General features: G+C 67.4%; 53 protein-coding genes and 1 other RNA gene (1 of these 54 only partly in view). 15 read left to right on the top strand and 39 right to left on the bottom strand.

Features of this window, described 5'->3' with window-relative positions:
• The 3 genes from dnaK to hrcA form a co-directional block, all read right to left on the bottom strand.
• Positions 1–989: the 5' portion of a molecular chaperone DnaK gene (dnaK, locus tag P6166_RS14645; protein ID WP_277765184.1), read on the bottom strand. It extends 937 nt beyond the left edge of the window; the window shows 989 of its 1,926 coding nt (coding positions 1–989); its start codon is at positions 987–989; its stop codon lies off the left edge, out of view.
• A gap of 155 nt (positions 990–1,144) precedes the next feature.
• Entirely contained in the window at positions 1,145–1,663 is a 519-nt protein-coding gene (gene grpE, locus P6166_RS14640; RefSeq protein WP_277765183.1) for a nucleotide exchange factor GrpE, read from the bottom strand.
• 115 nt (positions 1,664–1,778) lie between these two features.
• On the bottom strand, positions 1,779–2,828 hold the full coding sequence (hrcA, locus tag P6166_RS14635) for a heat-inducible transcriptional repressor HrcA (protein WP_277765182.1): 1,050 nt from the start codon (positions 2,826–2,828) through the stop codon (positions 1,779–1,781).
• A 123-nt stretch (positions 2,829–2,951) separates the two neighbouring features.
• Between hrcA and recN the strand changes: the two genes are divergently transcribed.
• Positions 2,952–4,619 (top strand): DNA repair protein RecN, encoded by a 1,668-nt coding sequence (gene recN / locus P6166_RS14630; protein ID WP_277765181.1) that lies wholly within the window; start codon positions 2,952–2,954, stop codon positions 4,617–4,619.
• Between the two features lie 94 nt (positions 4,620–4,713).
• Here recN and fur read toward each other — a convergent pair whose 3' ends face one another.
• Positions 4,714–5,124, bottom strand: coding sequence for a ferric iron uptake transcriptional regulator (gene fur, locus P6166_RS14625; protein WP_277765180.1), 411 nt, complete (start codon positions 5,122–5,124; stop codon positions 4,714–4,716).
• Between the two features lie 104 nt (positions 5,125–5,228).
• Between fur and bamE the strand changes: the two genes are divergently transcribed.
• Positions 5,229–5,624, top strand: coding sequence for an outer membrane protein assembly factor BamE (gene bamE / locus P6166_RS14620; RefSeq protein WP_277765179.1), 396 nt, complete (start codon positions 5,229–5,231; stop codon positions 5,622–5,624).
• On the opposite strand, the gene P6166_RS14615 is transcribed toward bamE, so the two are convergent.
• Together P6166_RS14615 and P6166_RS14610 are read right to left on the bottom strand one after the other, a co-directional pair.
• The gene (locus P6166_RS14615; RefSeq protein WP_277765178.1) at positions 5,621–5,893 is read right to left on the bottom strand and encodes an RnfH family protein; all 273 of its coding nucleotides are present in this window, start codon (positions 5,891–5,893) and stop codon (positions 5,621–5,623) included. The genes bamE and P6166_RS14615 overlap by 4 nt on opposite strands.
• Before the next feature lie 5 nt (positions 5,894–5,898).
• Complete coding sequence (locus tag P6166_RS14610; protein WP_277765177.1) at positions 5,899–6,327, bottom strand: type II toxin-antitoxin system RatA family toxin; 429 nt, start codon at positions 6,325–6,327, stop codon at positions 5,899–5,901.
• A 60-nt stretch (positions 6,328–6,387) separates the two neighbouring features.
• Here P6166_RS14610 and smpB point away from each other — a divergent pair, with 60 nt between their 5' ends.
• Positions 6,388–6,891: an SsrA-binding protein SmpB gene (gene smpB / locus P6166_RS14605; RefSeq protein ID WP_130318263.1), complete on the top strand. Its 504-nt coding sequence runs from the start codon at positions 6,388–6,390 to the stop codon at positions 6,889–6,891.
• Positions 6,892–6,994: 103 nt separating this feature from the next.
• Positions 6,995–7,347: a transfer-messenger RNA gene (gene ssrA, locus P6166_RS14600) on the top strand.
• Between the two features lie 82 nt (positions 7,348–7,429).
• Here ssrA and P6166_RS14595 read toward each other — a convergent pair.
• The 4 genes from P6166_RS14595 to P6166_RS14580 form a co-directional block, all read right to left on the bottom strand.
• A complete protein-coding gene (locus P6166_RS14595; RefSeq protein ID WP_277765176.1) occupies positions 7,430–7,897 on the bottom strand; it encodes a hypothetical protein in 468 nt (155 codons plus the stop codon).
• A gap of 337 nt (positions 7,898–8,234) precedes the next feature.
• Positions 8,235–8,882 (bottom strand): hypothetical protein, encoded by a 648-nt coding sequence (locus P6166_RS14590; protein ID WP_277765175.1) that lies wholly within the window; start codon positions 8,880–8,882, stop codon positions 8,235–8,237.
• 65 nt (positions 8,883–8,947) lie between these two features.
• Positions 8,948–9,331, bottom strand: coding sequence for a hypothetical protein (locus P6166_RS14585; RefSeq protein ID WP_277765174.1), 384 nt, complete (start codon positions 9,329–9,331; stop codon positions 8,948–8,950).
• A complete protein-coding gene (locus P6166_RS14580; protein WP_277765173.1) occupies positions 9,328–10,428 on the bottom strand; it encodes a hypothetical protein in 1,101 nt (366 codons plus the stop codon). Before P6166_RS14580 ends, P6166_RS14585 begins: the two co-directional genes overlap by 4 nt.
• Positions 10,429–10,748: 320 nt before the next feature.
• Here P6166_RS14580 and P6166_RS14575 point away from each other — a divergent pair, with 320 nt between their 5' ends.
• Positions 10,749–11,402 (top strand): DUF5343 domain-containing protein, encoded by a 654-nt coding sequence (locus P6166_RS14575; RefSeq protein ID WP_277765172.1) that lies wholly within the window; start codon positions 10,749–10,751, stop codon positions 11,400–11,402.
• Positions 11,403–11,425: 23 nt separating this feature from the next.
• A complete protein-coding gene (locus tag P6166_RS14570) occupies positions 11,426–11,992 on the top strand; it encodes a Swt1 family HEPN domain-containing protein (RefSeq protein WP_277765171.1) in 567 nt (188 codons plus the stop codon).
• A 327-nt stretch (positions 11,993–12,319) separates the two neighbouring features.
• Here the strand turns inward: P6166_RS14570 and P6166_RS14565 are convergent, their stop codons facing one another.
• The 6 genes from P6166_RS14565 to P6166_RS14540 form a co-directional block, all read right to left on the bottom strand.
• Positions 12,320–12,667: a hypothetical protein gene (locus P6166_RS14565; protein ID WP_277765170.1), complete on the bottom strand. Its 348-nt coding sequence runs from the start codon at positions 12,665–12,667 to the stop codon at positions 12,320–12,322.
• The gene (locus tag P6166_RS14560) at positions 12,664–12,867 is read right to left on the bottom strand and encodes a helix-turn-helix domain-containing protein (RefSeq protein WP_277765169.1); all 204 of its coding nucleotides are present in this window, start codon (positions 12,865–12,867) and stop codon (positions 12,664–12,666) included. Before P6166_RS14560 ends, P6166_RS14565 begins: the two co-directional genes overlap by 4 nt.
• Positions 12,868–12,982: 115 nt before the next feature.
• Entirely contained in the window at positions 12,983–13,180 is a 198-nt protein-coding gene (locus tag P6166_RS14555; protein WP_277765168.1) for a hypothetical protein, read from the bottom strand.
• A 439-nt stretch (positions 13,181–13,619) separates the two neighbouring features.
• Positions 13,620–13,886 carry a hypothetical protein gene (locus P6166_RS14550; RefSeq protein ID WP_277765167.1) on the bottom strand — a complete coding sequence of 89 codons (267 nt, stop codon included), beginning with the start codon at positions 13,884–13,886 and terminating at the stop codon, positions 13,620–13,622.
• A gap of 13 nt (positions 13,887–13,899) precedes the next feature.
• On the bottom strand, positions 13,900–15,555 hold the full coding sequence (locus tag P6166_RS14545; protein WP_277765166.1) for a DUF6119 family protein: 1,656 nt from the start codon (positions 15,553–15,555) through the stop codon (positions 13,900–13,902).
• Positions 15,556–16,044: 489 nt separating this feature from the next.
• Entirely contained in the window at positions 16,045–16,287 is a 243-nt protein-coding gene (locus P6166_RS14540) for a hypothetical protein (RefSeq protein WP_277765165.1), read from the bottom strand.
• A 352-nt stretch (positions 16,288–16,639) separates the two neighbouring features.
• Between P6166_RS14540 and P6166_RS14535 the strand changes: the two genes are divergently transcribed.
• From P6166_RS14535 to P6166_RS14520, 4 genes are all read left to right on the top strand, one after another.
• The gene (locus P6166_RS14535) at positions 16,640–17,416 is read left to right on the top strand and encodes a DUF3011 domain-containing protein (RefSeq protein WP_277765164.1); all 777 of its coding nucleotides are present in this window, start codon (positions 16,640–16,642) and stop codon (positions 17,414–17,416) included.
• 135 nt (positions 17,417–17,551) lie between these two features.
• Positions 17,552–17,818 (top strand): hypothetical protein, encoded by a 267-nt coding sequence (locus tag P6166_RS14530; RefSeq protein ID WP_277765163.1) that lies wholly within the window; start codon positions 17,552–17,554, stop codon positions 17,816–17,818.
• Positions 17,819–18,102: 284 nt separating this feature from the next.
• Positions 18,103–19,794, top strand: a complete 1,692-nt coding sequence (locus P6166_RS14525; RefSeq protein ID WP_277765162.1) for an EAL domain-containing protein — start codon at positions 18,103–18,105, stop codon at positions 19,792–19,794.
• 110 nt (positions 19,795–19,904) lie between these two features.
• Positions 19,905–20,207 carry a hypothetical protein gene (locus P6166_RS14520; protein ID WP_277765161.1) on the top strand — a complete coding sequence of 101 codons (303 nt, stop codon included), beginning with the start codon at positions 19,905–19,907 and terminating at the stop codon, positions 20,205–20,207.
• Positions 20,208–20,222: 15 nt separating this feature from the next.
• On the opposite strand, the gene P6166_RS14515 is transcribed toward P6166_RS14520, so the two are convergent.
• Entirely contained in the window at positions 20,223–20,471 is a 249-nt protein-coding gene (locus P6166_RS14515) for a hypothetical protein (RefSeq protein ID WP_277765160.1), read from the bottom strand.
• 275 nt (positions 20,472–20,746) lie between these two features.
• Between P6166_RS14515 and P6166_RS14510 the strand changes: the two genes are divergently transcribed.
• Complete coding sequence (locus tag P6166_RS14510; protein ID WP_277765159.1) at positions 20,747–20,926, top strand: hypothetical protein; 180 nt, start codon at positions 20,747–20,749, stop codon at positions 20,924–20,926.
• On the opposite strand, the gene P6166_RS14505 is transcribed toward P6166_RS14510, so the two are convergent.
• Positions 20,914–22,230 carry an acetamidase/formamidase family protein gene (locus tag P6166_RS14505; protein WP_277765158.1) on the bottom strand — a complete coding sequence of 439 codons (1,317 nt, stop codon included), beginning with the start codon at positions 22,228–22,230 and terminating at the stop codon, positions 20,914–20,916. The two genes, P6166_RS14510 and P6166_RS14505, sit on opposite strands and share 13 nt — an antisense overlap.
• A 128-nt stretch (positions 22,231–22,358) precedes the next feature.
• On the bottom strand, positions 22,359–24,404 hold the full coding sequence (locus P6166_RS14500) for a ferritin-like domain-containing protein (RefSeq protein WP_277765157.1): 2,046 nt from the start codon (positions 24,402–24,404) through the stop codon (positions 22,359–22,361).
• Between the two features lie 162 nt (positions 24,405–24,566).
• Between P6166_RS14500 and P6166_RS14495 the strand changes: the two genes are divergently transcribed.
• The 3 genes from P6166_RS14495 to P6166_RS14485 all read left to right on the top strand — a co-directional run bounded on the left by P6166_RS14495 (position 24,567) and on the right by P6166_RS14485 (position 26,276).
• On the top strand, positions 24,567–24,704 hold the full coding sequence (locus P6166_RS14495) for a hypothetical protein (RefSeq protein WP_277765156.1): 138 nt from the start codon (positions 24,567–24,569) through the stop codon (positions 24,702–24,704).
• A 32-nt stretch (positions 24,705–24,736) separates the two neighbouring features.
• On the top strand, positions 24,737–24,964 hold the full coding sequence (locus tag P6166_RS14490; protein ID WP_277765155.1) for a hypothetical protein: 228 nt from the start codon (positions 24,737–24,739) through the stop codon (positions 24,962–24,964).
• A gap of 331 nt (positions 24,965–25,295) precedes the next feature.
• On the top strand, positions 25,296–26,276 hold the full coding sequence (locus P6166_RS14485) for a GGDEF domain-containing protein (protein ID WP_277765154.1): 981 nt from the start codon (positions 25,296–25,298) through the stop codon (positions 26,274–26,276).
• 114 nt (positions 26,277–26,390) lie between these two features.
• Here P6166_RS14485 and P6166_RS14480 read toward each other — a convergent pair whose 3' ends face one another.
• From P6166_RS14480 to P6166_RS14455, 6 genes are all read right to left on the bottom strand, one after another.
• Positions 26,391–27,812, bottom strand: a complete 1,422-nt coding sequence (locus P6166_RS14480) for an efflux transporter outer membrane subunit (RefSeq protein ID WP_277765186.1) — start codon at positions 27,810–27,812, stop codon at positions 26,391–26,393.
• On the bottom strand, positions 27,812–28,546 hold the full coding sequence (locus P6166_RS14475; protein WP_277765153.1) for an SDR family oxidoreductase: 735 nt from the start codon (positions 28,544–28,546) through the stop codon (positions 27,812–27,814). Before P6166_RS14475 ends, P6166_RS14480 begins: the two co-directional genes overlap by 1 nt.
• A gap of 27 nt (positions 28,547–28,573) precedes the next feature.
• On the bottom strand, positions 28,574–31,735 hold the full coding sequence (locus P6166_RS14470; protein ID WP_277765152.1) for a multidrug efflux RND transporter permease subunit: 3,162 nt from the start codon (positions 31,733–31,735) through the stop codon (positions 28,574–28,576).
• Between the two features lie 117 nt (positions 31,736–31,852).
• A complete protein-coding gene (locus P6166_RS14465; RefSeq protein ID WP_277765151.1) occupies positions 31,853–33,058 on the bottom strand; it encodes an efflux RND transporter periplasmic adaptor subunit in 1,206 nt (401 codons plus the stop codon).
• On the bottom strand, positions 33,055–33,822 hold the full coding sequence (locus P6166_RS14460) for an SDR family NAD(P)-dependent oxidoreductase (protein WP_277765150.1): 768 nt from the start codon (positions 33,820–33,822) through the stop codon (positions 33,055–33,057). Before P6166_RS14460 ends, P6166_RS14465 begins: the two co-directional genes overlap by 4 nt.
• Entirely contained in the window at positions 33,819–34,046 is a 228-nt protein-coding gene (locus P6166_RS14455; RefSeq protein WP_277765149.1) for a hypothetical protein, read from the bottom strand. Before P6166_RS14455 ends, P6166_RS14460 begins: the two co-directional genes overlap by 4 nt.
• Positions 34,047–34,186: 140 nt before the next feature.
• Here P6166_RS14455 and P6166_RS14450 point away from each other — a divergent pair, with 140 nt between their 5' ends.
• Positions 34,187–35,239: a LysR family transcriptional regulator gene (locus P6166_RS14450; protein ID WP_277765148.1), complete on the top strand. Its 1,053-nt coding sequence runs from the start codon at positions 34,187–34,189 to the stop codon at positions 35,237–35,239.
• Between the two features lie 40 nt (positions 35,240–35,279).
• Here P6166_RS14450 and P6166_RS14445 read toward each other — a convergent pair whose 3' ends face one another.
• From P6166_RS14445 to P6166_RS14380, 14 genes are all read right to left on the bottom strand, one after another.
• Positions 35,280–35,666 carry a hypothetical protein gene (locus tag P6166_RS14445; RefSeq protein ID WP_277765147.1) on the bottom strand — a complete coding sequence of 129 codons (387 nt, stop codon included), beginning with the start codon at positions 35,664–35,666 and terminating at the stop codon, positions 35,280–35,282.
• A gap of 356 nt (positions 35,667–36,022) precedes the next feature.
• Positions 36,023–36,745, bottom strand: a complete 723-nt coding sequence (locus P6166_RS14440; protein ID WP_277765146.1) for an OmpA family protein — start codon at positions 36,743–36,745, stop codon at positions 36,023–36,025.
• Between the two features lie 133 nt (positions 36,746–36,878).
• Positions 36,879–38,300 carry a deoxyribodipyrimidine photo-lyase gene (locus tag P6166_RS14435; protein ID WP_277765145.1) on the bottom strand — a complete coding sequence of 474 codons (1,422 nt, stop codon included), beginning with the start codon at positions 38,298–38,300 and terminating at the stop codon, positions 36,879–36,881.
• Positions 38,301–38,417: 117 nt separating this feature from the next.
• On the bottom strand, positions 38,418–41,159 hold the full coding sequence (locus P6166_RS14430) for a TonB-dependent receptor (RefSeq protein ID WP_277765144.1): 2,742 nt from the start codon (positions 41,157–41,159) through the stop codon (positions 38,418–38,420).
• Positions 41,160–41,334: 175 nt separating this feature from the next.
• The gene (locus P6166_RS14425; RefSeq protein ID WP_277765143.1) at positions 41,335–42,660 is read right to left on the bottom strand and encodes a hypothetical protein; all 1,326 of its coding nucleotides are present in this window, start codon (positions 42,658–42,660) and stop codon (positions 41,335–41,337) included.
• Positions 42,661–42,743: 83 nt separating this feature from the next.
• Complete coding sequence (locus P6166_RS14420) at positions 42,744–45,026, bottom strand: molybdopterin cofactor-binding domain-containing protein (RefSeq protein WP_277765142.1); 2,283 nt, start codon at positions 45,024–45,026, stop codon at positions 42,744–42,746.
• Positions 45,019–45,519: a (2Fe-2S)-binding protein gene (locus tag P6166_RS14415; RefSeq protein ID WP_277765141.1), complete on the bottom strand. Its 501-nt coding sequence runs from the start codon at positions 45,517–45,519 to the stop codon at positions 45,019–45,021. Before P6166_RS14415 ends, P6166_RS14420 begins: the two co-directional genes overlap by 8 nt.
• The gene (locus tag P6166_RS14410) at positions 45,516–46,880 is read right to left on the bottom strand and encodes a cytochrome c (RefSeq protein WP_277765140.1); all 1,365 of its coding nucleotides are present in this window, start codon (positions 46,878–46,880) and stop codon (positions 45,516–45,518) included. Before P6166_RS14410 ends, P6166_RS14415 begins: the two co-directional genes overlap by 4 nt.
• Positions 46,881–46,987: 107 nt before the next feature.
• Complete coding sequence (locus P6166_RS14405) at positions 46,988–48,406, bottom strand: replicative DNA helicase (protein WP_277765139.1); 1,419 nt, start codon at positions 48,404–48,406, stop codon at positions 46,988–46,990.
• Positions 48,407–48,552: 146 nt separating this feature from the next.
• Positions 48,553–49,107: an NAD(P)H-dependent oxidoreductase gene (locus P6166_RS14400; RefSeq protein WP_277765138.1), complete on the bottom strand. Its 555-nt coding sequence runs from the start codon at positions 49,105–49,107 to the stop codon at positions 48,553–48,555.
• A 47-nt stretch (positions 49,108–49,154) separates the two neighbouring features.
• Entirely contained in the window at positions 49,155–51,113 is a 1,959-nt protein-coding gene (asnB, locus tag P6166_RS14395) for an asparagine synthase (glutamine-hydrolyzing) (protein WP_277765137.1), read from the bottom strand.
• A 9-nt stretch (positions 51,114–51,122) separates the two neighbouring features.
• On the bottom strand, positions 51,123–51,788 hold the full coding sequence (locus P6166_RS14390) for a glutathione S-transferase family protein (RefSeq protein ID WP_277765136.1): 666 nt from the start codon (positions 51,786–51,788) through the stop codon (positions 51,123–51,125).
• A gap of 70 nt (positions 51,789–51,858) precedes the next feature.
• Complete coding sequence (locus P6166_RS14385) at positions 51,859–54,453, bottom strand: DUF3857 domain-containing protein (protein ID WP_277765135.1); 2,595 nt, start codon at positions 54,451–54,453, stop codon at positions 51,859–51,861.
• A 27-nt stretch (positions 54,454–54,480) separates the two neighbouring features.
• A complete protein-coding gene (locus P6166_RS14380) occupies positions 54,481–55,644 on the bottom strand; it encodes an acyl-CoA dehydrogenase family protein (protein WP_277765134.1) in 1,164 nt (387 codons plus the stop codon).
• Positions 55,645–55,872 lie beyond the last annotated feature (228 nt).

Genomic DNA, 55,872 nt, shown 5'->3' with positions numbered 1-55,872 from the left:
AGGCCGGCGTCGTTGAGCGCGGTGCGGCACGGCTCGATCGACTTGCGGATCAGGTCTTCCACCAGCGCTTCGAGCTTGGCGCGGGTCAGCTTGATGTTCAGGTGCTTCGGGCCCGACGCGTCGGCGGTGACGTACGGCAGGTTGACCTCGGTCTGCTGCGCGGAAGACAGCTCGATCTTGGAGCGCTCGGCCGCGTCCTTCAGGCGCTGCAGGGCCAGCGGGTCCTTGCGCAGGTCGATGCCCTGGTCCTTCTGGAATTCCTCGACGAGGTAGTCGATGACGCGCTTGTCGAAGTCCTCGCCACCCAGGAAGGTGTCGCCGTTGGTGGCCAGCACTTCGAACTGCTTCTCGCCGTCCACCGAGGCGATCTCGATGATCGACACGTCGAAGGTGCCGCCGCCCAGGTCGTACACGGCGATCTTGCGGTCCCCGCCTTCCTTGTCCAGGCCATAGGCCAGCGCGGCGGCGGTCGGCTCGTTGATGATGCGCTTGACGTCCAGGCCGGCGATGCGGCCGGCGTCCTTGGTCGCCTGGCGCTGGCTGTCGTTGAAGTAGGCCGGCACGGTGATGACCGCCTCGGTGACCGTCTCGCCCAGGAAGGCTTCGGCGGTCTTCTTCATCTTCTCCAGCACCTGCGCGGAGATTTCCTGCGGCGCCAGCTTCTTGCCGTCGGCGGTGGCCACCCAGGCGTCGCCGTTGTCATGCTGGACGATGCCGTAGGGCACCAGGTCCAGGTCCTTCTGCACTTCGGCGTCGGTGAACTTGCGGCCGATCAGGCGCTTCACCGCGTAGAAGGTGTTCTTGGGGTTGGTGACGGCCTGGCGCTTGGCCGAGGCGCCCACCAGGACTTCGCCGTCCTTGGTGTAGGCGACGATCGAAGGCGTGGTGCGGTCGCCTTCGGAATTCTCGATGACGCGGGCCTTGCCGCCATCCATGATCGCCACGCAGGAATTGGTGGTGCCCAGGTCGATACCGATGATCTTGCCCATGAGGGATGACTCCTGAAGAGATGCTTGGTCGTTCTGCCGGCGCGATGCCGGCGGCTGGATCGGATGTGGGGATGGCCGAAACCCATTCAAGCCATCACCGCGAAACTGCGTTCTGTCCGGCGCCGGCCACGTTCACGCGTGGCCGCGCCGGCGGGTCAATCGTGCTTGGCCACCACCACCAGCGCGGGGCGCAGCAGGCGGTCGTTGAGCAGGTAGCCCTTCTGGAACACCTGGGCCACGTGGCCCGGCGCCACGGCGGCGGCGTCGATCTGGCTGATCGCCTGGTGGTGTTCCGGGTTGAACGGCTGGCCGGTCGGGTCCAGCAAGGTGAGGCCATTGTCGGCGGCGACCTTCAGCAGCTGCTTGTAGGTCAGCTCCAGGCCATCGCGCAGCGGGCTCGGCTCGGCGCCGGCCGCGGCCAGGCCGGCGTCCAGGCTGTCGAACACCGGCAGCAGTTCGCCCAGCAGCTTCTCGTTGGCGAAACGGCGCGCCTGCTCGACGTCGCGGGCGATGCGCTTGCGCTGGTTCTCCAGGTCGGCCCGCTCGCGCAGGGCGTCGGCCTTGACCAGGGCGATCTCGCTGCGCAGCGACTCCAGCTCCTCCTGGAGCGGGTCGGTGGGCGCGGCGGCCTGCTGGGGGTTCTCGGAATCGAATTCGGGCTGGTCTTGGTTCATTTGCGCGTCCATGGGCAGGCGACACCCCGCCCCTGCCCGCGCTATGTGGGCGCCGATGGATTGTTTCAAGCGCCCGATCGGGACAATCGTCGCCGGCTATCGCCGGCCCGCGGCCTCAGCCCGGCGGCGGCTCCATCGCCGCGCCCAGTTCGCGCGCGGCGGTCTGCACCAGCGGGATGACCCGTTCGTAGGCCATGCGCTTGGGGCCGATCACCCCCAGCACGCCGAGCACCCGCCCGTGGGCGGCATACGGCGCGGTCACCAGCGAGACATCGCCCAGCGGCAGCATGCCGGTCTCCTCGCCAATGAAGATACGCACGCCCGGGGCCTGGATGGTGCGCTCCAGCAGCTGCAGGATCTCGCGCTTGCTGGCGAAGGCCTCGAACAGCTCGCGCAGGCGGTCCAGGTCGGAGAGGTCCTGCACACCCATCAGCCGGGTCTGCCCGGCCAGCACGATGTCCTCGGCCGAAGGCGGCACCAGTACCTCGTCGGCCAGCGCCACGCTGTGGGCGAGCAGCTGCTCCATCTCGTCCTTGGCCGTGCGCAGCTCGCGCATCAGGCTGGCGCGGATATCGGCCAACGCGCGGCCGGCGAAGTGGGTATTGAGATAGTTGGCCACGCGCTCCAGCTCGGCCGGGTCGAAGGACCGGCGGGGCTCGATCACCCGGTTCTGCACCTCGTTGTCGGCAAACACCAGGATCGCCAGCACCCGGCGCGCGTCCAGGGCCACGAAATCGATATGGCGGAAGGCGAACTGCTCGCGCCGCGGCGCGCTGACCACGCCGACGAAATGGGTCATCGCCGAGAGCATCTCCGAGGCGCTGCCCAGCAGCGACTGGGTGCCGGCGCCGCTGGCCAGCTCGCTGCGCAGGCGGCGCACCTCCTCCTCGGCCGGCGGCTGCATCTGCACCAGGCTGTCGACGAACACGCGGTAGCCGTGCGCGGTGGGCACGCGCCCGGCCGAGGTATGCGGCGAGGCCAGCAGGCCCAGGTCCTCCAGGTCCGCCAGCACGTTGCGGATGGTCGCCGCGCTGATATCCAGCCCGGCGTGCTGGGCCAGGGTCTTGGACCCGACCGGTTCGCCATCATGGATGTAGCGCGAGATCAGCGTGCGCAGCAGGTGCCGGGCGCGGGGATCGAGCGAGGGGGTGGAAGGCGGGCGCATGGGATCAGCCAGTGAGACGCGTCACTAGATAATGACTGCGCGGCGGCTTGGCAAGCACCGTCCGCCCTTTCCTGCCGCCGCCCCGACCGCCTAAGCTTTTACCGTTCATCGACCACCGACCCCATGCTGACCCATCTTTCGATCAAGGATTTCGCCGTCGTCCGCGCCACCGAGCTGGAATTCGGCCCCGGCATGACCGTGGTGTCGGGCGAGACCGGCGCGGGCAAGTCGCTGATGGTGGACGCCCTGGGCTTCCTGTCCGGGCTGCGCGCCGACAGCGGCGTGGTGCGCCATGGCGCCGAGCGGGCCGAGCTGTCGGCCGAGTTCGCCCTGGCCGACACCAACCCGGCGCGCGACTGGCTGGCCGAGCAGGCGCTGGACGACGACGGCCAGTGCCAGCTGCGCCGGGTGATCCGCGCCGACGGTGGCTCACGCGCCTGGATCAACGGCCGGCCGGTGACGCTGTCCCAGCTGGCCGAGCTGGCCGGCTTCCTGGTCGAGATCCACGGCCAGCACGAACACCAGGCGCTGCTCTCGCGCGGCAGCCAGCTGCAACTGCTCGACGCCTACGCGCGCAACGGCGAGGCGCGCGCGGCCGTGCGCGCGGCCACCGACCACTGGCAGGCCCTGCTCGCCGAACGCGACGCGCTCTCGGCGCAGGGCGATGTCTCCGACCGCATCGCGTTCCTGGAACACCAGTTGGGCGAGCTGGAACGCGAGGAACTGGCGCCGGAGGCGATCGCCGCCCTGGGCACCGCGCACCGCCGCCAGGCCCACGCCGCCGCGCTGATCGGGGCGTGCGAGCGGGTCGCCGGCCAGCTCAACGGCGATGACGGCCAATCCGTGCTCGGCCTGCTGCAAGCCGGGCGCCACGAACTCGGCCGGGTCGCCGAACACGAACCGCGCCTGCGCGACGTGGATGCCCTGCTCGACGGTGCGGCCATCCAGCTCGACGAGGCCCTGGCCCTGCTCGACCGCGTGCGCGACGACCTGGAGGCCGACCCCGAGCAGTTCGAGGACATGGAGCGCCGGCTGGGCCGCCTGCACGACCTGGCGCGCAAGCACCGCGTCCCGGCCGAGGGCCTGGCCGAGCACCGCGACCGCCTCGCCGCCGAAGTGCAGCACCTGCGCGGCGCCGACGAGCGGCTGCAACAGATCGACCGGTTGATCGCCACCGCCGCCGGGCAGTGGCGCGACGCGGCCGCCGTGCTGACCGCCAGCCGGGCGAGCGCCGCCGAAGCGCTCTCGCGCACCACCACCGGGCTGATCGGCGAGCTGGGCATGGGCGGCGGACAGTTCCTGATCGAGCTGCAGCCGCAGCCGGGCGACCGCCCCGACCCGCAGGGCGCCGAGCGGGTGGAGTTCCTGGTGGCGGCCAATGCCGGCCAGCCGGCACGGGCGCTGCGCAAGGTGGCCTCCGGCGGCGAGCTGTCGCGGGTGTCGCTGGCGATCGAAGTGGCCGCGCTGGGCCTGGATGCCGTGCCGACGATGGTGTTCGACGAGGTCGATTCGGGCATCGGCGGGGCGGTGGCCGACATCGTCGGGCAGAAGCTGCGCGCCCTGGGCGAGCAGCGCCAGGTGCTGTGCGTGACCCACCTGCCGCAGGTCGCCGCCAAGGGCCACGCGCACTACCGCGTGAGCAAGGCGCCGGTGGAAGGCATGACCCAGAGTGCCGTGGAGCTGCTGGATGCCGGCGCCCGACAGGAGGAACTGGCGCGCATGCTGGGCGGCGTGGAGGTCAGCAAGGAAGCCCGGGCTGCGGCGAAGAAGCTGCTGCAGGCGGCGGGATGAAGGCCGCGGCCCGCGTACCCTACGGCGCGGGCCGGCCTGCCCCGGATATCAAAAAGGCGGCCATTGGCCGCCTTTTCTTGCGCCGCCGCGAACCTCAGCGGCTGCGCTTCTTGCGCACGTACAGCACCAGCGAGTGCTCTTCCAGCTCGTAGCCGTGCTTGGCGGCGATCTGCCGCTGCAGGGCCTCGATTTCCTCGCTCTCGAACTCGATGATCTTGCCGGTGTCCACGTCCACCATGTGGTCGTGGTGGCCGCCGCGGTCCAGCTCGTAGACGGCCTGGCCGCCCTCGAAGTTGTGCTTGAGCACCAGGCCGGCGGCCTCGAACTGGGTCAGCACGCGGTAGACGGTGGCCAGGCCGATCTCGTCGCCGTGTTCGAGCAACTGCCGGTAGATGTCTTCGGCGCTGAGGTGGTGCGGCGCACCGCGCTGCTCCAGCAGCTCCAGGATGCGCATGCGCGGGTGCGTGACCTTCAACCCGACTTTGCGCAGGTCATGGGATTCCATGGCAGTCTCCATTCATAGGCGATTTAGCGCCAGCTGCCTCGGGGTGGGTCGCGGCGACCGCCGGGAGTGTATCATCGGCCTGATTTCACTCGCCTCCCGTACCGATGCGCAATCTCCTGCTGGTCGCCGTTGTCGCCCTTTCCACCGCTGGCTGCGGCATCATCTACAAGCAGCCGATCTATCAGGGCAACCTGATCAAGAAGAGCGCCGTCGACCAGTTGCAGGTCGGCCAAAGCAAGCAGGCCGTCGAGGCGCTGCTGGGTACGCCGTCGATTCCCGACCCGTTCCACGCCGAGCGTTGGGACTACACCTCCACGCAGCGCGTGGATCGCCTGGCCCGCGTGGAGATGAAGAACTTCACCGTGTTCTTCGAGCAGGACCGCGTGGTGCGCTGGGAGGGGGATTACTTCCCGGACCAGGACCTGGCCCTGGCCAAGGCCGCGCCGCGCCAGTTCGGCCGCAACCTGACCAAGGACAAGAAGGGCCAGCGCGGCCGCTAACCGCGCTTCACGCCCGGCATCGGGCCGGCCCGGCGCCGCCGGGCCTCCTTCGGATCGGCCAACAACGGCCGCAGCAGCTCTACCCGGTCGCCGTCGTGCAGCACCTGCGTGGAGCGGACCACGAGCCCGTGCACCGCCACGCCGGGGGCCTCGATGGCCCGCGGCAGGTGGGCTGCCGCGATGGCTTCGGCCACGGTCGCCCCCTCGGCCAGTTCCAGCGTGGACGCCGCGTAGTGGTCGGGCCAGGCGATGATGACTTCCACGCGCATGCGGCTCAGGCCTCGCGGTCGGCGACCCGGACGAAATCGTTGACCATGCGGTCGGCCAGGCCCTGGAAACCCAGTGCCAGCGCCGGCCCGAGCAAGCGCGAGCTGGGTTCGAACTCCAGCGTGAGGGTCACCTTGCAGGCGTCCTCGTCCAGCGCGTGGAATTCCCAGCGCCCCTGCAGGCGCTTGAACGGCCCGTCGCGCAGCTGCATATCGATACTGTGCGGCCGGTGCAGCGTGTTTTCGGTGGTGAACCAGGTCCGGAACGAACCCAGGCCCAGGTCGAGCCGCGCCACGAGGCGGTCCTGCCCCTGTTCGATCAGCTGGGCCTGGTCGCACCAGGCGAACCGCCGCGGATAGGCGGCGATGTCGTTGACCAGGTCGAACATGCGCGAAGCGCTGTGTTCGACCAATGCACTGCGGCGGATGGTAGGCATGCGGGGGACTGCGGGACCGCCCGGCGGGCCGAACGATCGCCAATAGGAGACAATAGGAAGATGAGCAAGAAACCCGGCAAGGATAAAGCAAACGGCGCGGCGGCCCACAAGACCATCGCGTTGAACAAGCGCGCGCGCCACGAATACCACCTGGAAGAGCGCTACGAGGTCGGCCTGGCCCTGCAAGGTTGGGAAGTGAAGTCGATCCGGGCCGGGCGCGCGAACATCGGCGATGCGTATGCGTTCGTCCGGCAGGGCGAAATCTTCCTGTACGGCGCGCAGTTCACCCCGCTGATCACCGCCTCCACGCATGTGGTGGCCGAGGAGCGCCGCGACCGCAAGATGCTGTTGCACCGGCACGAGATCGACAAGCTGATCGGCCGCGTGGAGCGCGACGGCTACACGCTGATTCCCACCGCGATGTACTGGAGCAAGAACAAGGTCAAGCTGGAGATCGCGCTGGCCAAGGGCAAGCAGGCGCACGACAAGCGCGACAGCGCCAAGGAACGCGACTGGCAGCGCGAGAAGCAGCGGGCGATGCGGGCGCACAACAAGAACGCCTGACGGCCGCACAAGCTGAAGCCTGAGCCGCGTCCCGCCACGTCGCCCTTGTGAACCCCCTGCCCCGCCCCTACACTGTGGTGGTCAGCGTTTCACGCTGATCCCCGGGGGTGCACTGGTTTCGACGGGGGTCGCGAAGTCGCTTGGCGCATGCCGAGGGGGCAGCTTTCCTCGTAAATCCAGCCGCAAACTTATAGTTGCCAACGACGACAACTACGCTCTGGCCGCTTAAGGCCTAAGCCCCGAAATCGCTTGTGTCCGTGCTCGCGACGTAGGGTCATCATCACGGAACCGCCTGTGGTGGCTGCCTGTCAGCCACGGGTTAAATAAAGCGGGCTGGCTCCGGGATGCGCTTCGCACATCGTGCTGTTCCGGGGTGAGATTCAACGGTGAGCTAAGCATGTAGTGCCGGGGATGGAGAGCCTTCGGACGGCGGTTCGATTCCGCCCACCTCCACCATTCAAACCCCTGATTTATCAGGGGTTTTTTATTATTTGCTTAGTGAGAATTAGGGCGTACGGACAGTCGTACGGATATCCAATTACGCTGCCGCACAGATGGCCTGGATCAGATCCACGGCGAATGCCGTTAGGACAACAGCCCAGGCCAGGGCGATCGGGACGACGATCCCGAACATTGCCGGATACCAGACGGCGCGCACGCGCGGCAACAGGCTCCGCAGTTCGTCTAAATTCCGTTTCATACCAGCATGGAACGCTTGCGGGTCAATCTCATCACCAGGCTTCCCTACTGCGAATGCCTGGCGCATCAGCACCCGTTGACGAAACAGGAAGCCGAATACTTCCCACGCAAGATAGGTTCCAACCGAAACGCACAGCAGCAAGCCGACACCCGACCACAGCGCGACTGGCAAGCGATCTTCGGCCTTATCCCACAGAAAGAACATTGCGGCATAGCCCACCACGACCAGCCCTTGAACGTACCCGTGAGCGAAGCCGAAAGCCTCGCGGTTCATTTCGCGCTGCGTTGCGATGAAGTCGTCGTCCATCTTCGCCCCCTGATTTCGCGCGAGTCTACGCCCAGAACGAACAAAAATGGCCGCCCATAGGGCGGCCACTTGAACGGAATCGCGTCTAAAGTTAGATCGAGAATCCCTTCGGCGGCGGTGCTTTCATCCCCATGGCCCGCCATGCAGCCAGTCTCGCAAGCTCTCCTGCCAATCGGACAGGCACATTGGCGACCAGGGTTACCAAGTCATCCTCTAGGAATGGCCGCACAGCAATGGCATCCATTGGTAGCAGCTGGCCGTCGTGATAGTCAGCAGCGTCGGCGGGTTCGTTTTGATGGTCAAGCAAGTCAATTCCCCTGTGAATTAGTCGCGCACTTCACCTGCGCACTGTTATTTGATACGAGACGTTGTGGAAAAAAAAGGCGATATCCCCTCTGTCCTGGCATCCTGCGATAGCCGTGTCTATTAGAGAACCGCGGCGATCCACGCCAACGCGACGCCTGCGCTCAACTTCGATGCGCTGGGCCAGAGCCTCGGCAGACTCCCCCGGCTGCTGGGTGATGTGGTAGGTGTGTGTCGACGAATCGACGACGCTTGCCCCACCGTTTCGCGCTACAGACGGCGCAGGCGGCGCCCTGCGCCCGCGAACAGGCGCGGGCATCGCCAGATTGGCGCGGGGGCGCGTAGGCACTCCGGCGCCGCCGATCGCCTGTACGGCCCCGGCGCTTGAAACGTCACTGCCAGCGCCGAGCATCCATCGGCCGGCGCCAAGTAGCGCGCTACCGATAGCGCCGCCTACCGATAGCACCGGCTGGACCTTGCGCATGATCCAGTCGACCGCGGCGCCGACGACCGACTTCACCTTGTCCCAGGCATTGCCGAAGCTGACGACAAGCCACCCGGCGGCCGTGCCGATGGCCTGCCCGATCCAGGTAACGGCCCTGACAACCATCGTGATCTGCCGGACGCCGTTCGCCATCACCGCACCCAGCAGCTGACCGAACGACCGTCCCTTCTCCGACACGCCTTGCAGCTCGGCTGATCGCTTTGATCTCTGCACGGACGGCTTTTACTTCCTCCCGATCCATGTCAGCGCTCCATCCATCCATGCACCCAGGATGGGCGCCGTTTTGCATCGCGCCGCTCGGGTGCTGCCGCCAGGCAAACATGACTTTCCAGATGACGCACACCCCGCTTGACGCTGGCATCGTCTATTCCGGGGAACGCCAGACGAATGCGCCTGGCGGCCTCTTCACAGTCGAATATGAAGGCGCCACGCAGCGCATGACACATGACCATGACTCGCGCACCCTCATCGTTCGATTCACGGACTGACACGATCGCCGCTTCGATCGCGTCAGCCAGCTCCTGCGAGAAAGAAACCGGCGGGCGGGCCGACGCGCGCACTTTGGGGGAAGGAGACCCCAAACCATGCACCCGACCGCCGATTAACTTGGCGAACAGCCGCATCATGCAACTGTCCAGAACTTGTTCGTGTCTGGAACCAGCGAAAGCATGCTGGCCCAGGCGGTGACGGCCATACCGTCGGCCTTGCCAAGCCGTTCGGCGTAAATAGTGATTTCGTCGTTCACCGCTACACCTGCGCGATTCCATGCTCCGATGAACGTGCTGGCGGAATCCCCGGTCAGCTCGCCGAGGACACCAGCAGCGCGCAGCACGCCATCCTGTCCGATGACCGCACCGATGCCAGCCGTGCCGATCAGGGCGCGCAGCTCGTCGAAATGCAGCCCGGCCGCCGCTACGTTTGCGACAGTAAAGGGAGCGAGGTTTGCGGCGCCAAGCGCGGACAACAGCACGTCGTCGGCGGCGCGCGACAAACCAAGAGACAGCGACGTGAGGATTTCTGAACAGAGCTGATCGGGATCGATCCGACGGCGTTCGCTGCGCGGAATTTCGAAACGAACACCTTTGGATATAGACGTTCGCCAGTCGATTTCAGCGCAGAACACTGGCAGCGACATAGCCGGCGCATCCGCGTCGTCCGAGCTTGTGCCATCCTTGTCCACGGTCGCGAATGTAAGCCCGTCCAGATCGCCGCCGGCAACGGTGGCGAAGGCGGCCGCCTCAATATTCCGAAGAGCGACGGGGATGCGCTCGACGACCACACCACCGCTATAGCCGACGGGATGCAGCTCAACAGCAGGCGATGCCACGATGACGCGTGCGCCAGCACGTGCGATGCGGGAACCGGAAACGAGGCCGGCGGCCATGTTCAGCGTGACGCCGGCCGGGGCCACGTTCGGCGCACGAACGACTCGACCATCCTTGCCGATCAGGCCGGGGAGATACGACGTTGTCAGACTTGCTACCATCGATCGAACCGTCGGCTGCGCGATCATGTGCCGCGGCTCGCCATCGGCAGAGAAGCCATGCGGAGCGTAACTCTGCGCGACGTCGGCATCGCCAATCAGCTTGCGCAGCGATAGCGCAAGGTTTGCATCACGTTCGACCTGCTGGTCCGCGAGCATGTTTCGCCATTGGGCCTCCGTGACCATGTTGCGGAACTGGTCAGCGGAAGCGGGATTGCTTGCGGGAGCTGCGGTGTCCATGTTGCTTCGATTCCTCGGTGTATGGCGCTAGTGTCAACCCCACCGAATGTCCGTTCCATTGCAAGAATTTCCGCGCTGCCGCGACGCCTATCGAAGCGCGGGCCCGTCTACACCTGGCCTCCAGCCTCCCAACAGGTTCTCTAGGGTGTTCGCGTGACGGGGATAAACATAAAAGTCACTTTCGAGGGGCACGCACACCGCAAATGTGGCGGTGTCGACGACCCCGCATCCCCTACCCCTTCCGGGAGGACCCATGGTTGCAAACTCTGAGACAAAGGCCGCAGAATCTGACTGAATAATCCGAACAGGGGAAATGGGCGATGGCTGATGATAGGCTTCCGTACGTAATGGCATATGGTGCGATTACGAAGGCACTCGAAAAGATTAAGGCGGCCGCGACACCCGATAGATTTACACAGGACTTTCTCGCCACCAAGCTAGGCATGAAAGGTGGCAACGCTAAGTCCCTTATCCCGTACCTCAAGCGTATCGGCTTCCTTGGAACCGATGGCTCCCCGTCCGAGCGTTACAAGCGCTTCCGTAACCCGGCTGTCGCCGGCATTGCAGCCGCTGAGGCATTGCGACAAGGTTACAAGCCGCTATTCGAGCGAAACGAAAAAGTTCACGAATTGAAAGACAATGAGGTCAAGGGGCTAATTGTAGAGGCCACTGGGCTGGAGCCCGAAGGCAGCACAGTTAAATCGGTTCTCGGTTCGTTCAAGGCGTTAAAGTCTTTCGCTAGATTTGACAACCCAATGTCAAGTGGCAACGGTGAAGTTGAAGACAGCAATGAGGACGAGGGCGTGCAGCAATTGGCTGCGAATGAAGCAAAGTCTGAGCAGCAGTCAGGCGGCGGCGCCCTTCATACAAAACTTGGACTGTCTTATACGATTAACTTAAACCTTCCCGCGACGTCCGATATCGCAGTATTCAACGCAATTTTTCGAAGCCTTAAAGAGAACTTACTCAAGTGACCAGCGAGAGAACTGAGTCAACATTGAAACTGTTTGCTATTAGCAACCAGCTCTTAGAGCACGATCTTGACAAAGTTGAGGAGGAATTCGCACTCGATCTAGGCCGCCTGCACACGGCAGTTCTGGTTACTGACGACACCTATTATCCTCAGATTGACCGTGCTATCAGGCAAGAGGCAGCGGCGATGTCGCAGCACTATGAGGTTTTCTATTCACTTGAGAAGACTATTCGCTCCCTAGTGAACGACACCATAGTGGCGACGGACGGGCCAAACTGGTGGACTGGAACTCGTGCTCCGGCCCGCGTCAAGCAGGAGGCGGATAGCCGCCTGCAAAAGGAAATTGATTCTGGCGTCACAGTTCGGTCTTCATCTCCACTGGATTTCACGACGTTTGGTGAGCTTGGCGAAGTCATAAAGTCTAACTGGGACTTGTTCGGCTCTATTTTCTCCAGCCCCAAGGCTGTAGAGCGTGTGATGGCAAACTTAAACACGCTGCGAGGACCCATCGCACATTGCAGCCCTCTCGCTGAGGACGAGGTGGTACGTCTTCGTCTCAGCGTTCGTGATTGGTTTCGTCTCATGGAGTGATAGGCACGAAACACAGTGGAGGAGAAGGGGGCCTTGGGGTCTTAGGGGGTCGCTGTTTACCATATAGCGTGCTGATTTCAGGACTGCGGGGTACATCGGGCGCTATACCCTTCATCACCCTTTGCAGCGTAAGCTTGCCTGTTTCTAGCGACCCCCAAGGCCACCATTACTTGCTCACTGAGTAGAATCAGTTAGTTAGATGGAATAGATGGGGGTCGTGGCGGGGTCGATGGGTGGGGGCGTGGGGGTCGCACTCGATGGGCTTTCGGCGTCGTTAGGACGCCAAAGGGGACAGGACAAGCGTTATTGCCCTGTCCTTGCCCCAAGCTAGATGCGGAATCGCAGCTCGCCGCCGCACTTGTAAGGCTCGCGACCCGACGCGCGCAGCCAGCGGCCGATTGCGTAGCGTTCACCGCGTGGCGCGCCACCCCGGCCCGCCAGCAGCGCGAAGCTGCCGATCGTTAGTGGCAGCCCCTTCAGCCTTACGAGGGCATCAGCGAACCATTCCGGTGCCGGTGCATCGCGGTCGCTACTGTGATACTTGCGCGGCTTCTGCCTGGCGCCGAGGCGCAACGCTAAGAACACGGCATCGGCGGATACCGCCGAACCTGGCGCAGCGCTCTTGATTTCGTCAGCCTTCACCATGTCGGCGATGATTTCCGCGTCCGTCGTCATGCGGCAAACCCCGTGCGCTCGGCGACGAAGCGCTGAAGCTCGCTCTCGGCGATCAGCGTGCGCTTTCCGACCTTGAACGCGCGAATGGCATTCGCGGAAATCAGCTCGTATAGCGTGGATCGGCCAATGCCAATCGACTTCGCGGCGTCCGAAATAGAACGGGCGTGAACTTGGCCTTGCGTTTTACTTGCGCTGTGCATGCGGCATCTGTCCTGGTGCGTCCACCCGGAATTAGGTGGACGCGGACAGATTCATACGGAATGACTCGCGGCTCCATTGCAGGAATTTCCGACCTGCCGCTGTTGCGTTTAAACACTATAGGAAGTCGACCTGCGCCAGCTTGTCGCGCGCCGCGTCCTGCGCTAGGTGGCCGTAGTGCTTGGAAATCATTTCCAGCGACGTGCCGGTCAGCCGTGCGACCGTCACCGGGTCCAGGCCGCCGATGATAGCGTCCGTGATCCACGAATGCCGAAGCGTATACAGCACGACGTCGGGCGGCAGCCCGGCCTTCATTGCAGCCGCCTTCACTCTGGGTGCCCATGCCTGCGGCGTCCAATCTTCTCCGCGTCCGTGAACATGCGTTCGCCCGGCAGTTTGGACTTCGCCAGCTTCTCGAACAACGCACGTGCCGCTGGCGAAACCGGAATCGCACGGGCGCCGGTCTTAGTACTGAACGTTGCGAGCCCATTCCGCGCGTGCCAATCTTTGCGAATCATCGCCGCTGGATCACCGGGGCGACAGCCAGTCAGCGCGACGCATTCGGCTAGGTCACGAAGGTCGCCTTCCATAGCGCTTAGCAGCGCGAGCCGCTGCGCCTTCTCCAGATAGCGCTCTCGTCGCGCGTCAGCCCCCTTGTTCGGCTTGATCGCACCCCATTCAATGGCGCGCTCGTGCGGAATTTCTCGGCGGCTTACTGCGCGGAAGGAACGGTAAAGACAAAATTGTGGGGTCGCTACTCTGTGTAGAGCACGCCACGTTCTAGATCATCTTTCATGATCCGGGCAACATGGTCAGCCAAGCTCTCGCCAGTCTGCTTTTTAAAATCGATGGCAACTTCTTTCTCAAAACTGCATCGCCAGCTGACTTTATCTTGCTCATCAACTACGAGCAATTCGTATAACTCGTGATCCTTCCTCTGCAAGAGATGCGCGGTGAAATTTTTACCATCAACATCGAACTTCTCCGTCTTGCAAATTTCAAATGCAATCAATCCACTCATTGATATACTCTCCTTAACTTGCTCGACGCAGACCAGAGCGCCTAGTCCGCCTTTTTCTTGTTGGTGCAGGTTTGACCTTTGTGATGGGGACATTATTGCTGCAGTCCACCTTGGCCAACATCACATTGGCATACCCCAGTTCGACCAATCTTGCATGAACGCTTCTGAGGATCACTTTGGCGAAAAAGGGCAGGTGAAGATCTGGCTTCTTTGACTGACTAATTATGGCAAAGACAATGGTGTATTGCGCCACATCCCGAACAGAAAACTTCGTATCAACCGGATCCAACGGAAGCTGATGGGTCTTCAAAAGCTCTTTGTTGGCGAGGGAAACATAAGGTTCATGCGAACGAAGCAGTTCGCCAGATACAAGACCCTGGTTAAACAAATGGGCTAGCACAGCAGAACTTCCGTAATGCTTGACATGGATAATTTCTCCACCGCCATAGAGATCGCAAAACTCGACCTTGTCGTGAATTCCACCGACGCGGAGCATCTTTTTATCCATCAAACACCAGCGTCCATTGCTTCCAGCCACAGCAGACTCATTGTAATGCCCCTCATCTCGATGATTATAGACGGGCAGAGCTTCGGGATATTTCAGAATGTCTTTAAAGGACCTTTCGACTGCGCTCACAAAGTCCTTGTCAACTTCGAACCAGCGCCCAGCTGAGAGAATGTAAGACTTCCCGTCATCGTCAATTTCGCAATGAATGCAGCGATACAGCGCCCATCTGTCCACTGTCTTTTCGTCTTCATCAACAGACATCGCGTAATGCTTACGAAGAAACGACAGACTGGGCTCTTCATCTGGATACGCAGCAATCAGGGCCCGAAAGCGCAGATCGCTCCATACACCCTCACCCTTTGAGCTTGTGAATTTAAACCCATCGACCTTTTCCCAATCTACGATATCGGGAACTGCCAGCCAGCAACCATCTACCACACCATTGTTGTGCCAAGCCTCTTTTACCTTGTCGACAAGCATGGCATCTAATTTGGTTGCAACTATTCCCCTGGGGATCAACTGGCGAACTTGATCGATCCATGGAAAATTGGCTTGGTAATCTTTGGACTCGAACTTTTTGAGGTAACGCCGCAATAACGATTTGAGTCCAGGAACTCTGACATCCGAGGTGACCGTTAAAGCATCAGCGCCGGCCAATCTTCTCCCGAGCTTGAAATCCACTGGGCGACCCACGATGCCGCGAACCAAATCGCGTTCAATGTCGACTCCAAAGCTTAACGCTGATGCGGCTTGCGCTGTTTGAACTCTACTGTTCTGATCTTCGACAAATGCCCGCTTGTCGATGCTTCGTAGCGCGTCTGAGTTAATTGAATTAAGCGTCACGATCAAACCGAACCGCTCTTCATAGGCATCAGGGTGCAGCAAAAAACGACCTTGCCCAAAAGTTAGGGCAAAAAGGCGTTGATCGACTGGAATGATGAATGCTGCAGAAGAGGACTGGACAGTCCCAAGAAGCTTTTTGTCGATGTAGCTTTCAAACAGCTCAGCCCATTTGGGTGGCTTAGGCTTTGTGTCCTTGACGAACAGTTGCCCATATTTTGAGAGCCCCTCTTCAATGGAGTGCTCTCTTGCACCATCGATGACAGCATCCCGTGCCGTTTTGACAGACTCACGAAGCAAGTAGATCGTAAACGTAGCCAACGTCTCTCCCCCCTGGATGACGCCACAGACTCTGTATCCCAAGGCTCCGCCTTGGCAGTTCAGCCGAGTGTGCCACCAATTTGGCCGCGTGGGGCGTAGGAAAAGTCTGACTCTGTTCGGCCTGGTAGCCTTATCGCTAGCAGTAGGGGCAGCGTTTTCACGCCAGTCCGAGGTATCACCTGGGGTATCAAAGCAAGCGAATTCGTTGGACCCAAAATTCTTTAGGTTCAACAGCTTGGGTCGGGGTGTTTACAGGCTCCCCCCACCTCCACCAATGCAAGGACCGATGAGGTCCGGGAAAGGCCGGAAACTTCTGCGATGGCAGGGTTTCCGGCCTTTTTTGTGTGCGGTGAAATGACACCGCAGCAACAGATCCTCACTCGCCAAGCTACCTGGCCCTACATCGACCTCAAGCGCCGCCTGACTGCCGCGCTCGCGCGAGACTGATCTGTCGCGTGGGCCCGACCGTCGCGACGACGCACCACTCGCCTATTGCTCCGGCCGCGGACGCCGCCTAACTTCTTCACGGCCCTTGTCGTCCCGGAGCCATTCCTGGGCCGCTTGGTTCGCCAGGCGCTCGGCCTCCTCCTGGCTGCGTCCCCTTCCCGCGTGCAGCAGGATCGCGCAGGGCGTCTCGCTGTCGCCGTGATAAATAAAAACGGTGGAGTTCCAAAGGCCGTTGACCACACTCCAGACTTCCACCGTGCGAACACGGTAGTGAGGGGTATCCATGAAGTGCCACTCCCACAGGACAAACCGGCGAACCGACATGCGGACGCCGCAGCGCCTGCTGCGATTCGTGGGACGTAGGCGACCTAGACCCTGTGCGAGGGCTGCACGGACCGGAAATAGATAAGAAGCGAAACGGCTTCAGGTCCGGGGTGAGCCTTGACCGTGAACCATCGGCTGCGCGCATGCAAGCGGCGCAACGTGAAGGACGGCGGCGAGCCAAAACAGTTCATCTTTCGCGCGAGCCGCCGCGTGCCGGTGCGGGCCGCTGGGCATACGCTCATCGCCAGCGGCCTTCACGAAGGCCGATGAAGCGCCTTGCTAGGGTTCACGCTCGCGCCACGGGGATACCGCCATGAAGTCAGCTCTGTGCATCGCTGCTGTGGCGCTGGGGATGAGCGCAGCGCCGTTCGCCCATGCCGCTATCGCGCAGTTCAACGGCACCTGCCCGGGCGGATATGAAGTCCATGCCGACGACGGCGGACCGGTTTATATCAATGGCCGCGAAGCCAGGTTGAAGCGCTTCAACGAAAACTACTACGAAGCGACCGACCCGGATGGGACGAAGCTGTCGATCACGCGCAGTGCCGATACGCGCGTGCAGATGAGTTATACGCAGCCGGGCGGAGCGAACGGCATCTGCCAGGTGTCCGACGCTTCCACGCCACGGGACGACGAGCGCGATCGCCCACGGTCCTTCCGCCAAACCGACGAAGACCTGCCGACCACCGCCACTTGCGAGTCCGTGGGGCAGCAGCAGACCGAATGCGACCTCGACACCAGGGGGCGCGTTCAATTGGTGCGGCAATTGAGCAAGACCCGGTGCGTCGAGGGTCAAAACTGGGGTCTGAACCGGCACTCGGTCTGGGTAAAAGAGGGTTGCAGAGCCGAGTTTCGCAATGCCTCGGCAACCGACCGCAGCCTCTCCCACGATAGCCGCACGAACACCGGGGCGGACCTGCAGGACGCTTGCGACAAGCGAGCAGGCGCGCCGGGCGTGCTGGTCACGCGGGTTCCGGTGAACGACGACGTCACCGAACTGATCGTCGACTATCCGGACGGTCGCTACCTGTGCATGGCCGGAAACGACGGCCAGGTCCGGTCCCTTACACCGCTGCGCCGGCGCCGCTGAGCTTGAGCCCTCCCCCGTTCCGCGCCAGTCGGGGGATCCGGGCCAGCGTGAGCCGTTAACCAATGTGCGTGGCGGGTGCATGGATATCCGCAGCGCATCCCATACAGTGGTTCCAACGTCGCGCGGGAGACGGAAGTGGAAGCCTGGGCGGAATCGCGTCACGGGGCGGCCGAGGGCTTCAACCAGCGTGTGCACGGGCACACCTGGCTCCCTCGTGACATGGCGCTGCACGAGGTGTACTTGCATGATCTGGCAGCGGGCGAGCGGCCCCTCCTGCGCTGGCTGCCTACCCGGGATATTGGCGTGCGGGAGGCGGCCGCGCTCGCAGTGGGGGTGCCGCTGCTGAGCATCCATCTGGTCCATCGCGTGGCGTCTCCCGGCGAGGCCTCCGCGCCGGAGTAATAAGCGGCGGCGTGCGCGCCGGCTGGGTCGAAGATCAAGGCAACATTCTCCGGCAATGGATCGGCCTGCCATTCCGCGCGCCCTTGCGCCGGGGCTCGATGCACGTCCTCCCCAGCCCCTGCATCCGCGCATCGCGCGCGCACTGCCAGAAGGCGCAGGCACTTGCCGGCCATCCCCTGACCCTCAAGTTTTCGGGCGCCAGGCCGCTTCCGACCAGAGCAGCCCCTTGTGATCTTCCCACTGTCCACCGCCTCGAGGGCACGCGTCACGCATGGAGCAATGCGATGTTCGACCCCTCGAATTTCCAGCATTTTCTTGAGGCCAGCCCCCTGCCCGTGTGGGTCTACGACACCCGGGATCTGACATTCGTCTGGGCAAACCACGCCGCGACGCGCCACTACGGCTACAGCCTGGCGCAGTTCCGCCAAATGACCATCCTGGACATCCGCCCCCCTGCGGCATGCCAGGAAGTGGCCCGCCTGGCGCACAGCGCGGAAAGGAGCGAGGCCAACAAGCCGCGCGTATGGCAGCACCTCACGCGCAGCGGAACGCTGCTCGATGTCCGGGTCACGACCGTGGACCTGCTTCCGCAAGGCTGCGGCCTGCGGCTTGCGCTGGTGGAAGATGTCACCTCGTTCACCTCGATGACGCAGGCGCTGGAGCACATGGCGCACCATGATGCCGGCACCGGCCTGCTGAACCCGCGGGCGCTGGCCCAGGCCTTGGATGGCGGCGCGCTCGGCGCGTGCTACGAACTGGCCAACCTCCGCATGCAAGGGCTGGCCGAGATCGCCGAACTGTTCGGCGGCAGCGTGGCGCTCTCGGTAACCAAGCAGGTCATCCTGGCCCTGCAATCCGGCGGCACGAGCGCGCTATGGGGCTTCCAAGCGCCCAACAGCCTGCTGGTCGCCAGTGCGAACCCCGCGCAGTTGCGAGCACTCGTCACCGAAGCCAAGGGCTGCCTGGCGCGGCCGGTCCTGGCCGAGGGCGGTCAATGGCAGCTTGCGTTGCGCTGCGGCGTGGCGCGATTTCCGCAGGATGGCAGCCACGCCGAACAGGTCATCGCGTGCGCGGGGCTGGCGGCAAGAACCGTGGCCGCCGGCGGCGGCGCCGCCGCTCCCACGGTCTATACGGCCGCCCTGGGGGATCGTTCGCGTCGCCGTCGTCGCCTGGCGGTCGAACTGGGCCGCGCCATTCGCGCGGAGGAGATCGAGGTCCACTTCCAGCCGATCGTGCCGGCCCACGCGGGCCCTGAAGCCGCCGCGCGCCGGAAGTACGAAGCCTTGTCGCGCTGGCGGCTGGATGGCGAGTCCATCTCGCCCGCGGAATTCATCCCCATCGCGGAAAGCTCGGGCCTGAGCAAGGAGCTGCTCCGCCTGGTGATCAAGCAATCGCTGGTCGCGATCACGACCCTTCGCACGTATGGCATCGAGGGCCTGGTCACCATCAACGTGCCGGCCATCGCGTCCGTCATCGCGGACCTGCCCACGGAGCTGATGGCATTGAGCGAGCAGTATGGCGTTCGACCGGATCGCATCGGCGTGGAGATCACGGAGTCCGCGCTGATCGACGACGACGCCCATTGGCGCAAGAGTTTCGCCCTGCTCCGGTACATGGGCGTGCACGTGGCGATCGACGACTTCGGCACGGGCTTCAACTCACTTTCCTACCTGGATCGCCTCCCCGCGGACGTCATCAAGCTGGATCGCACCTTCATCGGCCAGTTGTTCGTGAACGACCGGCAGGCGTTGATCTGCGCCTCGTTGATCCGGCTGGCGCACGGCCTGGGGCTGAAGGTCGTGGCCGAGGGCGTGGAGGAGGAGGAACAGCGCCAATGGCTGCTGCAACATCAATGCGACGAGCTGCAGGGGTATCTCATGGGCCGCCCGGTGCCGCTGCGCGACATCCTGCGCGCGCTGGATGACGCACGGGAACGCGTCATCGCGCCCGGGCAACCCCGGGGCGAGCCCGCATAGCGCGCGCCGATTCCGCATCGAGGGCCGAACGCCCCGCTTGTCCGACGACATGTTCGAGGCCAGCGACCCGAAGGCACCTCGCGACACTATTCGCATCAAGGAGGAACAACATGGCGGGCAAGCTTCGGGTCTTGGCAGCGACGGGGGTGATCCTGTCCGGCTTTCCCACGGCGATGGCCTCGGTGCTCGGCTGGCAGTGCCGCGGTGATGGCTGCCTTGGCTTGTTGTTGCTGTGGATAGGCGGCGGGCTGGCTGCGATCGTGACGACGCTGGCGCTCGTCATCAGCGGGCTGGTCTCGTGGAAACGCGAAGGCGAATTCCCGGACGAAACCTTCTGGTGGATGCTCGCCCCACCGCTTGCATGGGGCGCGGCGTTCATGTTGGTTCACCTGCCTCGCCTGGTGGGCGCCTAGGCCCACGCAGTGCGATCAAGCACTGTTCTCGGGCGGCTTTTGAGTGCAGCATGCGTCGCCTTTGAGCGCCTCCTGCAAGCAGCGTTTGGCGGCGAGTGCCGCCAGATGCCGAGCCGTTTCCTTGTGCCGGCTCCTGCCTGCGTGCAGCAGTATCTGCAACGGCAGGGTGTCGCCATCGCGATGGATGAAGACCGACGAACTCCAGAGCCCGTCGACCAAATGAAAAATCTCTACCGTGCGCACACGGTAGTGGCATGTGTTCATGGATGTGCCCCTCCCACAGGGCGGGCTGGCCATCCGCCAAGCGGATGCGCAGCGCATGCTGCGATACATGGGAAGTAGGCGACCTAAGCCCTGCGAGCGGGCGGCGCGGACCGGCGATGAAGCGGGTGTGCTTCAGGTCCGGATGAGCGTCCACGTTGAATGGCCGCACGGGTCGATGCAATCAACACTATGTAAAGTCGTGCAGTCAGCCGCAAAGCGACATCCCCGTCACGCCCCGTCGGTAACGTGGTGCCACCCCCTTACGGTAGGCGCCCATGGAACCGACCCACGACCAGAAATACCAGATCCTCACTTCGATCCGCGAAGGCAAGGCCATCACGGAGGAAGAGGCGCACTGGGCGGTGCGCAGCGGCTATGCCCAGTTCGGCGAGGACGGCGACATCGACCTCACCCAGAAAGGCCGCGCCGCCTACGACAACAATCAGCTCGACTGAGGCCGGTCATCCACGCTGAGTACCCGCTTGGGCGCCGGCAACAGCGACTTGTCCAGCCGCGCCGACACGCCGACGCTGCGGCCGGCCAGATTGGCGATGTCGTAGCGCACTGCCGAGCCCAGCACCTGCGCCGCCTGCGACAACGTCATGCCGTAATCCTCGCGCAGCCACTGCAGCAGGCCCGTGCTGGCAAAGCGCAGCGCCTCGTCCAGTGAACCGGCCTGCCCCAGCACCATGATCTGCGTGGGCGATTCCACGCGCGGCATGTGGATCGCCTTCTTCTTGATGAGCGAGACCGAGAAGACCACGTCCATCGAAGTTTCCAGCGCATATTGCGAAGTCTCGCCATCGCCCTGCAGCGCATGCGCATCGCCCAGGTAGAGCAGGCCGCCGGGCTGCTGCACCGGCAGGTAGACCGTGTTGCCCGCAATGACCTCGTTGAAATCCATGTTGCCGCCGCTGCGACCGGTATCGCCGGTGGACATCGCCGGCGCGCCGAAGCCGGGCGCGAGCGCGAGCCCGCCCAACATCGGCCGCAGCGGCACGGCGAAATCTGCCAGCGCGCCTTGTGCCTGCGCGGGGCGCGCCACGCCCGCGGCACGATCGAGCGTCCAGCGCACCGGCTTGCCCAGCTCGCCGGCTTGCGGCACCAGGCTGCTGCCCAGCGCGCGCCCCACCACGCTGTCCAGGCTGTCGGCGTAGTCGCGGTTCAACGCCAGCGTGCGGATATGCACGGCCACGGTGTCGCCGGGCTCGGCACCGGCGATGAAGAACGGGCCGTTCTGCGGGTTGCCGAACAGCGCGCGGGTGACGCCGTGTTCGTCCACGCCGCCCGAATCCAGCGTGCGCGTGCGCACGGTATCGCCCGGCCAGATCACCAGGCCCGGCGCGCGGTCCGCATCGAAGGTGTTGGCGTAGTCCGCCGGCACGTAGGTCAGCGTGCGCGGCGCGGTGGGCGCGGCAGGCAGGCGCCAGCCCGTGACCGCATGGGTGACGCGGCGCTGCGCATCGTTCGGATCGGCGCTTTCCACCTGGCCCTCGAGACGGTCGTCGCGCAGGCGCAGGTCGAACCGGTCGCGCGCGCGGTCTTCCACGTCCAGCCGCAGGCGTCCGCCCTGCAGGCTGCCGCGCGCAGCGTCGCCGTCGAGGGTGCCGCTCGCCACGCGGCCCTCGGTGTCCAGTTGCAGCGTGGAGAACGCCGGGTTCCCCCACAGCTCGGTCCGCAGTACCCAGGTCTGCGCCGCGTGGGCCGTAGTGCCGTATGCCAGCATCGCGCCGAACAGCGCGACCACCGCCTTGTCCATGGTGTGCTCCCGATCGATGCCGCCATTTCGGCGGCGATCGTGCCGGGTGTCAATGTGACCAACGGCATGCCGGCCGCCGCATGCGCGCCGCAACCGGCGTAGGCGCGCCGCAGCGCCCTGCCCGGCGCTCAGCCCTGGAAGCCGTTCGTGCGATGGGTGCCGTCGCAATACGGCTTGTTGGACGATCCGCCGCACCGGCACAACCGTGTGCCGGTGACGCGGTTGATCGTGCGGCCGGTGCCGCAGCAGATTTCCAGGTTCCCCGTCACCGAGAGCGGCCCGTTGATCTCCGCCTCGATCTCCAGCACGCCGCCGCGCGCCGCCAGCGGCTCGGAGGCGACGGTGGCCGGTTCGCCGGTCGCCTGGAAGTGGATGTCGTTGTGGCTGCCATCGCAGAAGGGCTTGTGCCGGGAGGCACCGCAGCGGCACAGCACCGCGCGCATGCCGATGGGCTCGCCGTTGAGCACGATCTGCGCACGCAGGCCGAGCGGCCCGTTCTCGCGCAACTGCACCAGGTTGACCGCCGGCGGCGCTTCCTCCGCACCGCCGTCGTGGCGACGGTAGCCGATCGCGCCGGAGGGGCACAGGTGGGCGACGGTCACCAGTTCTTCCACGCTGGCGGCGGCCGGGTCGATCCATGGGCCTTCCACGTTCGCCTTGAACACCCCGGGCAGGCCAAGCACGCAGTGCCGTGCGTGGATGCAGCGCTGGCCGTTGTAGATCAGGTCGATGGCCGGGCCGGGAATGCGCTGCACGCCGTGGCCTTCGTCGATGGGTTCGGGGATGGCGTGCGGGACGGAGGGATCGGTCGCCGGCTCGGCCGGCGGAGCGGCCGCCGCGGCCGGCGAAGCCTGCGGGACGGTCGTGCTGGAGGGCGCCAGCACCGCCGCGTCATCGGCCATGGCGTGCAGGGGCTGCACCGTCTCGCGCGCCCGCGCCAAGCGCTCCACGGTGCGCTTCAAGCCGGCGCAGGTCGCCTGCAGCAAGGCCTCGACCTGCGCATGCCGCGGCAGCAGTTCGCCGCAGCGCATGCGGATTTCCTCCAGCCGCTCGATCAGCAGGTCCAGGCTGGCGGTATCCGGCAACAGCGCGGCCGCATCGCGCAGCGTGGCGAAGCTGATGCCGGCCGTGGCCTCGGGCAGTTCCGGGCTGGCCGCCAGCGTGCCCAGGCACGTCGCCACCGGGGTCAACAGGTGCATCAGGTCGATGCTGGTCTGCACGAGCACGCGCTGCGTGCGGGCGTCCACGCCGCCGTAAGCGAGGGAAAGGCAGCGCAGGCTGTGGTTGTATAGCGCGTTGCCGATGTCCATCAGGCTGGCGGCGGGTTCCAGCGTCACCCACAGCTTGCCTTCCGGCGTGGGCGGGCGCCGCATCACCGGGTTGTGCGCGCTCATGCGCGCCGGGCGGAAACCGGGCCGCGCGTCGCGCAGGGCCTGGTATTCGCGCCGGATCGCCAGGAAGCGCTGGTAGTGCGACGTCTCCTGCGCGGCCGCGGCGCTCTCGCCCTGCTCCACGATCGCCGTGATCGCGATCTGCGCGGTCTTCAGGCACTGCACCACCCGCAGGCCGGGCAAGCGCGCCACCTCGGCACTGAGCTGGTGCGCCGGGTCGCCAATGAACACCCGCTCGGGCCCGAGCGCGGCCACCAACTGCTCCAGGCCGAGGCTGATCGAGCGGTACAGCTCGCCGACGGTGTCGTAGTCGGTGGCCACGCTCATCAGCCGGTCCATGCGGCTGTCGCGCTGGTAATCGCGCGCCGGTTCGAACCCTTCCCCATCGGCCAGCGGGCTGTCTTCCGGGCGTTCCAGGTAGATGAAGTGATCCAGCGTCTGCGCATTGAACGGGGTGAGCTTCACCACCACGCCGGCCGGGTGATAGCCCGGCGACACCGGAAAGTTCTGGTGCGCCAGGTGCGCCGGTGCGCCCAGCGCGGAGAGGATGTTGCACACCGTGGCCAGGTGGCCCATCTCCTCGATCGCCACGCCGAGGATTTGCTGCCGCCAGCGCCGCACCGCGGCCAGCTCGTCCGGGCCGAGGTCTTCGTCGGCGTGCTCCTTCAGGCTGAAGGCGGCATACAGATAGCAGCACATCAGGTGATGCTCGATCTCCGCCGCCTCGGCCAGCAGCCCCCACAGCTGTTCGCGGGAAGTGGGTACGGCAATTTCTTGGCGCATGGCAATCCCTCGGCTTGGGCCAGGCTGCCAGTGTGCCTGCGTCCGTGCCGGCTGCCCATGCATACGTAGGGATGAATGGCATCGCGCGCATGCACGCCCGCGTCACCGTCGATCTGATGCCCTATGCGCGTTGCCGTAATGCGGTGTGCGAAGGAGAGGGTGATGAGCGGTGGATCCTGGTTGTTCCTGGTGGCCGTGGTGGCCTTGGTGGGTGCGGTGGTGTTCCTGGTGACGCGCGCGTTCACCAAGCGCAACAAGCCCGGCGCCGACGTGCCGCGCGAGGAAGTCCCGCGCGAGTAACCGTGCGGTCCGCACGCCTCCCCGTCCCTGCCATGCCGACCCGCGCCCAAATCGAGGCCGACCTGCGCGCCCTGGCGCAGACCCTGCCGGTCCGCGGCACCGCCGATGCCGCCGCGTTCGACCGGCTGGCCTTCGCCGCGCGTATCGACGAGTTGATGCGCGTCGCCGAACCGGCCGACCGGGACGAGGTGTGCAGGCAGGCGGAGGCCATGCTGCGCGACGCCGGGCTGGACACCGGCCCCGTCGAAGACGGCACCTGAGGCGACCGTGGCGGCCGGCGGCGCGCTTCCCGAAACCGGCCATGACCGCGGGCATCCATGGACAGGCGCGCCGGCACGGGCATGGCTACAATCGGCGGCGGAAACCCGGGCTGTCCGCCGTGGCTTCCGGACGGCGCGGGTCGGGGACGGACCGGCGGCCCTCCTTCATGTATTACGAGCAAAAGCGGCCTGGCGCGGTCGGCTGGCCGCGTGAGGCTGCCTGGCCCCGCCGGCGCACATGCCCTGGCGTGGACCGCGTGCCGGCAACGGCGGTGTCAACTTTGTCATCCCGCGGCCGTTGTCCGGGGGAGTTCCGTGGATCAGACCTGACGTGATAGTTCAGTTTCGGCGCGATTTCCGCGCCGGTACCCACCGGGTACTGGCGCCGCTGAGCGCCCTGTTCCTGCTGCTGTACGCCATCGCCCTGGCCTGGGATGGACAGCGGCTGGGCGCGGGCCTGTCGGCCGGGCTGGCCGCGCTGGCCGCGTTTCGTGCCTGGCGCATGCGCCGCGCCGTGCACGTGGGGCAGCAAGGCCTGTGGATCGCCGCGGTCAACGTGGGCGGCTGCCTGCTGGGCTGCAGCTTCAGCGGTGCCACCGCCCTGCCCTGGCTGTTCCCGACCCTCATGGTCAATTACTTCCTGTGCGAACCGCGCCGCGCGGTGGTGATGAACGTGCCGCTGGTGCTGGCGCCGATCCTGCTGCCGGGGCTGCTCACCAGCATCGGCCAAGGCGTGTCGGTCATCGCGGTGAGCTTGCTCACCCTGGTGCTGGGCCTGGCGTTCTCGCTGCGCATCCAGGACGACCGCGTCCAGCTGGAGGAAATGGCCTCGCTGGACGCGCTGACCGGGCTGCCGAACCGGCGCATGCTCGAACGCACGCTTACCCGCCAGATCGAGGAGCGGCGCGAGCACGAGCGCCTGAACGGGCTGATCATCCTGGACCTGGACCACTTCAAGGACATCAACGACCTCTACGGCCACGCCGCCGGCGATGCCGCCCTCGCCGACCTGGCGACCATCCTGCGCTTCGAGGTGCGCGGCGACGACGAAGTGTTCCGCTTCGGTGGCGAGGAATTCGTGGTGCTGCTGCGGGTGGAATCGCTGGCCGAACTGGAACTGGCGACCGAACGGTTGCGGCGCGCGATCCGCGGCGCGCTGCGCGGGCCCGGCGGGAAGATCACCGTGTCGCTGGGCGCGGCGCGGCACGCCGGCGAAACCCATTGGCAGGACTGGTTCTCGCGCGCGGACGCCGCGCTGTACCTTGCCAAGAACAACGGCCGCGACAGTTATCGCATCGCCGATCACCTGTGACGATGCGCCAGACGGCCGGCAAGGCCCGGCGCGTGGCGTGCTGCCTTCGGCCTGCATAAAAAAAGCCCCGGTGTTTTCGGCACCGGGGCTTCTCACTTCTTGGGCCGCCCATCCTCAGCGCAACGCCACCGCCGCATCCTCGGCCACCGGCGTGCGCCAGCCGCCCAGCGCCTTGTACACCGCCACCACGCCGACATTCACCTGCGCCTGCGCGTCGGCCAGTGCGTCGTCGGCCTGCAGCTGCGTGCGCTGTGCGTCGAGCAGGGTCAGGAAATCCTCCGACCCTTCGCGGTAGCGGATCTCCGCCAGCGCCTCGGCCTTGCGCGCCGCGTCGGCCTGCTCGGCGACAATGGCCAGCCGCGACTGCTGCCGCGAATAGGCGGTCAGCGCGTTCTCGGTGTCCTCCAGCGCCAGCAGCACGCTCTGCTCGTACTGCGCCAACGCGCCGTCGGCCTGCGCCTGGCTCGCGCGCAACCTGGCCCGCACGGTGCCGAAGTCGAACGCGGCCCAGCTGATCGACGGCGTCACCGACCACGCCTTGCTGCCGCTGTTGGTAAGCGAACCGGCATCGCCGGACAGGAAGCCGACGAAGCCGCTGAGGCTGATGCGCGGGAACAGGTCGGCCGTCGCCACGCCGACACGGGCCGTGGAGGCGGCCAGCTCGCGCTCGGCACGACGCACGTCCGGGCGCTGGCGCAGCAGCGCGGCGGTATCGCCGAGCGGCAACGGCCGCGCATAGGCCGGGGTCGGCCGCGGCACGAGCAGCGCGTCCAGCGCGTTCGGCTGCCGCCCCACCAGCACCGCCAGCCGGTGCCGGTATTGCGCCTGCGCCACTTCCAGCAGCGGGATGTCGGCCTCGATGGCCTTCAACCGCGCCCGGCTGCTCTGCACGTCCAGTTCGCTGCCCGCGCCCAGCTGCCAGCGCGTCTGCGTCAGCTGCTGGGTGTCGCGCAGGTTCACCAGCGTGTGCTGGGCCACCTCGATACGCTTCTGCACGCCGCGCAGTTCGAAGTAGTTGCGCGCCACTTCCGCCGCGACGGTGACCTGCGCGTCGGCCAGCCCGGCCTGCTCGGCATCCAGGTCCGCGCGCGCCGCTTCGGCGGCACGGCGCTGGCGGCCGAACAGGTCCAGTTCCCAGCGCGCATCGAAGCCGAGCGAGTAGCTTTCGCTCAGCACCCGCTCGCCGTCCGGCGTGGTCAGGTCCGGCTGCTTGCGGCGGTCGTAGTCGCCGCCGGCGGTGACATGCGGGGCCTGGTCCAGGCGGCGCTCGACGAACACCGAGCGTGCCTCCTTCACCCGCGCCATCGCGATGCGAAGGTCGTGGTTGGCCACCAGCGCGTCGCGCACCATGCCTTCCAGCACCGGGTCATCGAACTGCGCCCACCACTGTCCCACCGGCGACTCGCTGTTGAATGCCGGATCCTGCGCGCCCTGCAGCACCACGCTGGGCGCGGGACCGGCCTTGTAGTCCGGGCCAACCGCGCAGCCGGCCAGGACGACCGCGGCGATGGCCGCGGTCAATGCCTGTCGGATCATCACCACGGCAGCTCCTGGCCCAGGTGGCTGAAGCTGCCGTTCGGGCCGTCCGGACCGATCAGCGCCAGTTCCACGCTGCTCTTGGCGCCCTCGGGAATGTCGATCTCGCCCTGGCCCTGGTTCATGTCGGTCCTCACGTAGCCGGGGTGGATGGTGTTGACCTTCAGCGGGGTGTCGCGCAGTTCGTAGGCCAGCTGCACGGTCCAGGCGTTCACCGCGCTCTTGGAGACGTTGTAGGCCGGCACCTTGAAGTCGTAGATCGGCGAGGACGGATCCTTGTGCAGCGCGATGGAGCCCAGGATGCTCGACACGTTGACGATGCGCCCGGCCGGCGCGGCCTTGAGCAGCGGCAGGAAGGCCTGGGTCACCGCGACCAGCGCGAACAGGTTGGTGTCGAAGGTGGTGCGCCAGGTGTCCAGCGTCTGCTCGGACGGGGCGCGGCCGAACTCGTCGACGATGATGCCGGCGTTATTGACCAGGATGTCCAGGCGGCCGTACTTCTCGCGCACCTCGGCCACGGCGGCGGCGATCGACTTGGCGTCGGTCACGTCCAGCGCGATGGCCTCCACCGGCAGGCCCTCGGCCTGCAGCTTCAGCGCCGCTTCCACCGCGCGCTCGCGGTTGCGGCCGGCCAGCAGCGTGTGCACGCCGGCCTGGGCCAGCTGGCGCACGGTTTCCAGGCCGATGCCACGGGTGGCACCGGTGACGAGGGCGATCTTCTGCGAAGTAGTCATTGCATTGCTCCTCAAGGGGGATAGGAATCAGACGTGCTGCGCGTGCGCTTCGGGCGCATGCGATACCAGCGGGCGCCCGGCCAGCTTGCGCAGGGCGACGTAGAACACCGGGGTCAGGAACAGGCCGAACAGGGTCACGCCGAGCATGCCGGCAAACACCGTGATGCCCGTGGCCGAGCGCACTTCGGCGCCGGCGCCATGCGAGAACACCAGCGGCACGGTGCCGGCGATGAACGCGATGGAGGTCATCACGATCGGGCGCAGACGCAGGCGGCAGGCTTCCAGCGCCGCTTCGACGATGCCCTTGCCCTGCAGCTCCAGCTCGCGGGCGAACTCGACGATCAGGATGGCGTTCTTGCACGCCAGGCCCATCAGCACCACCAGGCCCACCTGCACGAACACGTTGTTGTCGCCACCGGTGAGCCACACGCCGAACAGCGCGGACAGCAGGGTCATCGGCACGATCAGGATCACCGCCAGCGGCAGGGTCCAGCTCTCATACAGCGCCGCCAGCACGAGGAAGGCGAGCAGCACGGCCAGCGGGAACACCACCAGCGCGGCCTTGCCCTGGGTGGACTGCTGGTAGCTCAGGTCGGTCCACTCGATGTTCATGCCGTTCGGCAGCACCTGCTTGGCCAGCTCCTCGACCTTGTGCATGGCCTCGGTGGAGGACAGCATCCGCGCATCGGCCTCGCCGGCCAGGTCGGCCGCCGGGTAACCGTTGTAGCGCAGCACCGGGTCCGGGCCGTAGGTCTGCTTGATCGTCACCATCGAGCCGATCGGCACCATCTCGCCGCGGTCGTTGCGGGTACGCAGGCGGCCGATGTCCTCCACGCTGTCGCGGAACGGCGCGTCGGCCTGGGCGATCACCTGCCAGGTGCGGCCGAACTGGTTGAAGTCGTTGACGTAGGACGAGCCCAGGTAGGTCTGCAGCGTGTCGAACAGCTCGGTCAGCGGCACGCCCTGCGCCTTGGCCTTGGCACGGTCCACCTCGGCATCCAGCTGCGGCACGTTGGCCTGGTAGGTGCCGATCGGATAGGCCATGCCCGGGGTCTGCGCGATGGCACCCTGCATCATGTTCACCGCGTTCTGCAGCGCGCCGTAGCCCAGGTTGCCGCGGTCCTCGATGAACAGCTGGTAGCCATTGCCGTTGCCCAGGCCCAGGATCGGCGGCGGCATGAAGGCGAACGCCATGCCATCGCCGAGGGCCGATACCTTCTGGTTGATCTCCGCGTTGATCTCCAACGCCGAGCGATGGCGCTCGGAGAAGGTCTGCAGGGTCAGGAACACCACGCCGGTGTTGGGCGTGTTGGTGAACTGCAGCGCGTTGAGGCCGGGGAACGCGATGGCATGCTCCACGCCCTCGGTGTGCATGGCGATGTCGGTGACCTTGCGCAGCAGCGCGTCGGTGCGTTCGATGGACGCGCCTTCTGGCAGCTTCACGCCCGCGATCAGGTACATCTTGTCCTGGGTCGGGATGAAACCGCCCGGCACGGCCTTGAACATCAGGCCGGTGGCCAGCAGCAGGGCGATATACACGGCAAACACCACGCCGCGGCGGCCGAGGATCTTCGACACCGAGCCCTGGTAGCCTTCCGAGCTGCGCTTGAAGAACCGGTTGAACGGGCGGAACACCCAGCCGAACAGGCGGTCGATCAGGCGCGACGGCGCGTCCTTGGGCGCGTCATGCGCCCGCAGCAGGCGCGCGGCCAGCGCCGGCGACAGGGTCAGCGAGTTGATCGCCGAGATCACCGTGGAGATGGCGATGGTCACCGCGAACTGCTTGTAGAACTGGCCGGTGACGCCGGACAGGAAGGCCATCGGCACGAACACCGCGCACAGCACCAGCGCGATGGCGATGATCGGCCCGGAGACCTCCTTCATGGCCTGGTGCGCGGCCGCCAGCGGGCTCAGCCCCTCTTCGATGTTGCGCTCGACGTTTTCCACCACCACGATCGCGTCGTCGACCACGATGCCGATCGCCAGCACCAGCCCGAACAGGGTCAGCGTGTTGATCGAGAAGCCCAGCAGGTACAGCGCGGCGAACGTGCCCACCACCGACACCGGCACGGCGATCAGCGGGATGATCGAGGCGCGCCAGGTCTGCAGGAACAGGATCACCACCAGCACCACCAGCAGGATCGCCTCCAGCAGCGTGTGCACCACCGCGCTGATCGAATCGCGCACGAAGATCGTGGTGTCGTACACCGCTTCGTACTTCACGTCCTCCGGGAAGCGCGCCTGCAGCTCGTCCATCTGCGCGATCACCTTGTCGCGGATGTCCAGCGCGTTGGCGCCCGGCGCCTGGAAGATACCGATACCCACCGCGTTCTTGCCGTCCAGCTGCGAACGCAGGGTGTAGTCGCCCGCACCCAGCTCGATGCGCGCCACGTCGGCCAGGCGCACCACCTCGCCGTCGCTGCCGGTCTTGAGGATGATGTCGCCGAACTCCTGCTCGCTGCGCAGGCGGCCCTGGGCGTTGATCAGGGTCAGGAACTTGCTGTCGGGCATGGGTTCGGCGCCGAGCTGGCCGGCCGAGACCTGCACGTTCTGCTCGCGCATCGCGGCCACCACGTCGCTGGCGGTCAGCCCGCGCGCGGCCACGCGCTCGGGGTCCAGCCAGGCGCGCATGGCGTAGTCGCCGCCGCCGAACACCTGCGCATCGCCCACGCCCTGGATGCGCGCCAGCGCGTCCTTCACGTGCAGGCGGGCGTAGTTGCGCAGGTACAGCGTGTCGTACTTGCCCTTGGGCGAGGTCAGGTGCACGACCATCAGGAAGGTCGGCGACTGCTTCTGCGTGGTCACGCCCTGGCGGCGCACGTCCTCGGGCAGGCGGGCCTGGGCCTGGGCCACGCGGTTTTGCACCTTCACCGCCGCATCGTCCGGGTCGGTGCCCGGGCGGAAGGTGATGGTCATCTGCAGCACGCCGTCGGAGCCGGCGACCGACTTGATGTACATCATGTTCTCGACGCCGTTGATCGCCTCTTCAAGCGGCGTGGCGACGGTTTCGGCGATGACCTTGGGGTTGGCGCCCGGGTACACCGTACGCACGACCACCGAGGGCGGCACCACGTCGGGATACTCGCCGATCGGCAGCATCGGGATGGCGATCAGGCCTGCGGCGAAGATGACGATCGACAACACCGCGGCGAAGATCGGCCGGTCGATGAAAAATCTGGAAAAGTCCATGGGGAAGGTCCTTGGGTGGTATGGCCGGTGTGCCGCAGGGAGCTGGGTGGCAATGCCGGCCCGGCGCCGGCTCGTCGGAGCCGGCGCGCGGGGACGCGAACAACGGGTGTGGCGGGATCAGTTCATCGCGGTCTTCTTCGCCGGCGGCGGTGCCTGCATCGACACCGCCTTGGCGTCGACCGGCATGCCCGGCATGAAGACCTTCTGCACGCCGTCGATGATCACGCGGTCGCCGGCGGCCAGGCCGCTGGTGACGATGCGCAGCCCTTCGGCGGTGCGGCCGAGCTGGACGTCGCGGCGCTGGGCCTTGTTGTCCTTGTCGACCACGTAGACGTACTTGCGGTCCTGGTCGGTGAGGATGGCCTTGTCATCCACCAGCACCGCCTTGAACTCGCCGCTGCCCAGCAGCTGCACGCGGGCGTACAGGCCCGGGGTGAACTGGCGCTGGGCGTTGTCGAGCACCGCGCGCACGCGGATGGTGCCGGTGCTGCGGGTCACCTGGTTGTCGAGGAAATCGACGCGGCCGGTGTGCGGGTAGCCGTCCTCGCCCACCAGGCCGATGCGCACCGGCAGCTGGCCGTCGCGCTCGCTCGGGCGCTCGCCGCTGCGTGCCATCTGGCTGTAGCGCAGGAAGGTGCCTTCATCGGCGTCGAAGTACACGAACACCTTGTCCTGCGAGACCACCGTGGTCAGCACGCTGGCGGCATCGCCGGCGCTGACCAGGTTGCCGGCGGTGACCTGCGCGCGCCCGGCGCGGCCGTCGATCGGCGAGCGCACGCGGGTCCAGTCCAGGTTGAGGCGCGCGGTCTCCACCGCCGCTTCGGCGGCGAGCACGTCGGCCACGGCCTGGTCGGCGGCGGCCTTGCGCTGCTCCCAGCTCTCGGTGGAGATGGCCTGCTGGTCGGCCAGCTTGCGCGCGCGCGACGCCTCGCTGCGGCCCAGTTCGGCCTGGCTGCGGGCGCGGACCAGCGCGGCCTGAGCCCGATTCAACTCGGCCTTGTAGCTGCGGTCGTCGATGGTGAAGAGCACATCGCCCTTCTTCACTTCCTGGCCTTCGGCGTAGTTGACCTTGTCGATGTAGCCGGACACGCGCGGGCGCAGTTCGACGCTTTCCACCGGCTCGATGCGCCCGGTGAATTCGTCCCACTGCGAGACCTGCTTGACCAGCACCGGCGCGGCGCCGACGGCCGGCGGCGGCGGGGCGCCCTGCTCGGCGGCCCGCGAGCCGCACCCGGCCAGCACCGCGGCGAACACGGCGGCGGCCAGCGCATTGCGCAACGGCGAACGGAAGGAAGACAGGAACGGGGTGGCGTTCGGCTTCATGGTGATACCTCATGGAGGGAGAGGGGGAGAGGAATACCGGCCAGCTTTCCTGCGACCGGTTGCGAAGCGAGTTTCTTGTCGGTACTGACGATCACCTGGCCGGGCTGGCCGCGCCCGGCCAGCAGCGACACCGCGCAGCGGCCCACCGCCAGCGGGCTGAACCACTCGGCGCAGGCCTGCCGCTTGTTCGACGGATCACACACCGGTTCTTCGACCTGCAGCAGCTGCACGCGCACGCCCAGCGGCTGGGCTTCCTCGTGCAGCACCTGGGCGAGCATCCGCGTGGCCGAGCCGGTGACGGAAGCTTCGCCATGCCCGGCCCACGGCCGCAGCGCGCACGGGCTGCCTACCAATACATAGCGCCCGCCCAGATCGGCCAGCAGCGGCAGCAGGTGGCGGGCGGCGGCCAGGTGGGGCAGCAGGTCGCGTTGCAGGCGGCGCAGCAGCTGCGAGGCCGGCCGGTCAATCATGCGCCCACTGGTCAGCGGGCTGCCAAGGCTGGCGACCACGGCCGACAACGGGTGTTCGCGCTCGGCGATGCGGGCGGCCAGCGCCTCGGCACCGGCGTCGTCGGCGACCGAGCCGACGAGGGTCTCCAGGCCGGGCGCGTCGGCGAAGCGTCCGCGCAGCGCCTTCAGGCGCTCGGCGCTGCGGCCCACCGCCAGCACCCGGCTGCCGGCTTCCAGCAGCGCGGCGATCACGCCGCCGCCCACCGTGCCGGTCCCGCCGAGCACCAGCACCTCCGGCTGGAGCATCCCGCTCATGGGACTTTTACTCCCGGAATCGGGACAATACGGATACCGCCCCACCGGCTGTCCCGGCGGGCGGCCAGCCGGAACTGCCCGCCGCCCTGCCGCGCCGGCGGCGGGGTAAATTCGCGGAAAGCCTGCGGATGACGCGCATTCACGTTGAAGGACACCGGGTCGAAGGCGCCTTCAAGCGCTTCCTTGCGGGACGGGGGCAAGCCGAATAGACGACGCAGCCACATGGCGCACCTCGGGGGGTTCTGGAATGGGCGCCAAGTTACGCCCCGAAGCCGCACTTGATTAGTCCGGATTTAGGGGAATAATCGTCCCGGAGACGGTCTAATCCCCCATCCCCCTCCCCGCCCCCATCCCGGAGTCCCGCATGACCCGCGATCTCAACGACACCCTGATCTTCGTCAAGGTGGTCGAACAGGGCAGCTTCATCGCCGCCGCCAACGCGCTCGGCCTGCCCAAGACCACCGTCAGCCGCAAGGTGCAGGAACTGGAGCAGCGCCTCGGCGCGCGCCTGCTGCACCGGACCACTCGCCGCATCGGTCTTACCGAGGCGGGCTCGGTGTACCACGAACACTGCCAGCGCATCGCGCGCGAACTCGAGGAAGCCGAGAGCGCGGTGGGCCAATTGCAGTCCGGCCCGCGCGGCTGGCTGCGCTTTACCGTGCCCTACTCGATCGGCATTACCTGGATCGCGCCGCTGCTGGGCGAATTCCATGCGTTGTATCCGGAAATCCAGCTCGACATGCACCTAGGCAACGAGAAGCTGGACCTGATCGCCGGCGAGGCCGACCTGGCCCTGCGCGTGGGCTCGCTGCCGGATTCGAACCTGGTGGCGCGCAAGCTCGGCAGCCTGCGCACGCAGGTGTTCGCCAGCCCGGCGTACATCGAGCGCTATGGCGAGCCGCTGCATCCGGACGAGTTGCAGTTCCACCGCACGCTGGCGATGCGCAAGAGCCGCACCAACACGGTGAGCAACAACCGTTTCTACTGGTCGCTCACCGACGGCGCGGAGCTGCGCGATTTCGCGGTGAATCCGCTGATGGTGGCCAACGACCCGTCGGCGCTCAACGGCGCGCTGTTGTGCGGCGAGGGCCTGATGCTCACCGGTGATGTGATGGCCAAGCCGTTCATCGAGTCAGGCATGATTCGCCGCGTGCTCGCCGGCTGGACGGGCCCGGAAGTGGACTTCAACGCGGTCTTCGCCGGTGGGCGGCTGATTTCGCCGAAGGTCCGCGCGTTCGTCGATTTCCTCGTGGACAAGCTCAACTTCGACGCGAACTACATGATGGCCCAGTGCCCGGCGGCGAAGCTGGCGGCCGCGCAGGCGCGGCAGGCGCAGGAAGAAGCCGGGCAGGTGCAGGAGGCCGAGGTCGAGCTGCAGGCCGAAGGCAAGCGCATCCTGGAGAAGGTGACCGCCTGACGGCCACGGAAAGCGGCGTCCACCCGGGACGCCGCCCTGCTCAGCGCGCGGTGCAGCGGGCCATGGCCGCACTGCCCTGCCGCGCATAGCTGGCAATCTGCCGCCCATCCGGCCCGCGCAGCAGCATGCGCGCGTCGCCGGCTTCCATGTCCAGCATGACCGCCTGCCGGGCCCCCGGCGGGCTGAGCGCGATGGCGTTGCCTTGGCGTTGGTAGCGGAAGGCCACATTGCCCTGCGCGCGAATGACGCGGCCGCTGCCGTCGGCATCGAACACCAGCGCATCGCGGGCCTGGCCTTCACCGGGCTGGGCACGTTCGCACAGTACCCAGGTGGTATTGGCGAGGCCGTCGTCGGCACTTTGTGCGAGCGACGGGAACGACGCGACGCTGAGCGCGCCGAGCAAGAAGAAATTGCGGAACTGGGACATGACGTTGACCGAAGGAGACGCTGACGGCGTCGAGGGCCAAGCATGTTAGGAAGCACGCCGGCGACTGGCTTTGCGAACAATCCAATGGGTTGCAGCTTTGGTTGAAGCCGTCGTGCGGGATGGGTCGGCGCTCTGGCGCGTCGCGCGGCCACCGGGGGCCATGCCTTTCCGGGACACGCCGTGAATCCATCCATGGAGGCTCGTAGGCGACATCCGTGTCGCCTACGATCCCGGAAAGACATGCCCCCGGTTGCCCGAACGTTTCATGCGGCACCTGCCGAACAGTGCGGTGTTGCGCGGGTGTTCTCGTGGGCGAAGAAAAGGCCGCTTCCGCGGCCTTTTCTTCGTACTGCGTTTTAGTTCATGCCGGTCGTACCCGGCGTCCCCTCGCGCAGCGGGATCAGGTGAATCTCCACGCGGCGGTTCTTCGCGCGGCCGGCATCGGTGTTGTTGTCGGCGATCGGCATGCGCTTGCCCATGCCCAGCACCTCCATGCGCTCGCGCTGCACGCCCTGCGCGCTGAGGTACTGCGCCACCGAGTCGGCGCGCTGCTCGCTCAGGCGCTGGTTCACCGCGTCACTGCCGATGCTGTCGGTGTGGCCCACCACTTCCACCATCGTCTGGTTGTACTCCTTCAACGTGGCGGCCACGCCGTTGAGCGCGGAGTAGAAATCCGGCTTCAGCGTGGCCTTGTTGAAGTCGAACGTCACGCCATCCGGCAGGTTGAGCGTGATGTTGTCGCCCTGGCGCGAGACCTCGATGCCGGTGTTGGCGGTGCGCTCGCGCAGCGCGCGCTCCTGGCGATCCTGGTACTGGCCGATGGCCGCACCGCCGAGCGCGCCGATGCCGGCGCCGATCATCGCGTGCTGGCGGCGCTCGGTGGCGCTGTCGCCGGTCAGCAGGCCGCCGGCCACGCCAATGGCCGCGCCGATCAGCGCATTGCGCCCAGTCTTGTTCTGCTGCTGGGTCGGGTTGCCGTACGGGTCCTGCTGCACATACGAGCCACCGGTGGCGCAGGCCGACAGGGCCAGCGCGGCGGCGACGGCGACACACACCTGCTTGTTCGCTGCTCGGAACATGATTCCTCCTTGTTGCCGGGTACCGGCGGGATGCTGGAGGCGAGAATAAACACGCCGGCGCGAGCAGAACATGATGAAAACGCACGCCGTGGCCCTGCCATCCGGCCCGCGTTCAGGCACCTGTCGCGGCGATTCAGTTTGCCGCGCGCATCTTCGCGTAGGCCGCCAGCGCCGCCTCGCGACCTTCGGCCAGGTCGATGATCGGCGTGCGGGGATAATCCGGCGCGTGATCGGCCAGCGCTTGCGGATGCTCCCAGGGCGCGAAGCGCTGCGCCACCGGCAAGGCCGCCAGTTCGGGCACCCAGCGGGTGATGTAGCGCGCCTGCGGGTCGAAGCGCTTGGCCTGGGTCACCGGGTTGAACACGCGGAAGTAAGGCGCGGCATCGGCGCCGGTGCCGGCCACCCATTGCCAGCCCAGCGTGTTGTTGGCCAGGTCGGCGTCGACCAACGTATCCCAGAACCAGCGCGCGCCCAGGCCCCAGTGCTGGCGCAGGTGCTTGGTCAGCAGGCTGGCGACGATCATGCGCACGCGGTTGTGCATGAAGCCGGTGTGCCACAGCTCGCGCATGCCGGCATCGACGATCGGAATGCCGGTGCGGCCCCGCCGCCACGCCCGCAGGGAGGTGGCATCGCGCGCGGCCCAGGGGAACTGGTCGAAGCGGCTGTCCAGGTTGCGCGAAACGGTGTGCGGGAAGTGGTGCAACAGGTGGTAGGCGAACTCGCGCCAGCCCAGCTCGCGGATGTAACCCTCCACATCGGCGGCCGTGGCCGCGCGAGGGTGCTGTGCCAGCTCGGCGCATATGCGCCACGGGGCGATCTCGCCGAAGTGCAGGTGCGGCGAGAGCCGCGAGGTGCCGATGCGGTCGGGCTGGTCGCGCTGCTGGCGGTAGCCGTGCAACGCGCCATCGATGAAGGCCTCCAGCATCTCGTGCGCGCCCGCCTCGCCCGGCTGCCACTGCGCCCAGAAGCCTTCGTCCCAGTCGCGCGTCGGCGCCAGGCCGAGTGCGTCCAGTGCCTCGCCGTCCAGCGCCGGCGGCTTGGGCAGGCGCGCGGGGGCGCGCCAGGGCGCGGGCAGCTGCCATTGGGCCAATGCGCTGCGCCAGAACGGGGTGAACACCTTGTACGGGCCGCCTTGCTTGGTGGCCAACGCCCACGGCTCGAACAACAGCGCGCCGTTGAAACTCTCCGCCTCGATGCCGCGCTCGCGCAGCGTGCGCTTGATGCGCGCATCGCGCGGCTGCGTGGCCGGCTCGTACTTGCGGGTCCAGTACACGCTGCGCGCGCCGCTGGCCGCGATGACCTCCTCCAGCACCTGGGCGCTGTCGCCCCGCCGGATCAGCAGCGCCGAACCGCGTGCGTGCAGGTCGTCGCCCAGCGCCTGCAGCGAGCGGTGCAGCCACGCGTTCGACGCCGCGCCCGGCGCCCAGCGGCCTTCCTCGTGCGGCGCATGGATGTACAGCGGGATCGGCACCTGTCCGGCGTCCAGCGCGGCGCGCAGCGCCGGTTGATCGTCCAGGCGCAGATCGCGCCGCAGCCACACCACCGCATGTTCCATCGATCCGCTACCCCTGGGAGACGGGGGCGATGATAGCCGGGCCGATGCGATGCGGATGCGACGACGGCCGGGAGGTCCCGGCCGTCGCGCGTTCCCCTTGGAGAGAGGCCTTGCCCGTTACAGCTTGTAGCTGAAGCCCAGCAGGTACTGGCGCCCGTACTCGGTGTATTCCTCCGGGAGGAACAGGCCGGTGCTGTTGGTCGATTCGCTCACCTCGGTGCGGAACGGCTCGTTGGTCAGGTTGTTGACCTGGAACATCACCGACAGCCCCTTCAACACGCTGGTATCCGGGAACGCGTAGCTCACCTGCAGGTCCACGCTGCGCTCGCTCAGCGTATTGCGGTACTGGCGCTGGCCGAACAGCGAGGAATACTCGCCGCGGTACGGGTCGCGGTAGCGCTGGCTGATGCGCGCGCCCCAGCCGTACTTCTCGTAGAACAGCGTGGCGTTGGCGACGACCTTCGACAGGCCCGGGATGGTGTCGGTCCCCGGCGTGGCATCGTTCGGGTCCGGGTCGATCGAGGACTCGGTGTAGGAACCGTTGAGCTGCACGCCGAAGCCGTCCAGGCGCTCGGAGAACAGGTCGCCGGTCAGCGTCACCGCCGCTTCGACGCCACGCATGTAGCCGCCGGTGCCGTTGGCCCAGGTCGAGAACGTGCCGATGTTGGAGATCGGGGCCTCGCCGTCCGGGTTGTAGCCGGTGAAGTCCCACGGAATGGTCTGGCGATAGATGTAGGTCTCCAGATCCTTGTAGAACAGCGCCAGGCTGGCGTAGCTGGCGCGGCCCATGTACTTCTCCAGCGACAGGTCCACCGCGTTGGCGCGGTACGGCTCCAGCGTCGGGTTGCCGCCGCTGCCTTCCCACAGGCTGGTGGTCTGGCTGACCGAGGCGCTGGAATCGGCGCTGAGGTAGTTGATCGGCGCGCGCATGAGCTGCTTGGCCGCGCCGAAGCGCACATTCCAGCCGTCGCCGAAATCGAACACCAGGTTCAGGCTCGGCAGGGCGTCGTGGTAGCGCGCGCCCAGGGTCTGGCTGCCGGTGATCGCCCCGCCGTTGGCGTTGAAGCCGGTGGAGGACTGGTCGGTGGTGATGTACTGCATGCCCGCGTTGCCGCGCACGCGCACGCGGTCGGTCAGGTCCATGTCGATGTTGGCGCGCAGGTAATACGTGTTGACGTCCTCGTCGACGACGTAGTCCTTGCGCAGGTCGTCGTTGCTTTCGGAGATCGCCACGTCGTAGTAGCGGTCCAGCAGCGCGCGCGGGTTGAAGGTGAGGAGGTTGCCCATGCCGACGAAGCCCAGCGAGGTCGGCGACATCAACAGCGACGGATCCACCAGCGTGGGGCCATCGCGCAGCGTGGCGAAGTACACGTCCGAGCGCTTGTCCTTGCTGCGGCGGTTGATGTTGGCGCCGAAATCGAAGCTGCGCACGAAGGCGGTATCGACGTCGTAGGTGAACTGCAGGCGCCCGGCCTTGATCTCGTCCTTCTGCCAGGAATTCTCCAGGCGGCCGTCATGCCCGTAGTTCTGCACGTCCCACAGGTAGACGCTGTTGGGGTCGGACAGGTCGGCCAGCGAATAGTGGCCGTAGCCGGCGCTGATCGGCACCTGGAAGCCCACGTCCTGCGGGTCGGCCAGGCCGGCGTAGGTCTCCAGCTGCGACTGGCGGCGCTCGGCGCGCGAGTAGTTCAGGTCCAGGCTCACCGTCCACGGGTCGAAGCTGAGCGTGTTGGTCCAGCCAGCCGAGAACAGCTTGTCCTCGCGGGTGTTGTTGTCGTTGCGCACCAGCGGCTGCACGCCGGTCTGGGTGCCGCTGGTGATGATCGGGTAGCCGTTGCGCTCGGTCAGGCCGATGTTCTGGTAGCCGGCCGGCTGGCCGTTCATGCCGGTCCAGTAGGCGTCATTGGTCCACATCGCGCCGTGCATCACTTCGTCCTGCTGGAACTTGGACCAGTACACGTCGAGGATGCTGTGGAAATGTTCGTTGGGCTTGAACTCGAAGGCGCCCATCACGCCGTCGCGGGTGAGGTCGCGCGATTTCACCCAGGCTTCCTGGCCCTGCAGCGCGATCGCATCGGCCGGCTTGCCCGGCTGCGACTGGCCCCACACGTCGGTGTTGGCCCACCACCATTCCTTGTAGTGCTGCTCCTGGAACGGCGAGTTCAGCCGCGCCACGCCCAGCGCGATGCCGATGGTGTCGTCGGCGAACTGGTCCACGTAGGAGGCGCTGGCGCGGTAGCCCTTGTCGTCGCCGTCCGAGCTGAGCTTGCCCAGCGAGTTCTTCTCGCCGTTGCCGGTAATCACGATGCGGCGCTCGCCCAGGTCCAGCGGGCGGATGGTCTGCAGGTCCACCGTGCCGGACAGGCCCTGGCCCACCACCGCCGCGTCGGCGGTCTTGTACACGGTGACGGCGTTGATCAGCTCGGCCGGGTACTGGTCGAACTCCACGCCCCGGCTTTCACCGGTGCTGACCTGCTCGCGGCCATTGAGCGTGGTGCCGACGAACTGCTCGGACATGCCGCGGATCTGCACGACCTGCGAGCGGCCGTCCACGCGCTGGGTAGCGATGCCGGGCAGGCGCGAGATCGAATCGGCGATGCTGATGTCCGGCAGCTTGCCGATGTCCTCGGCGGAGATGGCCTCCACGATGGACGTGGATTCGTTCTTGGTGGCGACCGCCGATTCGATGGCGGCGCGGATGCCAGTGACCTGCACCGCGTCGAGCGTGGTCGGGTCGGGCGTGTTCTGGGCGGTGGCCTGCTGGGCCTGGGCGGTGCCGGCACTCAGCGCCAACGCGCAGGCCAGGACCAAGTGGTGACGACGAACAGTCCCGCGCGGGGACAGGGGTGCAATGCGCATTCGGCTCCCTCCAAGCCTCGATGACAGCGCTGTTCTATGGCGAGGACGAATAAATTGTCAACTTTTCGTTATATGACCTTCGCGGGCAGTGCGCAGAGGCTTGATCCGTAACGGTGCGCTCGTGCGCACGCACGGCGGCTGACGCGGCGCAACACGTTGCGCGCGCGGAAGTTGGTCAATAAATGACCCATAGGCGCGATGGGCCGAACCGCTTTGCGCGCGCATCGAACACCACGGCATCCTGGGCAGCAGACCAGCGCAAAGGCTCACCGCCGTAAGGATCGCGAAGCGGCGCCGCGGTCAGCACGGCGGTCATGCCCGCGCGATCCTGGCCGCGCGTGCGCAGGTCCGCCGTCGTCCAGGCGGTGCGCCGCAGGCCCTCCAGGTCGGCGAACTGGAACAGGTAGTCGCCGTAGCGCAACGTGCCGCTGCCGACTTGTTGCAGCAGATGCCCCGTCGGGTTGTAAAGCCATCCCGGGCCCACGGTGGCCGTGTTCTTTTGCGCTTGTGCCAAAGCGTCTGGGAGCTCCGGGAGTGGGCGCTCGCTGACCGCAGCGAGCACTTCGTAATCGGCGGCGATCAGGTTGATCGTGGCCTGCCGCTTGAAGAACGGCGCCTGTAGCGCATAGATCACGCGCTCCAACCCGGTTTGCGCCGGTGCGGCGGATGCCAACGCACTGTCCGTCGCCCCTTCGACCAGCCGCAGCTCACCGGCCAACGCACGCCGCATGGAGCGCTCTTGAACGGTGAACGGCACCGCCCACCCGGCGGGCGGCGCGATCGCCTGTTCGCGCAGCACCAGGTTTCCCAACGCGAAGTGGCGTCGGATCGCGGCCGCCGCGATGCTTTTGCTGACCAGCAGGTCCGATTCGCGCAACACGCGGCGCCAGAACAGCAAGTCGCTATCGAGCAGCGCCTGCGCGGCGGCGGCATCGCCGGCGTGGGCACGCTGCCACGCCTGCAACAGCAGTAGCTGCTGCCCATCCAGTGCGTGCTGGTAAGGCGGGAAGACCAGCGCGATGTCGGCGGCGTCCGCATCCCGCCAACCGGCATGCTGGATCAGTGCGTGGTAGCGCTCCAGCCACCAGCCTTCACTGGCAAGCCATTGCGTCAGCGTCGCGTCGGATGTCGGCAACGCCTCCGCGCAGGCCTTGGCGTCCTGCGAGCAGATGCTGGCCAACTGCTGCACCGCTGGCGAACGCGCCTTGCGCAGCGCCGGCGCGCCGCCGGGCAACGCGAGCGTCTCCTGCCTGGCCGCGCCGGCCAGCCGCTTGATGTGCGCCGCGCCCACCTGCTGCGGATCCTCGCCCTTGGCCGCGCCCATGCCCGACAGATAGACAAATGCATTATCGGCATCGGCCAACACGGGACGCCGCGCCCGTTCGGCGTGGAAGCCCTGCACCTGCGCCGACGGCGCCTGGTCGCGCGCATTTAGGGCCCACAGCGCGCCGTAGAGCGCGATCACGGCCAGTACCCCGCCCAGCACGACCTTGCCGGTCATCCGTAAAGCAGATCGCATGCCTCGCCCCCATTCCATGGAGATGGAAGGGTATGCGCTGCCGGGCACGCCGCCAAGCCGGCGGCCTACCCCTTCAACGCCTTGCGCACCGCCTCCGGCGTGATGGGCAGGTGGCGCACGCGCGCGCCCACCGCGGCGAAGATCGCGTTGCCGATGGCCGGCGCCACCACCGTGGTGGCCGGCTCGCCCAGGCCCACGGAGGCCTCGGTGCTGGGGATGAACTCGATCTGCAGCGGCGGCACGTCGGCGATGCGCAACGGCGTGTAGCTGTTGAGGTTGATGTCGCGCACCTGCCCGTGTTCGATCAGCGTGCCCTCGTGCAGCGCCATGCTCAAGCCCCACAGCGTGGCGCCCTCGGTCTGCGCCAGCGCGCCGTCCGGGTGTACCACGGTGCCGCAATCGGTCACCACGGTGAGCTGCTCGACCTGCACATGCCCGCTCTGGCGATCCACCTTCACCCGTGCCACGCAGGCCACCCAGGTCGGCATGTCGCGCTCCTGCCCGAACGAGGTGGCGATGCCCAGCCCGGTATCGGCGGGCAACGCCTGCCCCCACCCCGCCAGTTCGGCGGCCCGGCGCAACGCACCGGCCTGCCGCGCGGCGCCGCCCACGGCATTGGGCGCGCTGCCGGCGTTGTCGCCGGTGGCGTCGAGCAGCGAGAGCCGGAACGCCAGCGAGTCCTGCCCGCGCTGGTGCGCGGCCTCGTCCATGAAGCTTTCCAGCGCCCAGTTGGTCCAGCCCGGGCCCACCGAGCGCAACCAGCCAGGGCGGAACACGCGGTTGGCCAGATCATTGGAGATCGCGCGCACGCGATGCGCGCCCACCGTGTACCAGTGGTCGGCGCCGGAAATGGCGAACGGGTCGTAGGGGGCGCCGTTGCCCTTGGCCTTGCCGAGCAGCGCGCCGGCCATCACCTGCGTGGGCCAGCCGGCACAGGCATCGTGCTGCATCGCCACCACCTTGCCGGCGGCGTCGAAGCCCATGCGCAGTTTCTGCAGCGAGGCCGAGCGGATCGAGTCGAAGCGCGCGTCGTCCTCGCGGGTCAGCGTGAGCTTCACCGGCTTGCCGCCCAGCGCCTTGGAGGCCAGCGCGGCCGGCACGGTGTAGTCGCCGTTGAGCCGCCGCCCGAAGCCGCCGCCAAGCAGGTAGGTGCGCAGCACCACCTTGTCCTCGCCCACGCCCAGCGCCTTGGCCAGCGTCGGCAGGATCAGCGACTGCCACTGGTTGCCGGTATGGATCTCCCACACGCCGTTCTTCTGCAGGGCCAGCGCGTTCACCGGTTCGAGCTGGAAGTGCAGCACGCTGGCGGTGGTGTACTCGGCCTCCAGCGTGGAAGCCGCCTTGGCGAAGGCGTCCTCCACCGGGCCTTCGACCACGCGCGCGCCGGCATTGGCATCGGCGATCAGCTTGGCCGCGTGGTCCAGCACCTGCTGCTCGGAGACCTCCGCGGTGTCGTCGTTGTTCCAGGTCACCTTGAGGCGGCGCGCGGCCTGCATGGCCGCCCAGGTGGAATCGGCCAGCGCCAGCACCCAGCCGGGCACCGTGCCGGAGGGATCATCCAGCACCAGGTGGCCCTGGTAACCCTTCACTTGTTTGGCCAGCGTTTCGTCCACCGCGCCGGCCTTGGAGCCGTTGCGCGTCGGCGGCACCACCGGGGCGGCATGCACCATGCCGTCGATGTGCGCGTCGATGCCGTACACGCCCTTGCCGTCGGTCTTGCCGGGAATGTCCAGCGCCTGCGTATCCACGCCGACCAGCCGCCGCTCGGCCGGCGGCTTCACCGGCATCGCCTTGAGTTCCTCCGCGCTCCAGCTGCGGCTCAGGTCGCCGCGCTGCACGATCTGCGCATAGGTGATCGAACGCCCGCCGCCGCTCACCACGCTGTTGCGTGCCTGCAACGACGCCGCCGGCACGCCGAGCAGCTTGGCGGCCTCCTCGATGAGCGCCGTGCGCCCGGCCGCGCCGGCCTGGCTGAGCAACGGGAAGCTCTGCCACACCGACCAGCTGCCGCCGGTGACCATCAGTCCCCACTTCGGGTCGCTGTCCACGTGCTCCACGCGCACCTGCGACCAGTCCGCCTCCAGTTCGTCGGCGAGGATGCGCGCCAGCGCGGTGCCCACGTGCTGGCCCATCTCGGCGCGGATGACATGCACGGTGATCGTGCCGTCGGCATCGATGCGGAACCACAGGTTGGGGTCGAAGCTGCGCGTGGCGACCACCTGCGCGGCCTGCTCGGGCAACACCAGCGAAGCGCGCGCGAATGCCATCACGAAACCGGTGCCGGCGGCACCGATCAGGAAGCCGCGCCGGGTCAGGCGCAGGCCGCGGGGCGTGCCGAGGTCATTCATCGCCCGTCCCTCCCGGCGCGGCGGCGGCCGGTGCCGGCGCCTGCATCGCCTCGGCCGCCAACCGGATCGCCTTGCGGATGCGCACGTAGGCCATGCACCGGCACAGGCTGCCGGCCATCACCGCTTCGATCTCGGCATCGCTCGGGTTGGGGAAATCCTCCAGCAAGGTGGCGGCCTGCATGATCTGTCCCGGCTGGCAGTAGCCGCACTGCGGCGCCTGCGCGGCGACCCACGCCTGTTGCAGCGGGTGCTGGCCATCGGGCGAGAGGCCCTCGATGGTCGTCACCTGCTGCCCCGCCACCGCGCCCACCGGCGTGATGCACGAGCGGATCGCGCGGCCGTTGAGGTGCACCGTGCACGCCCCGCACATGCCGATGCCGCAGCCGAACTTGGTGCCGGTCAGGCGCAGCTCGTCGCGGATCACCCATAGCAGCGGCGTGTCGTCGTCCGCGCGCACCTGCACGGGCTGGCCGTTGAGTTGGAACTGGCTCATGGATGGGCTCCGGTCTGTCCGCTCTGGGTGCCCGAGGAGGGTTCCTCGCGCAGCTTGGCGACCTGCTTTTCCAGGTCCGGCCACGGTGGCCGGTCGGTGCGCGTGCGCCGCAGCCAGGCCGCCAGCGCGGCCACCTGCGCATTGCTGAAGCTGTGCGAGAAGCCCGGCATCATCTGCCCGGGCAGGCCTTCGTCCACGCCGATGCCGTGCAGGATGATCTGGATCAGCGTGGAGGGATCGTCGGCCGTCAGCGCGCTGTTGAAGCCCAGCTCGGGCCGCACCAGCAGCGGCATCGGGCCGGTGTTGTAGTGGCACGACGAACACGCCGCGTTGTAGAGGTTGGCGCCCGGGTCGTCCTGCTGCGCGGTGCCGAGGCGATTGGCCTGCGCCGCGCGCGCGAGCGCCGCCTGCGGGGCGGCGAGCTGCTGGCCGCGGGTGCCGAAGCGGTCGGCGAAGTAGGCGGCGATCGCGCGCACGTCCTCGTCGGGCAGGCGGGCCAGGCCCTCGTGCACCACCGGCGACATCGGGCCGGCGGCCGAGCCGTGCAGGGCCGTGGCGCCGTGGCGCAGGTAGGCGAACAACTCATCCTCGCTCCACGGCACCGGGGCGTGGTTGCGCGCGTCCAGCGGCGGGGCGTACCACTGGTCGATGGGCGCGCCGGCGTAGCGCTCCGCACCGGTGCGTTCGGCGCCCAGGCGGTTGCGCGGGCTGTGGCAGGCCGAGCAGTGGCCCAGGCCCTCGGCCAGGTAGGCGCCGCGGTTCCACTGCGGGTCCTTGCCGGTGATCGGGCCGAACTGGCCCTCGCGCACGAACAGCAGCTTCCAGCCGGCCTGCAACGGGCGCCAGCTCAACGGGAATGGCACGTCCGGCTTGCGCTGTTCCTGGCGCACCGGCGGCTGCTGCATCAGGTAGGCGTACAGCGCGTGCAGGTCCTCGTCGCTGACCAGTTCGAAATGCTGGTAGGGAAAAGCCGGGAACAGCTGCCGTCCCTCGCGGCTGACGCCCTTGCGCATGGCGCGCACGAAGGCTTCCTCGGACCACTGGCCGATGCCGGTCTGCGGGTCGGGCGTGATGTTGCTCGACCAGATCGTGCCGAAGTCGGTGCGCATCGGGTAGTTGCCCGCATAGCGCGCGCCGCCCTTGGCCGTGTGGCAGGTGGCGCAATAGCCGGCGCCGGCGAGCATCTCGCCGCGTTTGACCAGTGCGGGATCGAAACTACCGGCGGCGGGCGGGTCGATCGGCTTGATCGAGGGCCGCCAGGCCAGTACATAGACGCCTGCCACGCCCAACACGATGAGGGCGAGCAGGAACAGGAAGAAGCGCTTGACCACGCCCACCTCCACCACAGCCTTGCCGCGCATCCCGCGCCGTGCGGCCCGCGGTGGCGGCGGCTGCCGCGGACGGCGCGAGCATACGCCCAAGCCGGGCGCGTTGTCTCCACCCCGCCGGCATCATCGCGCCGGCAGGGCTACTCGAAGCTGCCCACCGAGTCGTGCGCCAGGTTGTCGAACCGGGTGTACTCGCCGAAGAACTTGAGCTTGCACGAGCCGGTCGGGCCGCCACGGTGCTTGCCGATGATGATCTCGGCCAGGCCCTTGTCCGGCGAATTTTCCTTGTTGTAGTAATCGTCGCGGTAGATGAAGACGATCATGTCCGCGTCCTGCTCGATGGCGCCCGATTCGCGCAGGTCGGCCATCACCGGGCGCTTGTCGGTACGCGTTTCCAGCGAGCGGTTGAGCTGGGACAGCGCGATCACCGGCACGTTGAGCTCCTTGGCCAGGCCCTTGAGCGAACGCGAGATCTCCGAGATCTCGGTGGCGCGGTTCTCGCTGTTGCCCGGCACGGACATCAGCTGCAGGTAGTCGATCACCACCAGCCCCAGGTCGTGCTCGCGCTTGAGGCGGCGGCACTTGGAGCGCAGCACCTCCGGCGACAGGCCGGGGGTGTCGTCGATGAAGATCTTGGTTTCCTTGAGCATCTTGATCGCGCCGGTGACGCGCGCCCAATCCTCGTCCTCCAGCTGGCCGGTGCGCAGGCGCTGGGCGTTGATGCGCCCGTTGGAGGAGATCAGGCGCATGGCCAGCTGCGAGGCGGACATTTCCATCGAGAACACCGCCACGCCCTTCTTGGACTTGATCGCCGCGTACTCGGCGATGTTCAGCGCGAAGGTGGTCTTGCCCATCGCCGGGCGCGCGGCCAGGATGATCAGGTCGGTCGGCTGCAGGCCGGCGGTCATGCCGTCGAAGTCGGTGTAGCCGGTCGGCAGGCCGGTGATGTTGCCGCCATTCTCGAAGCGGTTGCGCAGCTCCTCGAAGGCGTCCTTGAGCGCGTTGGGCATGGCGACGAAGTCGCTGCGCCCGCGCGCGCCGGCCTCGGCGATCTGGAACACCGCCTTCTCGGCGCTGGCCAGCAGCTCGGCGCTCTCGCGCCCTTCCGGCTGGAAGCCGTCGTTGACGATCTCCGTGCCGACCTCGATCAGCTGCCGCAGCACCGCCTTGTCGCGCACGATCTCCGCATAGGCGGTGATGTTGGCCGCCGACGGCGTGGTGCTGGCCAGCTCGATCAGGTAGGCGCCATCGCCGACCTGCTCCAGCTTGCCCTGCGATTCGAACCATTCGCCCAGGGTCACCGCGTCGAACGGGCGGCCCTTGTCGGACAGCTCGCGGATGGCGCGGTAGATCAGCCGGTGGTCGCGGCGGTAGAAGTCGTTCTCGGTGAGCTGGTCGTTGACCCGGTCGTAGGCCTCCGGCGCCAGCATCAGGCCGCCGAGCACCGCCTGCTCGGCCTCGACCGAGTGCGGCGGCACGCGCAGCTGGTCGATGCGCGGCTCGGGCCGGTCGTCGCGGTCACGGTCGCGGTTGTTGCGGAAGCCGGGGCGGGCGGACATGCGGGCTGAAACCTGACGCGGGGACGGGGGCAGGAAGGATAGGCAGCCACGGCCCCACGCGCTAGGAACAAGTCTGTGGATAAGCCGTGCGCAACCGGTGCGTGGAGCCGATCCTGGCCCCGCCCCGTCTCACATCGCGCGATTGCTCAGCCCTTGTGGCGGGCGATCAGCGCCAGGAAGCGATCGACATAGCCCTGCAGGAACTTGTGCGTGCCCGCATCGCCGAAATTGCCCTGCTCGTCGAAGAAGCCGTCCTTGTGCTGCAGGAACACCTCCGGCTGGCCGAGTACGGTCATGTCCAGGTAGGCCAGCACGTTGCGCAGGTGCTGCTGGGCCAGTGCGGTGCCGATGGTGCCCACCGAAATGCCCAGCACGGCGGCCGGCTTGCCGGCGAAGCAGCTGTCGCCATACGGGCGCGAGCCCAGGTCGATGGCGTTCTTCAGCACGCCGGGGATCGAGCGGTTGTATTCGGGGGTGACGAACAGCACCGCGTCGGCCGCGCGCACCTGTTCCTTCAGGCGCTTGCCCTGCGCGGGGTAATCGTGGTCGAAGTCCTGGTCGTAGAGCGGCAGGTCGCCGATCTCCACGTGCTCCAGCGTGGCCTTGTTGCCGAACAGCGGCTGCAGCGCATGGGCGAGCTGGCGGTTGAACGAATGCTTGCGCAGGCTGCCGACGAACACGGCGATCTTGTACTGGCTCATGCGGGAACTCCTTCGGGAAGACCCGCCGACTCTAGCCAGCGGCGCGCTCAGGCCGGGTGAAGCGCCCCGCCCTGCGCGGCCACCTCGGCCCGTGCCTGGCGCCAGCTTTCCTGCCAGGCCTGGAACATCAGCACCGTCCACAGATGGGTATGCCACTTGCGCTGGCCGCCGAGGAAGGCCTGCCAGGGCGCATGGATCGCCGCCGGCGCGAACACGCCCTCGGCCGCCAGGCGCGCCGGGTCCAGCAGCGCCTGCGCCCAATCGCGCAGGTCCCCGCGCAGCCAGTCGCCCACCGGCGCGCCGAAGCCCCGCTTGGGGCGGTCGACCATGCCGTCGGGCAGGTAGCGGCGCAGCACCTGCTTGAGCAGGTACTTGCTGTGGCCCTCGCGCCGCTTGAAGTCCAGGGGCAACGACCAGGCGAACTCGGCCACGCGCCAGTCCAGCAACGGCGCGCGCGCCTCCAGCCCGACCGCCATGCTGGTGCGGTCCACCTTGCACAGCAGGTCGTCCGGCAGGTAGGTGACGAAGTCGGCCAGCATCATCGCGTCGGCCGGCGTGCCGGCGCCATGCAGCGGCTGGGCCAGGCTGTAGAAGGTGTCCGGTTCGCGCGCGCCGCGCACCGCCGCGGCCGGCCGGCGCCAGCGCGAGATGCGGTTGCGGTAGACATCGCCGATGCCGCGCGCGCCCGCTTCGTTGAACAACACCGCCAGCCCGCCGGTGCGCGAGCCCTCGCCGCCGGCCCGGCGGGCCAGCAGCGCGCGCAGCGGCGCCGGCACCGTGCGCAGCATCTGCCAGTTGCGCAGCGCGCGCACGTAGCGCGAGTAGCCGAAGAACAATTCGTCGCCGCCATCGCCGGAGAGCGCCACGGTGACGCCGCCGCGCGCCAGCCGCGCCACCAGCGCGGTGGGCACCTGCGAGGCATCGGCGAACGGCTCGTCGAACATGCGCGGCAGCTCGGGCACCACCGCCAGCGCATCGCGGCCATCGACATAAAGTTCGGTGTGCTCGCAGCCCAGGTGGCTGGCGACTTCGCGGGCCAGCGGCGCCTCGTCGTGGTGCGAGCCGCTGAAGCCGATGCTGAAACTGCGCACCGGCCGCGCGCTCTGCGCCTGCATCAGCGCGGTGACCACCGAAGAATCGGTGCCGCCGGAAAGGAACACGCCCACCGGCACGTCGGCCACCATGCGCAGGCCTACCGCCTCGCGCAGCAGCGCGTCGAGCCGGCTTTCGGCGGCGGCGGCATCGCCGGCGAACGGCGCCGCCAGGGCCTGCTGCATGGCCTGGCGCGCGTCCCAGAACGGGCGCTGCGCCTGTTCGGGCCGGTGCGCGGCGGCCCCGGCGGCGATATCGGCGGCCTGCAGGCGCAGCACGCGGCCCGGCATCAGCTTGAAGGTGTCGCGGTGGATGCAATACGGCGCGGGGATGTAGCCCAGGCGCAGCAGCAGGGTCACCGCGTCGGGATCGACCTCGTTGTCGTAGTCGGGATGGCGCCACAGCGCCTTGAGCTCCGAGCCGAATACCAGCGTGTCGCCCGCCCAACCGTAATACAGCGGCTTCTTGCCGACGCGGTCGCGCGCCAGCTGCAGGCACTGCTCGCGGCTGTCCCACAGCGCTAGCGCGAACATGCCGTTGCACTGCGCCAGCGTGGCGTCCAGGCCCCATTCGCTGATCGCCGCCAGCAGCACCTCGGTGTCGGAGTGGCCGCGGAAGACATGGCCCAGCGCCGAGAGCGCGGCGCGCAGCTGGGCGAAGTTGTAGATCTCCCCGTTGTAGACCAGCTGGTAGCGGCCATCGCGCGAGGCCATCGGCTGGTGGCCCAGCGGGGAAAGATCCAGGATGCTCAGCCGCTGGTGGGCCAGGCCGATGCCGGCCTGCGCATCGCACCAGGTACCGGCGTCGTCGGGGCCGCGGTGGCGCAGGGTGGCGCCCATCGCGCCGGCCAGCGCGTTCAACGCCTCGCCGTGCAGGCGCGGGTTCGGCAGCCACAGTCCGGCCAGTCCGCACATCGCCGCGCCTCAGCCGGGCTCGGCCGCGGCCAGGCGCGTGCGCACCGCTGCCTCGACCGCCGCCATCGGCACGAAGCCGGGCGTGCCCTGCACGCGGTGCAGCCAATCCTGCAGCGATGGCCAGCGTGCGAGGTCGAAGCCACCGTCGGCGGCGCAATGGGTGTAGGCGTAGAGCGCGATGTCGGCCACGCCGTAGTCCGGCCCGGTGAACCAGCGGTGCTGGTCCAGGTGCTGCGCCATCACCGCCAGTGCCGCGTCGCCGCGCTCGCGCAGGCGCGGCAGCTCGGCGCGGCGCGGCGAATCCAGCGGCGTCCAGCCACGGATGAAGCGCGCCACGGCCACGTAGGGTTCGTGGCTGTACTGCTCGAAGAACATCCAGCTCAGCGCCTGCGCGCGTTGCCAGGCATCGGCGGGAAGGAATGGCGTGCCCTCGGCCAGCCAGCACAGGATGGCGTTGGATTCGACCAGCACGCGGCCGTCGTCGCGTTCGACCATCGGCACCTTGCCGTTGGGGTTCTTGGCCAGGTAGTCCGCGGTGCGGGTCTGCCCGTTGGCGCTGTCGACCTCCTGCCATGCGTAGCGGGTGCCGAGTTGTTCGAGCAGCAGCCGCACCTTGTAGCAGTTGCCGGAGGTGGACATGCCGTAGACGGTCAGGGGCGCTCGCGGGCTGGACATCGACATTCCGGGCTGTGGGAACCTGGAAGTGTCACCGCCCTCGCCCGCTTTGCAAAGCCCCCGCGCGCGCTCAGCCGGCGTGCTGCGCGGCCAGCCGCACGAACAACGCCAGCCCGCCGGCGAACAGCGCCAGCACGAATACCAGCCCCCACGCCGCCAGCACGCGCAGCCGCGAACTGTGGCTGGCGACCGCCACGCTGGCGGTGCTCGAGGCCACCGTCCACACCATCGCCACCGTGCCCAGCAACCCGGTGACGAAGATTCCCGGCCACGCCGCCGGGGGCGCGCTGCCGGCCGATGTCATCCAGGCCACCGAGCCGAGCGTGGCGACGACCGCGCCGGCCAGCAACGGCAGCTGCGGCACCATGCCCGCGGCCAGCGCCGTCGCCAGGCGGCCGAACGACAGCCGCACGCCGACCAGGCGCAACACGCCCCAGAACACGCTCCAGCCGACCGTCCACTGCAGCAGCGCCCAGGCGACCTGCTTGAGCATCGCCCCGGTGCCGCCTTCGCGGTACAGGCTCAGCACGAGCAGGTAGGACACGCCGAACGCGACCCACGCCAGCGTGCGCAGGCGCGGCGCCTCGAACACGCGGCGCGCGGTGCGGTAGGGCGTGTAGAGCATGCCGCCGAGCCCGCCGCGCCACGCGCTCCAGCCGGCGGCGCCGAGCAGCAGCAGCGTCACGCCCAGGCCGGCCAGCGCGTACAACCACGCGGCCACGCCGATGCTGCGCAGCGGATCCGGGCGGAAATTGTGCTCGAAGAACAGCAGCTCGCGTGCGCGCGCCATGTCGTTGGCGGCACGGCGCACGCCGTCCGGCGGGATGGACAGCGCGCGGCGTTCCCATTCGCCTTCGATCACCAGCTCGCCGTCCTGCACGTCGATGCGGCGGCTGAAACGAAACCACGGGTTCTCCACCACGTCGCGCTGCGGCTTGACCCAGATGCCGGCATCGCTGCGCACGCGCACGGTCTGCGTGGCCAGGCGCGGGCCGCCCAGCGCCAGCGGCGTGCGCCGCGCGGTACGCGGCAGTTCCTTCATCCAGTCCTGCAGCTGGAACAGCGGAAAGCCGACCACGTCGTTCTCGCGCGGGTGCCAGTCCAGGCGGTAGGTCTCGGCGATGCGCAGGCGCGCCGGGTCGGCCTCGTCCACGGTGGGCAGGCCGTCCAGTTGCAGCTGGCTGTAGAAGCGCTGCATGTATTCCAGGTATTGGTCGCCCAGGGCCTCGGCGCCCTGGCTTTCGAACATCTCGCGCGCGCCGTCGCCGCGGCCGTGCAGGTAGTCGGTGACGACCGAGAAGCGTGCCAGCCGCCGCGGCTTGGCCATGGCGATATCCACGTCTTCCTCCACCGCCACCTCGGCCACCGTAGCCTGCGGGTAGGGAATGTCCACCAGCGCGGCCTGGCCGACGCGCACCGGCAGGCCCTGCCCGAACGGCAGCGGCGAGCGTGCGTCGAAGGTGCCGTATTCGCGGTCGCGGGTGGCGTCGATCCAGAATTCGCGCCCTTGCGTGCGCGCCCGCACCACCACGTGGTCGAAGGCCAGCGGGCTGGGCAGGCGGGCGGAGAGTTGGTTGCCGGGCGAGGAATCCACCAGCACCGGCTCGGCCGCCACGCCGGCCAGGCCCAGCAGCGCGACCAGCAGCGTCGCCTTGTCCTTGCAGTCGCCGTAGCGATTGCGCAGGGTTTCCTCCGGCGTGTGCGGCGCGTGCGAGTTCACGCCCATTTCCAGGCCGAGGTAGCGGATATCGCCCTGCACGAAGGCGATGGCCCGCTGCATCGAACCCTGCGGGTCGGCGCGGTCCAGCTTGAGCTGGACCGCCATGGCGCGCGCCACGGCCGGGTCCTGGAAGCCGTGCGGGTACAGCGCCGCGGCCCAGTCGGCGACCGCGCGCCAGTGGGGCGCGGTGGATAGCTCGATGCGGCCGTAGGTGTCGTGGCCGGGCGGGGTGTCCTTCTCGGCGCGCACCGCGGCGAGCGAATCGGCCTCCAGGTGCAATTCCTCCATGGTGCCCACGCGCTGGCGCGAAGCGCGGAAGCCTTCGGTGCTGACCTTCCAGTTGAGCGGCATGCCGGCCGGATAGCGCACGCGCAGGCGCCGCGCGCCCAGCGGCACGTCGTAGCGCGCGGTGTAGCTGTCGTAATAGCCGCGGCCGAACACCGGGTTGCTGCCGGTCACGGTGTAGGCGTAGTCGATGCGGTCGCCCACGCGCAGGTCGGGGAGGCTGATGTTCAGGGTCAGCGCGCCATCGAGCAGCCCCTGTTCCAGGTCGCTCTCGCGCCGCAGCTGGGCGTAGTGCGCGCGGCGGCGCAGGTCCATGCGCTGGCCATCGCGCCACACCTCCAGGTGGTTGAGCGCCAGGTGCTGGTAATCGGGCTGGTAATAGAGGCTGATCTGCCCGGCATCGCCGAGCGCGTTGTCGCGCAGCACCGTGTAGCTGACGCGGCGGTACCACAGCGGCTGGGCGCCGCTCAGGTCGACCTGGTCGGACACCAGTTCATAGCGCAGCCCGCCGCTGGCGCCGGCGGCGGCCGGCAGCGGTTCGTCCTGCACCCAGGCCGGCGTGGCGGCCATCGCCGGCGGCTGTTCCGCCGCCCACCCGGGCACCGCCGCGCACCACAGCAGCGCCGCGGCCAGCAGCCCTTTCCCTTTATTCCACCCCACACCATCCCCCTTGCGGGCTTCCTGCCCCTAGAACGCACTCAAACCGGTCAGCTCGCGACCCACCACCAATTGATGGATGGTCTGAGTGCCTTCATACGTGATGACCGACTCAAGATTCAAGGCATGGCGGATGGCCGCGTGCGCCAGGCTGATGCCGGCGGCCCCGAGCAGGTCGCGGGCATCGCGCGCCACATCCAGCGCCATGCGGCAGTTGTTCCACTTGGCCAGCGAGACCTGGGTGGGCTGCAGGCGGCCGGCGTTCTTGAGCTGGCCCAGCTGCAGCGCCAGCAGTTGCGCGGTGGTGATGCGCCGGGCCATCTCGGCCAGGCGCAGCTGCACGGCCTGGTTGGCGGCCAGCGGGCGCCCGAACAGCTGGCGTTGGCCGGCGTAATCCAGCGCCTCGCGCAGGCACGCCACCGCCGCCCCGATCGCGCCCCAGGCGATGCCGTAGCGCGCCTGGCTCAGGCAGCCCAGCGGGCCCTTCAGCCCGAGCGCGCCCGGCAGGCAGTGCGCGTCGGGGACGCGGACCGCATCGAAGTACAGCGCCGAAGTGACCGACGCGCGCAGGCTCATCTTCTGCCCGATGTCCTGCGTGCTGAAGCCGGGCGTGCCGCGTTCGACCACGAAGCCGCGGATGCCCTCCTCCGTCTGGGCCCACACCACGGCCAGGTCGGCGATGCCCCCGTTGGTGATCCACATCTTGGCGCCGTCGATGACCCAGTCCGCCCCGTCGCGGCGCGCGCGGGTGCGCATCGCGGCCGGGTCCGAGCCCCCCTCGGCCTCGGTCAACCCGAAGCAGCCGATGTATTCGCCCGCCGCCATGCCCGGCAGCCAGCGCTGCCGTTGTTCCTCGCTGCCGTAGGCGAAGATCGGGTACATGCACAGCGAGGACTGCACGCTGACGAAGCTGCGCAGCGCGCTGTCGCCGCGCTCCAGCTCCTGGCAGATCAGCCCGTAGCTGATCGCATCGAGCCCACCGCCGCCGTAGGCCACGGGCAGGGTGGCACCGAGCAACCCGAGTGCGGCCATCTCCCCGACCAGCTCGCGCGGGAAGCGCCCCTGCTCGAACGCCTCCCCGATGATCGGCAGCACTCGCGCATCGGTGAAGCGCGCCACGGCCTCGCGCACGGCCAGATGTTCCTCGCCCAGCAGGGACTGCACATCGAACAGATCATCGGGCGCAAGCGGCATGGCGAAGGACTCGAACGGAAAGCCCGATTGTATCGACGCCCTGCCCCGTTCCGGAGGCGCGGCATCGGGTCGCAGCACGACCGCACGCGCACACCGCCACCCCATGGCTTTTCGACACGCGGCGTGGCGTCATCGGGTGCCCGGGGGCAGCCCCTTTCCGGGACACGCCGTGAATCCCTCCATGGAGGCTCGTAGGCGACATCCATGTCGCCTACGGTCCCGGAAAGG

It is taken from the genome of Stenotrophomonas sp. HITSZ_GD (genome assembly GCF_029543105.1).
In the GTDB taxonomy this organism is placed as follows: Bacteria; Pseudomonadota; Gammaproteobacteria; order Xanthomonadales; family Xanthomonadaceae; genus Stenotrophomonas_A.
This window is presented reverse-complemented; position numbering and strand designations above follow the sequence as displayed.

What these genes read in the sequence shown, in the direction of transcription:
- P6166_RS14430 (WP_277765144.1), bottom strand. Translation starts at nt 41,159, where the DNA reads ATGCGCATTGCACCCCTGTCCCCGCGCGGGACTGTTCGTCGTCACCAC.
- P6166_RS14435 (WP_277765145.1), bottom strand. Translation starts at nt 38,300, where the DNA reads ATGGAACATGCGGTGGTGTGGCTGCGGCGCGATCTGCGCCTGGACGAT.
- P6166_RS14550 (WP_277765167.1), bottom strand. Translation starts at nt 13,886, where the DNA reads ATGAGTGGATTGATTGCATTTGAAATTTGCAAGACGGAGAAGTTCGAT.
- P6166_RS14415 (WP_277765141.1), bottom strand. Translation starts at nt 45,519, where the DNA reads ATGAGCCAGTTCCAACTCAACGGCCAGCCCGTGCAGGTGCGCGCGGAC.
- P6166_RS14405 (WP_277765139.1), bottom strand. Translation starts at nt 48,406, where the DNA reads ATGTCCGCCCGCCCCGGCTTCCGCAACAACCGCGACCGTGACCGCGAC.
- asnB (WP_277765137.1), bottom strand. Translation starts at nt 51,113, where the DNA reads ATGTGCGGACTGGCCGGACTGTGGCTGCCGAACCCGCGCCTGCACGGC.
- P6166_RS14425 (WP_277765143.1), bottom strand. Translation starts at nt 42,660, where the DNA reads ATGACCGGCAAGGTCGTGCTGGGCGGGGTACTGGCCGTGATCGCGCTC.
- P6166_RS14380 (WP_277765134.1), bottom strand. Translation starts at nt 55,644, where the DNA reads ATGCCGCTTGCGCCCGATGATCTGTTCGATGTGCAGTCCCTGCTGGGC.
- P6166_RS14510 (WP_277765159.1), top strand. Translation starts at nt 20,747, where the DNA reads ATGGAACCGACCCACGACCAGAAATACCAGATCCTCACTTCGATCCGC.
- P6166_RS14500 (WP_277765157.1), bottom strand. Translation starts at nt 24,404, where the DNA reads ATGCGCCAAGAAATTGCCGTACCCACTTCCCGCGAACAGCTGTGGGGG.
- P6166_RS14555 (WP_277765168.1), bottom strand. Translation starts at nt 13,180, where the DNA reads ATGAAGGCCGGGCTGCCGCCCGACGTCGTGCTGTATACGCTTCGGCAT.
- P6166_RS14520 (WP_277765161.1), top strand. Translation starts at nt 19,905, where the DNA reads ATGGCGGGCAAGCTTCGGGTCTTGGCAGCGACGGGGGTGATCCTGTCC.
- P6166_RS14460 (WP_277765150.1), bottom strand. Translation starts at nt 33,822, where the DNA reads ATGAGCGGGATGCTCCAGCCGGAGGTGCTGGTGCTCGGCGGGACCGGC.
- P6166_RS14390 (WP_277765136.1), bottom strand. Translation starts at nt 51,788, where the DNA reads ATGTCCAGCCCGCGAGCGCCCCTGACCGTCTACGGCATGTCCACCTCC.
- P6166_RS14585 (WP_277765174.1), bottom strand. Translation starts at nt 9,331, where the DNA reads ATGATGCGGCTGTTCGCCAAGTTAATCGGCGGTCGGGTGCATGGTTTG.
- P6166_RS14490 (WP_277765155.1), top strand. Translation starts at nt 24,737, where the DNA reads ATGCCGACCCGCGCCCAAATCGAGGCCGACCTGCGCGCCCTGGCGCAG.
- P6166_RS14495 (WP_277765156.1), top strand. Translation starts at nt 24,567, where the DNA reads ATGAGCGGTGGATCCTGGTTGTTCCTGGTGGCCGTGGTGGCCTTGGTG.
- P6166_RS14575 (WP_277765172.1), top strand. Translation starts at nt 10,749, where the DNA reads ATGGCTGATGATAGGCTTCCGTACGTAATGGCATATGGTGCGATTACG.
- P6166_RS14400 (WP_277765138.1), bottom strand. Translation starts at nt 49,107, where the DNA reads ATGAGCCAGTACAAGATCGCCGTGTTCGTCGGCAGCCTGCGCAAGCAT.
- P6166_RS14595 (WP_277765176.1), bottom strand. Translation starts at nt 7,897, where the DNA reads ATGGACGACGACTTCATCGCAACGCAGCGCGAAATGAACCGCGAGGCT.
- P6166_RS14475 (WP_277765153.1), bottom strand. Translation starts at nt 28,546, where the DNA reads ATGACTACTTCGCAGAAGATCGCCCTCGTCACCGGTGCCACCCGTGGC.
- P6166_RS14615 (WP_277765178.1), bottom strand. Translation starts at nt 5,893, where the DNA reads ATGCGCGTGGAAGTCATCATCGCCTGGCCCGACCACTACGCGGCGTCC.
- hrcA (WP_277765182.1), bottom strand. Translation starts at nt 2,828, where the DNA reads ATGCGCCCGCCTTCCACCCCCTCGCTCGATCCCCGCGCCCGGCACCTG.
- fur (WP_277765180.1), bottom strand. Translation starts at nt 5,124, where the DNA reads ATGGAATCCCATGACCTGCGCAAAGTCGGGTTGAAGGTCACGCACCCG.
- P6166_RS14445 (WP_277765147.1), bottom strand. Translation starts at nt 35,666, where the DNA reads ATGTCCCAGTTCCGCAATTTCTTCTTGCTCGGCGCGCTCAGCGTCGCG.
- P6166_RS14440 (WP_277765146.1), bottom strand. Translation starts at nt 36,745, where the DNA reads ATGTTCCGAGCAGCGAACAAGCAGGTGTGTGTCGCCGTCGCCGCCGCG.
- P6166_RS14580 (WP_277765173.1), bottom strand. Translation starts at nt 10,428, where the DNA reads ATGGACACCGCAGCTCCCGCAAGCAATCCCGCTTCCGCTGACCAGTTC.
- P6166_RS14450 (WP_277765148.1), top strand. Translation starts at nt 34,187, where the DNA reads ATGACCCGCGATCTCAACGACACCCTGATCTTCGTCAAGGTGGTCGAA.
- P6166_RS14465 (WP_277765151.1), bottom strand. Translation starts at nt 33,058, where the DNA reads ATGAAGCCGAACGCCACCCCGTTCCTGTCTTCCTTCCGTTCGCCGTTG.
- P6166_RS14410 (WP_277765140.1), bottom strand. Translation starts at nt 46,880, where the DNA reads ATGCGCGGCAAGGCTGTGGTGGAGGTGGGCGTGGTCAAGCGCTTCTTC.
- P6166_RS14565 (WP_277765170.1), bottom strand. Translation starts at nt 12,667, where the DNA reads ATGACGACGGACGCGGAAATCATCGCCGACATGGTGAAGGCTGACGAA.
- P6166_RS14610 (WP_277765177.1), bottom strand. Translation starts at nt 6,327, where the DNA reads ATGCCTACCATCCGCCGCAGTGCATTGGTCGAACACAGCGCTTCGCGC.
- P6166_RS14470 (WP_277765152.1), bottom strand. Translation starts at nt 31,735, where the DNA reads ATGGACTTTTCCAGATTTTTCATCGACCGGCCGATCTTCGCCGCGGTG.
- smpB (WP_130318263.1), top strand. Translation starts at nt 6,388, where the DNA reads ATGAGCAAGAAACCCGGCAAGGATAAAGCAAACGGCGCGGCGGCCCAC.
- P6166_RS14505 (WP_277765158.1), bottom strand. Translation starts at nt 22,230, where the DNA reads ATGGACAAGGCGGTGGTCGCGCTGTTCGGCGCGATGCTGGCATACGGC.
- P6166_RS14535 (WP_277765164.1), top strand. Translation starts at nt 16,640, where the DNA reads ATGAAGTCAGCTCTGTGCATCGCTGCTGTGGCGCTGGGGATGAGCGCA.
- bamE (WP_277765179.1), top strand. Translation starts at nt 5,229, where the DNA reads ATGCGCAATCTCCTGCTGGTCGCCGTTGTCGCCCTTTCCACCGCTGGC.
- grpE (WP_277765183.1), bottom strand. Translation starts at nt 1,663, where the DNA reads ATGAACCAAGACCAGCCCGAATTCGATTCCGAGAACCCCCAGCAGGCC.
- P6166_RS14525 (WP_277765162.1), top strand. Translation starts at nt 18,103, where the DNA reads ATGTTCGACCCCTCGAATTTCCAGCATTTTCTTGAGGCCAGCCCCCTG.
- P6166_RS14420 (WP_277765142.1), bottom strand. Translation starts at nt 45,026, where the DNA reads ATGAATGACCTCGGCACGCCCCGCGGCCTGCGCCTGACCCGGCGCGGC.
- P6166_RS14540 (WP_277765165.1), bottom strand. Translation starts at nt 16,287, where the DNA reads ATGGATACCCCTCACTACCGTGTTCGCACGGTGGAAGTCTGGAGTGTG.
- P6166_RS14480 (WP_277765186.1), bottom strand. Translation starts at nt 27,812, where the DNA reads ATGATCCGACAGGCATTGACCGCGGCCATCGCCGCGGTCGTCCTGGCC.
- P6166_RS14560 (WP_277765169.1), bottom strand. Translation starts at nt 12,867, where the DNA reads ATGCACAGCGCAAGTAAAACGCAAGGCCAAGTTCACGCCCGTTCTATT.
- P6166_RS14515 (WP_277765160.1), bottom strand. Translation starts at nt 20,471, where the DNA reads ATGAACACATGCCACTACCGTGTGCGCACGGTAGAGATTTTTCATTTG.
- P6166_RS14455 (WP_277765149.1), bottom strand. Translation starts at nt 34,046, where the DNA reads ATGTGGCTGCGTCGTCTATTCGGCTTGCCCCCGTCCCGCAAGGAAGCG.
- recN (WP_277765181.1), top strand. Translation starts at nt 2,952, where the DNA reads ATGCTGACCCATCTTTCGATCAAGGATTTCGCCGTCGTCCGCGCCACC.